Origin of the sequence: Streptomyces glomeratus, from assembly GCF_021462825.1 — a bacterium.
GTDB classification, from domain to species: Bacteria; Actinomycetota; Actinomycetes; order Streptomycetales; family Streptomycetaceae; genus Streptomyces; species Streptomyces glomeratus.
The window spans coordinates 1-55404 of record NZ_JAKEEB010000029.1; the positions used below are offsets into that span (position 1 = coordinate 1).

At 72.5% G+C, this 55404-nt stretch carries 57 protein-coding genes (1 of these 57 only partly in view); 25 read left to right on the forward strand and 32 right to left on the reverse strand.

Annotation, left to right across the window (positions count from 1 at the left end; all coding sequences use genetic code 11):
- Nucleotides 1-160 precede the first annotated feature (160 nt).
- The 3 genes from LZ604_RS26415 to LZ604_RS26425 all read left to right on the forward strand — a co-directional run bounded on the left by LZ604_RS26415 (nucleotide 161) and on the right by LZ604_RS26425 (nucleotide 2624).
- Entirely contained in the window at nucleotides 161-1006 is an 846-nt protein-coding gene (locus tag LZ604_RS26415) for a spermidine synthase (protein ID WP_234518117.1), read from the forward strand.
- Between the two features lie 124 nt (nucleotides 1007-1130).
- Nucleotides 1131-1583, forward strand: a complete 453-nt coding sequence (locus tag LZ604_RS26420; RefSeq protein WP_234517997.1) for a DUF4442 domain-containing protein — start codon at nucleotides 1131-1133, stop codon at nucleotides 1581-1583.
- A gap of 390 nt (nucleotides 1584-1973) precedes the next feature.
- Nucleotides 1974-2624 (forward strand): DedA family protein, encoded by a 651-nt coding sequence (locus LZ604_RS26425; RefSeq protein ID WP_234518000.1) that lies wholly within the window; start codon nucleotides 1974-1976, stop codon nucleotides 2622-2624.
- 70 nt (nucleotides 2625-2694) lie between these two features.
- Here LZ604_RS26425 and LZ604_RS26430 read toward each other — a convergent pair whose 3' ends face one another.
- Both LZ604_RS26430 and LZ604_RS26435 read right to left on the reverse strand, forming a co-directional pair.
- Entirely contained in the window at nucleotides 2695-3018 is a 324-nt protein-coding gene (locus LZ604_RS26430) for a hypothetical protein (RefSeq protein ID WP_234518001.1), read from the reverse strand.
- 156 nt (nucleotides 3019-3174) lie between these two features.
- Nucleotides 3175-3708 (reverse strand): gamma carbonic anhydrase family protein, encoded by a 534-nt coding sequence (locus LZ604_RS26435; RefSeq protein ID WP_234518003.1) that lies wholly within the window; start codon nucleotides 3706-3708, stop codon nucleotides 3175-3177.
- 73 nt (nucleotides 3709-3781) lie between these two features.
- On the opposite strand from LZ604_RS26435, the gene LZ604_RS26440 reads away from it, so the two are divergent.
- Nucleotides 3782-4579, forward strand: coding sequence for an acyltransferase (locus tag LZ604_RS26440; protein ID WP_267971858.1), 798 nt, complete (start codon nucleotides 3782-3784; stop codon nucleotides 4577-4579).
- Nucleotides 4580-4581: 2 nt separating this feature from the next.
- Here LZ604_RS26440 and LZ604_RS26445 read toward each other — a convergent pair whose 3' ends face one another.
- Entirely contained in the window at nucleotides 4582-5439 is an 858-nt protein-coding gene (locus LZ604_RS26445) for an EamA family transporter (protein WP_234518006.1), read from the reverse strand.
- Nucleotides 5440-5532: 93 nt separating this feature from the next.
- Between LZ604_RS26445 and LZ604_RS26450 the strand changes: the two genes are divergently transcribed.
- Complete coding sequence (locus tag LZ604_RS26450) at nucleotides 5533-6105, forward strand: helix-turn-helix domain-containing protein (RefSeq protein ID WP_234518008.1); 573 nt, start codon at nucleotides 5533-5535, stop codon at nucleotides 6103-6105.
- Between the two features lie 43 nt (nucleotides 6106-6148).
- Nucleotides 6149-6703, forward strand: coding sequence for a YbaK/EbsC family protein (locus LZ604_RS26455; protein WP_234518009.1), 555 nt, complete (start codon nucleotides 6149-6151; stop codon nucleotides 6701-6703).
- Between the two features lie 28 nt (nucleotides 6704-6731).
- Here LZ604_RS26455 and LZ604_RS26460 read toward each other — a convergent pair whose 3' ends face one another.
- Nucleotides 6732-7823 carry a cation diffusion facilitator family transporter gene (locus LZ604_RS26460; protein WP_234518011.1) on the reverse strand — a complete coding sequence of 364 codons (1092 nt, stop codon included), beginning with the start codon at nucleotides 7821-7823 and terminating at the stop codon, nucleotides 6732-6734.
- Between the two features lie 62 nt (nucleotides 7824-7885).
- On the opposite strand from LZ604_RS26460, the gene LZ604_RS26465 reads away from it, so the two are divergent.
- Complete coding sequence (locus tag LZ604_RS26465) at nucleotides 7886-8275, forward strand: ArsR/SmtB family transcription factor (RefSeq protein WP_234518013.1); 390 nt, start codon at nucleotides 7886-7888, stop codon at nucleotides 8273-8275.
- Nucleotides 8276-8531: 256 nt separating this feature from the next.
- Here the strand turns inward: LZ604_RS26465 and LZ604_RS26470 are convergent, their stop codons facing one another.
- The 3 genes from LZ604_RS26470 to LZ604_RS26480 form a co-directional block, all read right to left on the reverse strand.
- Nucleotides 8532-8765 carry a hypothetical protein gene (locus tag LZ604_RS26470; protein WP_234518015.1) on the reverse strand — a complete coding sequence of 78 codons (234 nt, stop codon included), beginning with the start codon at nucleotides 8763-8765 and terminating at the stop codon, nucleotides 8532-8534.
- 19 nt (nucleotides 8766-8784) lie between these two features.
- The gene (locus LZ604_RS26475; RefSeq protein ID WP_234518017.1) at nucleotides 8785-9939 is read right to left on the reverse strand and encodes an inorganic phosphate transporter; all 1155 of its coding nucleotides are present in this window, start codon (nucleotides 9937-9939) and stop codon (nucleotides 8785-8787) included.
- A gap of 318 nt (nucleotides 9940-10257) precedes the next feature.
- A complete protein-coding gene (locus tag LZ604_RS26480) occupies nucleotides 10258-10815 on the reverse strand; it encodes an NAD(P)H-dependent oxidoreductase (RefSeq protein ID WP_234518019.1) in 558 nt (185 codons plus the stop codon).
- A 149-nt stretch (nucleotides 10816-10964) separates the two neighbouring features.
- Here LZ604_RS26480 and LZ604_RS26485 point away from each other — a divergent pair, with 149 nt between their 5' ends.
- From LZ604_RS26485 to LZ604_RS26505, 5 genes are all read left to right on the forward strand, one after another.
- On the forward strand, nucleotides 10965-11633 hold the full coding sequence (locus tag LZ604_RS26485) for a TetR/AcrR family transcriptional regulator (protein WP_234518021.1): 669 nt from the start codon (nucleotides 10965-10967) through the stop codon (nucleotides 11631-11633).
- A 151-nt stretch (nucleotides 11634-11784) separates the two neighbouring features.
- Nucleotides 11785-12795, forward strand: coding sequence for a cation diffusion facilitator family transporter (locus LZ604_RS26490; RefSeq protein ID WP_234518023.1), 1011 nt, complete (start codon nucleotides 11785-11787; stop codon nucleotides 12793-12795).
- Nucleotides 12796-12953: 158 nt separating this feature from the next.
- Entirely contained in the window at nucleotides 12954-13409 is a 456-nt protein-coding gene (locus LZ604_RS26495) for a MarR family winged helix-turn-helix transcriptional regulator (protein ID WP_234518025.1), read from the forward strand.
- Nucleotides 13406-14260: an ABC transporter ATP-binding protein gene (locus LZ604_RS26500; protein WP_234518026.1), complete on the forward strand. Its 855-nt coding sequence runs from the start codon at nucleotides 13406-13408 to the stop codon at nucleotides 14258-14260. Before LZ604_RS26495 ends, LZ604_RS26500 begins: the two co-directional genes overlap by 4 nt.
- Nucleotides 14220-15080: an ABC transporter permease gene (locus LZ604_RS26505; protein WP_234518028.1), complete on the forward strand. Its 861-nt coding sequence runs from the start codon at nucleotides 14220-14222 to the stop codon at nucleotides 15078-15080. Before LZ604_RS26500 ends, LZ604_RS26505 begins: the two co-directional genes overlap by 41 nt.
- A gap of 55 nt (nucleotides 15081-15135) precedes the next feature.
- On the opposite strand, the gene LZ604_RS26510 is transcribed toward LZ604_RS26505, so the two are convergent.
- Together LZ604_RS26510 and LZ604_RS26515 are read right to left on the reverse strand one after the other, a co-directional pair.
- Nucleotides 15136-15297 (reverse strand): hypothetical protein, encoded by a 162-nt coding sequence (locus tag LZ604_RS26510; protein ID WP_234518030.1) that lies wholly within the window; start codon nucleotides 15295-15297, stop codon nucleotides 15136-15138.
- Nucleotides 15298-15746: 449 nt separating this feature from the next.
- The gene (locus tag LZ604_RS26515; RefSeq protein WP_234518033.1) at nucleotides 15747-16154 is read right to left on the reverse strand and encodes a CoA-binding protein; all 408 of its coding nucleotides are present in this window, start codon (nucleotides 16152-16154) and stop codon (nucleotides 15747-15749) included.
- A 246-nt stretch (nucleotides 16155-16400) separates the two neighbouring features.
- Here LZ604_RS26515 and LZ604_RS26520 point away from each other — a divergent pair, with 246 nt between their 5' ends.
- Complete coding sequence (locus LZ604_RS26520) at nucleotides 16401-17084, forward strand: hypothetical protein (protein ID WP_234518034.1); 684 nt, start codon at nucleotides 16401-16403, stop codon at nucleotides 17082-17084.
- Complete coding sequence (locus LZ604_RS26525) at nucleotides 17081-17623, forward strand: SixA phosphatase family protein (protein ID WP_234518035.1); 543 nt, start codon at nucleotides 17081-17083, stop codon at nucleotides 17621-17623. The genes LZ604_RS26520 and LZ604_RS26525 overlap by 4 nt, the downstream gene beginning before the upstream one ends.
- A 64-nt stretch (nucleotides 17624-17687) precedes the next feature.
- Here the strand turns inward: LZ604_RS26525 and LZ604_RS26530 are convergent, their stop codons facing one another.
- Nucleotides 17688-19679 (reverse strand): APC family permease, encoded by a 1992-nt coding sequence (locus tag LZ604_RS26530; protein ID WP_234518036.1) that lies wholly within the window; start codon nucleotides 19677-19679, stop codon nucleotides 17688-17690.
- A 276-nt stretch (nucleotides 19680-19955) separates the two neighbouring features.
- Here LZ604_RS26530 and LZ604_RS26535 point away from each other — a divergent pair, with 276 nt between their 5' ends.
- The 3 genes from LZ604_RS26535 (at nucleotide 19956) to LZ604_RS26545 (ending at nucleotide 25005) form a co-directional block, all read left to right on the forward strand.
- Nucleotides 19956-20594, forward strand: coding sequence for a YigZ family protein (locus LZ604_RS26535; protein ID WP_234518044.1), 639 nt, complete (start codon nucleotides 19956-19958; stop codon nucleotides 20592-20594).
- Between the two features lie 219 nt (nucleotides 20595-20813).
- Nucleotides 20814-21977, forward strand: a complete 1164-nt coding sequence (locus LZ604_RS26540; protein WP_234518046.1) for an exonuclease SbcCD subunit D — start codon at nucleotides 20814-20816, stop codon at nucleotides 21975-21977.
- Between the two features lie 31 nt (nucleotides 21978-22008).
- Nucleotides 22009-25005 (forward strand): AAA family ATPase, encoded by a 2997-nt coding sequence (locus tag LZ604_RS26545; protein WP_234518047.1) that lies wholly within the window; start codon nucleotides 22009-22011, stop codon nucleotides 25003-25005.
- 71 nt (nucleotides 25006-25076) lie between these two features.
- Here the strand turns inward: LZ604_RS26545 and LZ604_RS26550 are convergent, their stop codons facing one another.
- Entirely contained in the window at nucleotides 25077-25523 is a 447-nt protein-coding gene (locus tag LZ604_RS26550; protein ID WP_234518048.1) for an Lrp/AsnC family transcriptional regulator, read from the reverse strand.
- Nucleotides 25524-25646: 123 nt separating this feature from the next.
- On the opposite strand from LZ604_RS26550, the gene LZ604_RS26555 reads away from it, so the two are divergent.
- Both LZ604_RS26555 and LZ604_RS26560 read left to right on the forward strand, forming a co-directional pair.
- On the forward strand, nucleotides 25647-26129 hold the full coding sequence (locus LZ604_RS26555) for a rhodanese-like domain-containing protein (RefSeq protein ID WP_234518049.1): 483 nt from the start codon (nucleotides 25647-25649) through the stop codon (nucleotides 26127-26129).
- 59 nt (nucleotides 26130-26188) lie between these two features.
- Entirely contained in the window at nucleotides 26189-27034 is an 846-nt protein-coding gene (locus LZ604_RS26560; protein WP_234518050.1) for an SDR family oxidoreductase, read from the forward strand.
- Between the two features lie 44 nt (nucleotides 27035-27078).
- On the opposite strand, the gene LZ604_RS26565 is transcribed toward LZ604_RS26560, so the two are convergent.
- Together LZ604_RS26565 and LZ604_RS26570 are read right to left on the reverse strand one after the other, a co-directional pair.
- Nucleotides 27079-28773, reverse strand: a complete 1695-nt coding sequence (locus LZ604_RS26565) for a DUF885 domain-containing protein (RefSeq protein WP_234518051.1) — start codon at nucleotides 28771-28773, stop codon at nucleotides 27079-27081.
- Between the two features lie 55 nt (nucleotides 28774-28828).
- Complete coding sequence (locus LZ604_RS26570) at nucleotides 28829-29332, reverse strand: Lrp/AsnC family transcriptional regulator (RefSeq protein WP_234518052.1); 504 nt, start codon at nucleotides 29330-29332, stop codon at nucleotides 28829-28831.
- A gap of 60 nt (nucleotides 29333-29392) precedes the next feature.
- Between LZ604_RS26570 and LZ604_RS26575 the strand changes: the two genes are divergently transcribed.
- Nucleotides 29393-30610 (forward strand): trans-sulfuration enzyme family protein, encoded by a 1218-nt coding sequence (locus tag LZ604_RS26575; protein ID WP_234518053.1) that lies wholly within the window; start codon nucleotides 29393-29395, stop codon nucleotides 30608-30610.
- 148 nt (nucleotides 30611-30758) lie between these two features.
- Here the strand turns inward: LZ604_RS26575 and LZ604_RS26580 are convergent, their stop codons facing one another.
- The 3 genes from LZ604_RS26580 to LZ604_RS26590 all read right to left on the reverse strand — a co-directional run bounded on the left by LZ604_RS26580 (nucleotide 30759) and on the right by LZ604_RS26590 (nucleotide 34913).
- A complete protein-coding gene (locus LZ604_RS26580) occupies nucleotides 30759-32180 on the reverse strand; it encodes a GNAT family N-acetyltransferase (protein WP_234518054.1) in 1422 nt (473 codons plus the stop codon).
- Between the two features lie 176 nt (nucleotides 32181-32356).
- Nucleotides 32357-33943 (reverse strand): alkaline phosphatase D family protein, encoded by a 1587-nt coding sequence (locus LZ604_RS26585; RefSeq protein ID WP_234518056.1) that lies wholly within the window; start codon nucleotides 33941-33943, stop codon nucleotides 32357-32359.
- Nucleotides 33944-34082: 139 nt separating this feature from the next.
- Entirely contained in the window at nucleotides 34083-34913 is an 831-nt protein-coding gene (locus tag LZ604_RS26590) for an alpha/beta fold hydrolase (protein ID WP_234518057.1), read from the reverse strand.
- Between the two features lie 293 nt (nucleotides 34914-35206).
- On the opposite strand from LZ604_RS26590, the gene LZ604_RS26595 reads away from it, so the two are divergent.
- Nucleotides 35207-35968: a GntR family transcriptional regulator gene (locus LZ604_RS26595; RefSeq protein ID WP_234518059.1), complete on the forward strand. Its 762-nt coding sequence runs from the start codon at nucleotides 35207-35209 to the stop codon at nucleotides 35966-35968.
- 102 nt (nucleotides 35969-36070) lie between these two features.
- Here LZ604_RS26595 and LZ604_RS26600 read toward each other — a convergent pair whose 3' ends face one another.
- The gene (locus LZ604_RS26600) at nucleotides 36071-37228 is read right to left on the reverse strand and encodes an ROK family transcriptional regulator (RefSeq protein ID WP_234518060.1); all 1158 of its coding nucleotides are present in this window, start codon (nucleotides 37226-37228) and stop codon (nucleotides 36071-36073) included.
- A 178-nt stretch (nucleotides 37229-37406) separates the two neighbouring features.
- On the opposite strand from LZ604_RS26600, the gene LZ604_RS26605 reads away from it, so the two are divergent.
- Nucleotides 37407-37850 carry a hypothetical protein gene (locus LZ604_RS26605; protein ID WP_234518061.1) on the forward strand — a complete coding sequence of 148 codons (444 nt, stop codon included), beginning with the start codon at nucleotides 37407-37409 and terminating at the stop codon, nucleotides 37848-37850.
- Here LZ604_RS26605 and mug read toward each other — a convergent pair.
- The 9 genes from mug to LZ604_RS26650 all read right to left on the reverse strand — a co-directional run bounded on the left by mug (nucleotide 37828) and on the right by LZ604_RS26650 (nucleotide 48154).
- Entirely contained in the window at nucleotides 37828-38409 is a 582-nt protein-coding gene (gene mug, locus LZ604_RS26610; RefSeq protein ID WP_234518118.1) for a G/U mismatch-specific DNA glycosylase, read from the reverse strand. The genes LZ604_RS26605 and mug overlap by 23 nt on opposite strands.
- Complete coding sequence (gene purB, locus LZ604_RS26615) at nucleotides 38406-39848, reverse strand: adenylosuccinate lyase (protein WP_234518062.1); 1443 nt, start codon at nucleotides 39846-39848, stop codon at nucleotides 38406-38408. The genes mug and purB overlap by 4 nt, the downstream gene beginning before the upstream one ends.
- A 136-nt stretch (nucleotides 39849-39984) precedes the next feature.
- The gene (locus tag LZ604_RS26620) at nucleotides 39985-40344 is read right to left on the reverse strand and encodes a DUF4326 domain-containing protein (RefSeq protein WP_234518063.1); all 360 of its coding nucleotides are present in this window, start codon (nucleotides 40342-40344) and stop codon (nucleotides 39985-39987) included.
- A gap of 58 nt (nucleotides 40345-40402) precedes the next feature.
- Entirely contained in the window at nucleotides 40403-41185 is a 783-nt protein-coding gene (locus tag LZ604_RS26625; RefSeq protein ID WP_234518064.1) for an SGNH/GDSL hydrolase family protein, read from the reverse strand.
- Nucleotides 41186-41653: 468 nt separating this feature from the next.
- Entirely contained in the window at nucleotides 41654-42667 is a 1014-nt protein-coding gene (locus LZ604_RS26630) for a hemolysin family protein (protein ID WP_234518065.1), read from the reverse strand.
- Nucleotides 42664-43989, reverse strand: a complete 1326-nt coding sequence (locus LZ604_RS26635) for a hemolysin family protein (RefSeq protein WP_234518066.1) — start codon at nucleotides 43987-43989, stop codon at nucleotides 42664-42666. The genes LZ604_RS26630 and LZ604_RS26635 overlap by 4 nt, the downstream gene beginning before the upstream one ends.
- Nucleotides 43990-44154: 165 nt before the next feature.
- Nucleotides 44155-44580 carry a GNAT family N-acetyltransferase gene (locus LZ604_RS26640; RefSeq protein WP_234518067.1) on the reverse strand — a complete coding sequence of 142 codons (426 nt, stop codon included), beginning with the start codon at nucleotides 44578-44580 and terminating at the stop codon, nucleotides 44155-44157.
- A gap of 135 nt (nucleotides 44581-44715) precedes the next feature.
- Complete coding sequence (locus LZ604_RS26645) at nucleotides 44716-47298, reverse strand: ABC transporter permease (RefSeq protein ID WP_234518069.1); 2583 nt, start codon at nucleotides 47296-47298, stop codon at nucleotides 44716-44718.
- A gap of 7 nt (nucleotides 47299-47305) precedes the next feature.
- Nucleotides 47306-48154, reverse strand: a complete 849-nt coding sequence (locus LZ604_RS26650; RefSeq protein ID WP_234518119.1) for an ABC transporter ATP-binding protein — start codon at nucleotides 48152-48154, stop codon at nucleotides 47306-47308.
- Between the two features lie 215 nt (nucleotides 48155-48369).
- Here LZ604_RS26650 and LZ604_RS26655 point away from each other — a divergent pair, with 215 nt between their 5' ends.
- A complete protein-coding gene (locus LZ604_RS26655; protein ID WP_234518071.1) occupies nucleotides 48370-48642 on the forward strand; it encodes a toxin-antitoxin system HicB family antitoxin in 273 nt (90 codons plus the stop codon).
- Nucleotides 48639-49013, forward strand: coding sequence for a fic family toxin-antitoxin system, toxin component (locus tag LZ604_RS26660; protein ID WP_234518073.1), 375 nt, complete (start codon nucleotides 48639-48641; stop codon nucleotides 49011-49013). The genes LZ604_RS26655 and LZ604_RS26660 overlap by 4 nt, the downstream gene beginning before the upstream one ends.
- Here the strand turns inward: LZ604_RS26660 and LZ604_RS26665 are convergent, their stop codons facing one another.
- From LZ604_RS26665 to bioB, 4 genes are all read right to left on the reverse strand, one after another.
- The gene (locus LZ604_RS26665; protein ID WP_234518074.1) at nucleotides 49014-49700 is read right to left on the reverse strand and encodes a class I SAM-dependent methyltransferase; all 687 of its coding nucleotides are present in this window, start codon (nucleotides 49698-49700) and stop codon (nucleotides 49014-49016) included.
- Between the two features lie 72 nt (nucleotides 49701-49772).
- Nucleotides 49773-50489, reverse strand: coding sequence for a dethiobiotin synthase (gene bioD, locus LZ604_RS26670; RefSeq protein ID WP_234518075.1), 717 nt, complete (start codon nucleotides 50487-50489; stop codon nucleotides 49773-49775).
- Between the two features lies 1 nt (nucleotide 50490).
- On the reverse strand, nucleotides 50491-51771 hold the full coding sequence (locus LZ604_RS26675) for an adenosylmethionine--8-amino-7-oxononanoate transaminase (RefSeq protein WP_234518076.1): 1281 nt from the start codon (nucleotides 51769-51771) through the stop codon (nucleotides 50491-50493).
- Nucleotides 51764-52975 (reverse strand): biotin synthase BioB, encoded by a 1212-nt coding sequence (gene bioB, locus LZ604_RS26680; RefSeq protein WP_234518077.1) that lies wholly within the window; start codon nucleotides 52973-52975, stop codon nucleotides 51764-51766. The genes LZ604_RS26675 and bioB overlap by 8 nt, the downstream gene beginning before the upstream one ends.
- Nucleotides 52976-53122: 147 nt before the next feature.
- Here bioB and LZ604_RS26685 point away from each other — a divergent pair, with 147 nt between their 5' ends.
- Nucleotides 53123-54250 (forward strand): 8-amino-7-oxononanoate synthase, encoded by a 1128-nt coding sequence (locus LZ604_RS26685; protein ID WP_234518078.1) that lies wholly within the window; start codon nucleotides 53123-53125, stop codon nucleotides 54248-54250.
- A gap of 135 nt (nucleotides 54251-54385) precedes the next feature.
- On the opposite strand, the gene LZ604_RS26690 is transcribed toward LZ604_RS26685, so the two are convergent.
- Nucleotides 54386-54610 (reverse strand): DUF397 domain-containing protein, encoded by a 225-nt coding sequence (locus tag LZ604_RS26690; protein WP_234518079.1) that lies wholly within the window; start codon nucleotides 54608-54610, stop codon nucleotides 54386-54388.
- Nucleotides 54611-54619: 9 nt separating this feature from the next.
- On the reverse strand, nucleotides 54620-55404 hold the 3' portion of the coding sequence (locus tag LZ604_RS26695) for a helix-turn-helix domain-containing protein (protein ID WP_234518080.1). 76 nt of this gene lie beyond the right edge of the window; 785 of the gene's 861 nt are visible here — the last part of the coding sequence; its start codon lies beyond the right edge, outside the window; the stop codon is at nucleotides 54620-54622.

Genomic DNA, 55404 nt, shown 5'->3' on the forward strand with positions numbered 1-55404 from the left:
TTTTTTACCCCCCCCCCCCCCCCCCACCCCCTCTCCTGGCGGGGGGGGGGGCCTGGTTTTTCCACACCCCCCCCCCCCCCCCCCGCCCCCCCCCCCCCCCCCCCCCCGGGGGCCCCGCGGCCCTGTCCGGGGGCGTCCAGCGGCCCGGCACAATGGAGTCGTGACCGAGCCGATACCCGTGACACGAGCCGTGGATCACGGGACCGCCAAGCTGATGCCCGATGTGGACCGTGACCGCGCCTGGCTGCTGACGGTCGACGGGGCACCGCAGTCGTACGTGGATCTGGACGCGCCGACGCATCTGGAGTTCGAGTACGCGCGACGGCTCGGCCATGCCCTGGACACGGTGGCGGATCCGGGACGCCCGCTGGACGTGCTGCATCTCGGCGGAGGCGCGCTCACCCTGCCGCGCTACGTGGCCGCGACCCGGCCGGGCTCACGGCAGGACGTGGTGGAAGCCGACCGGGGCCTGCTCGACCTCGTCGTGGAACATCTCCCCCTGCCCGAGGGCGCCGACGTCAGACTGCATCCGGCCGACGCGCGCGCCTGGCTGGAAGCCGCACCGGCGGACTCCGCGGACATCGTGATCGCGGACGTCTTCGGCGGCTCCCGCGTGCCCGCCCACCTGACGACCGTGGCCTACGCACGCGCCGCCGAGCGGGTGCTGCGCACGGACGGCGTCTATCTGGCGAACCTCGCGGACGCCGCGCCCTTCGCCTTCCTCCGCTCTCAACTGGCCACACTGGCCGTGGCGTTCGAGGAGCTCGCACTGATCGCCGAGCCGAGTGTGCTGCGCGGCCGCCGCTTCGGCAACGCCGTACTCCTCGCTGCCCACGAGCCCCTGGACACGGCCGCCCTCGCCCGCCGCACGGCCGGGGACGCGTTTCCGGCCCGCGTGGAACAGGGTCCCGCGCTGCAGGGCTTCATCGGCGCCGCTCAGCCGGTCCATGACGAGCACGCCGTCCCGTCACCCGTACCGCCCGAGGGGACCTTCACCATCGGCTGAGCGGGCCGGCCGAAACCGCCGGGTCCGCGGCGGCCGTACAGCGCTGCGCCTCCCTTGCCGCCTTGTGCCGCGTGATTGCCGCGCGACCCTGGCCCAGATCACTACTCGTGGGTAACATGCCGCCATGAGCGCAGACCAGATGTCGATCGGCGAGATGCTCGCCGCCACGGTGCCGATGGCCAGGACCCTGAACCTGGAGTTCCTGGAGACCACGCCGGACAAGGCCGTGGTGGCCCTGCCCGACCAGAGCGATTACCACAACCACGTCGGCGGGCCGCACGCGGGCGCGATGTTCACGCTGGGCGAGTCGGCCAGCGGCGCCATCGTGCTGGCTGCCTTCGGGGACCAGCTGTCGCGGGCCGTACCGCTCGCCGTCAGCGCCGAGATCGCGTACAAGAAGCTGGCGATGGGCCCGGTCACCGCGACCGCCACCCTCGGCCGTCCCGCCGCCGACGTCGTCGCCGAGCTGGACGCGGGGCAGCGCCCCGAATTCCCCGTCTCGATCGCCATCCGGCGCGGGGACGGCGCGGTCACCGGTGAGATGACCGTCACCTGGACCCTGCGTCCGAACAGCTGACGCGGCTCCTTGCCGGTCCCCGGCGTTCGCCGTCCCTGGCCACCGTTTTTCCGGCCGGCGGGCGTGACCGCCTTCCGGCGGTGGACGGACGCCGTCTCCGGGGACCGGTCGGGACACCCGGACCGGACCCGGTGAAGCCTGCCGGCGCCACCGCCGTTCCCGGTCCCGTCCGGGATCCGGTTCTCGTTCGGCGGGCTCGAGGGGCCCGGCGCCCGACCGAGCCGAAGCGAGCCTGCCGCGGCTCGTCCCGCACGCACGCGGCGGTCCGCGTGTGCGCCCGGACGTTCCATGGGACGCCGCCGTGACGGGGCCAGCAGGTACCCTTCCCGGGGGGCCTGTCCGAGCGGGCGTGCCCCGTGCAGACGGGACGCGAATCGGGAGGATGCGGCGTTGCACGTCCAGGAATGGCTCGACACGGTACCCGCGGTCGCCGTCTACGCCGTGGTGGCCCTCGTCATCGGTGTGGAGAGCCTGGGCATCCCGCTGCCGGGCGAGATCGTCCTGGTGTCGGCGGCGCTGCTGTCCTCCCGGCACAGCGGCATCAACCCGGTGGTACTCGGGGCCTGCGCCAGCATCGGTGCCGTCGTCGGCGACTCCATCGGCTACGCGATCGGCCGCAAGGGCGGACGGCCGCTGCTGGCCTGGCTCGGGAAGAAGTTCCCCAGGCACTTCAGCGAGGGTCATGTCGCGACGGCCGAGCGGTCCTTCGAGAAGTGGGGCATGTGGGCGGTCTTCTTCGGCCGCTTCGTCGCACTGCTGCGAATCTTCGCCGGACCGCTCGCCGGTGTGCTGCGGATGCCGTACTGGAAGTTCCTGACCGCCAATTTCCTGGGCGGCGTGGTCTGGGCGGGCGGCACCACCGCGGTCATCTACTACGTCGGTGTCGTCGCCGAGTCGTGGCTGAAGAAGTTCTCTTGGCTGGGGCTGGTGGCGGCCGTGCTCGTCGGCCTCGCGTCGATGCTGGTGGTCAGGCGCAAGGCCGCGAAGGCGGCCGCACAGCGCGAGGCGGCCGAGCCGGAGACCGTGCCGGCCGCCGACTAGGGCCTGCGCGACGGGCCGGGTGTTCGGGCGGGGCGGTGATCGTTCCGCCCCGCCCGAACACCCGTGGAACTCAGCGGGTCTGGTAGTCGACCAGGGTTACGATCATCCGCTGGGGCGCACCGCAGGCGGCCTTCGACACCTTGTTGACGCCGACCCACGGGCCGTACGCCAGATGCTTGCTGCCGGTGATGCCGTCCTGGCACGTGATCTTGACCCGCACCTGGCCGGTGCCGGTCCGGCAGATGGCCGTCCCCGTGTTGCTGTCGGGGTGGCCCACCTGACACCCGCTCGGCTTGGCGCTGGCGGCGGTCGCGCCCGCGATCGGCGCGGCGACGGCGATGCCGGCCAGCACCAGCGGCGTCATGGCCATCGATGCCAGCTTCTTCCCGTTCATGACATGCTCCCCCTTCGTTCTGCCTGCCAGGCAGGCTGCAGGGCCACCGGAACCGGGCCCAGGCAATGGTCACCGGGAGGCTATCCAAGAGCAATTCGGCGTGTCCATGACTTTTAGACCGACCTTGGCGCACCCAGGCGCCGGCGGCGCCCCGGCTCAGTCCTGCCGGTGCGCCTCGCGGTGGGCCTTCGCCAGCTCCGCGTACATCGTGCCGTTCAGCGTGATGCCCTCGCGCTCCTCGGCGGTCAGCCCCCGCTTCACCTTGGCGGGCACTCCGGCCACGAGGGAGCCAGGGGGCACCCGCATGCCCTGCGGCACCAGGGCCTGGGCCGCCACCAGGGAGCCCGCGCCGATCACCGCTCCGTTGAGGACCGTGGCGCCCATGCCGATCAGGCAGTCGTCCTCGACGGTCGCGCCATGGACCACGGCGTTGTGGCCGATGGAGACCCGCTCGCCGACGGTGACCGGGAAGCCCGGGTCGGCGTGGAGGGTGCAGTTGTCCTGGACGTTGCTGCGCGCGCCCACAGTGATCCGTTCGACGTCGCCGCGCAGCACCGCGCCGTACCAGACGCTCGCGCCCGCATGCAGCGTGACGCCGCCGATCACCACGGACGTGGGGGACACGAACGCCTCCCCGTCCACCTCGGGGTCCCTGCCGCCGATGCCCGCGATCAGCGCCTTGTGCGTCATTGCCGTCTCCTCGTGGTCGGTCCACGGGCACCGTACGCCATCCGTGGGGCGAAGATCACAGCGGTACGGGCACATGGGAGCACCCGGCGCTGAGTACCGTGAGCGGGTGCTCAGGAGCAGGAACACGTTCTCGTCATGGCGCCGCGGCCTGGCGCAGCGCGCCGTCCACGCGGGCTGGGCCTGGGCACAGCGCGCGGGCTCCGTGACCGCGGAGCATCCCGGGCGCTTCCGCTTCGGTGCGATGGGAACGGGTACCAGGCTGGCCTTCCCGCTGGGCACGGTCTTCGGTGAGCCGTGGATCCACCTCGGCGCCCACTGCATCATCGGCGAACAGGTCACCCTGACGGCGGGGCTGATGCCCGACCTCGACCTCGGCCCCGATCCGATTCTGCGGATCGGTGACGGTGTGGTCCTCGGTCGTGGCAGCCATGTGATCGCCGACACCTCGGTCACGATCGGCAGCGACTGCTACTTCGGGCCGTACGTCTATGTGACCTCCACCAACCATTCGTACGACGATCCGCACGAGCCCATCGGCAGGCAGTGGCCACGGATGGAACCGGTGCAGATCGGCCCCGGGTGCTGGATCGGGACCGGCGCCGTGATCCTGCCGGGCGCGCGGATCGGGCGGAATGTGGTGGTGGCGGCAGGCGCGGTGGTACGGGGAGCCGTGCCGGACCACGCCGTGGTGGCCGGGGCACCGGCCCGGGTCGTACGACGCTGGACGCCCGAGGAGGGCTGGCAGCCGCCGCTCAGGACACCGGCCCCGGTGCCGATACCGGACGGGGTCACACCGGATCAGCTGCTGGCGCTCTCCGAGCTGGACGAGGAGGACGTCGCCAGGCTCGCGGAGCTGGACGCGGAGTCCTGACGTCAGCCGGTGGCCAGCAGCACCGCGCCGAGCAGGGAGAGGCCCGCTCCGGCCGCCTGCACCGCGCGCAGCCGCTCGCTGAGCAATCCGCGCGCGGCGAGCGCCGTGACCACCGGGTAGAGCGAGGCGAGGACGGCGGCCACCGTGACCGGTCCGTGCTGCGCGGCGATGGCGTAGGTGCCGTTGGCGGCGACGTCGGCGAGACCGACGAAGGCGAGCGCGGGCAGAGAACGCCAGGGAAAGCCGTCCCGTGGCAGGGCCGGGGCCCCGCGCCGCACGGCGGCGTACAGGGCGGCGCCGCCCGCGGCCACGTTGGTCACGCGCTGCACGAAGAGCGCCAGGAACAGCCCCGTCACCGTGGTCGACGCCTCCGCGACCAGCGCGAACACCGTGCCGAAACCGAGCGCCGCCACGAGGGTCAGCAGAATCGCCCGCCGTTGCACCGGCGCGCCCCGGAGCTGGGGGCCGCCCGCGAGCACCACCCCGGCGACGGCGACCGCGATCCCGGCGGCCTGAAGCAGCCCGGGGCGCTCGCCTAGCACGAGCGCCACGCCGACGGGGACCGCCACGCTGAGGGTGGCGAGCGGGGAGACGACGCCCATGGGGCCCAGGGCCAGCGCCTTGTAGAAGGAGAGCAGGGCGACAGGGCCGATCAGGCCCGCGGCGAACGCGAACCACAGCCGGGGCCCCGCCTGGCTCCAGGCGCCGGTGACCACCACGACGACGCCCAGCACGGACGCCGCGGCGATCTGCGAGACGACCACTACGGTCAGTGCGGACAGTCGCCGGGTCAGCAGCCCGCCGCCGAAGTCGGCCAGCCCCCACAGCACGCTGGTGGCCAAGGCGAAAAGTGCTGTCACGGGCCGCCTCGCAGTACAGTTCGGTGAACGATCGGGTACATCACACCATAGTTCACTCGACTGAACTCTGTCATACATAATATTGGACTCAATGTGTCGGACCTCGACCTGCTGACCCAGTCCCTGGCGCGCAACGTGAAGCGCTGGCGTGCGGAGCGCGGCTTCACCCTGGACGCTCTCGCCGCCCGCGCAGGAGTCAGCCGCGGCATGCTCATCCAGATCGAGCAGGCGCGCACGAACCCCAGCATCGGCACGATCGTCAAGATCGGCGACGCGCTCGGCGTCAGCGTCACCACGCTGCTCGACTACGAGCAGGGCCCCAGGGTCCGCATCGTCCCGGCCGAACAGGCCGTACGCCTCTGGCACACCGACGCCGGCAGCTACAACCGCCTGCTCGCGGGCACCGAGGCCCCAGGCCCGCTGGAGATGTGGGACTGGCGGCTGATGCCGGGGGACCGCAGTCCCTCCGACCCGCACCCCGCCGGCACGGTCGAACTCGTCCATGTCACCGCCGGCCGGCTGACGCTCACCGTGGACGGCGTCGAGTACGACGTCCCGACCGGCGCGAGCGCCTCCTTCGAGGCCAACACCCCGCACGCCTATGCCAACGAAGGGGACGTGCCGATGGAGATGGTGATGACGGTCTCGGTGCCGCCCGTCCGCTGAGACACCGGTCCGGCGGCCGGGCCACGGCTGTTAACGTGCCGTCATGCGCGCACCCATCGGAGACTTCGACAGGGCCTCTCCCGCATCCGACTGCCTCGGTGAACTGATCCGCCCGGTGGCCGACGCCGTACGCCACTGGCGCGGCAGCGTGCCCGCCGACCAGATCGTCTACGTCGACACGCAGCCCCAGTGGGCCGACACCGCGGCCTTCCTGGAGCACTACGGCAAGGAACTGCTCGACCAGTCCGCCAACTGCGTCGTGGTCGCGGGCAAACGGGGCGGCGGGACGACGCTGGCCGCCTGCGTGGTCCTGTCCGCCACCCGGGTCGACGTCAACGGCGTGGTCCGCCGCCAACTCGGTGCCCGCAAGGCCTCGTTCGCGCCGATGGAGGTGGCGACGGGGGAGACCGGGATGGAGTACGGCGGCATCACACCGATCGGACTGCCCGCCGACTGGCCGGTGCTGGTCGACTCGGCGGTCGTCGACCTGCCGTACGTCCTGGTCGGCAGCGGCAGCCGCCGGGGGAAGCTCCTGGTGCCGGGAAAGGCGTTCGCGGAACTGGCCAACGCCGTGGTTCTGGAGGGACTGGGCGTCTGAGGTGCCGGCCCCGGCCGGCACCTCGCGGTCAGGGTCCGGTGCGGGCGTGGTGGGCCAAGGCCCGATGCGGATCCGCCCGGCCGGGTGCCGGGGCCGGATCGGCGTGGACCAGTGCCGCGGTCAGCCGCGGAACCGCGTGCAGCAGGGCGTGTTCGGCCTCGACCGCGATGTCGTGCGCCCGGCGCACGCTCACCTCGCCGTCCACCACGACCGCGACCTCCGCGCGCAGCCGATGGCCGATCCAGCGCAGCCGCAGCTCGCCGACCTCGTACACGCCCGGCACCCCGCGCAACGCCCGCTCGGCTCGGTCCACCAGCGCCGGGTCGACGGCGTCCAGCAACCGCCGGAACACCTCCCGGGCCGCGTCCCGCAGCACCAGCGCGATCGCGGCCGTGATCGCCAGGCCGACGATCGGGTCGGCCCGGTGCCATCCGAGCGCCGCGCCGCCCGCCCCGGCCAGGACCGCGAGTGAGGTGAACCCGTCCGTGCGCGCGTGCAGCCCGTCGGCGACCAGTGCGGCCGAGCCGATCGCGCGGCCCACCCGGATGCGGTGGCGGGCCACCCACTCGTTGCCCGCGAAACCGATGACGGCCGCGAGGGCGACGGCGGGGACGTGCTGTACGGGGCGGGGATCCATCAGCCGTTCGACGGTGCTCCAGGCGGCGAAGGAGGCCGACGCGGCGATCGTCAGCAGGATGGCGATCCCGGCGAGATCCTCGGCGCGGCCGTACCCGTAGGTGAAACGGCGCGTGGCCGCGCGCCGGCCCAGTACGAAGGCGATGCCGAGCGGCACGGCGGTCAGGGCGTCGGCGGCGTTGTGCACGGTGTCGCCGAGCAGTGCGACCGACCCGGAGATCACGACCACGACGGCCTGGGCCAGGGCGGTGCCCCCGAGCACGGCCAGCGAGACCCACAGCGCACGCATGCCCCGGGCGGAGGACTCCAGGGCGGAGTCGAGCTTGTCGGCGGTCTCGTGGGAGTGAGGGCTGAGAAGGTGACGGACGCGGGAGAGCGGCCCGTGGGGGTGTGGGTGCGGGTGCGGGTGCGGGTGGCTGTGGCTGTGGCTGTGGCCGTGCCCCTGTGCCCCGCCGCCCCCGTGTCGCTCGTTCTGCTGTCCCATAGGAAGATCCCTTCCCCGCACGACAGTGGACGCGATCGCATCCACGGAGCCATTATGTGCGTATGAGCGCACGCATGCACCTATCACCTGCGCAGGGTGCGCAGCAGCACGAGGGCCGCGCAGCCGACGGGCATCCCCGCTCTCCCGGTGAGGAGCAGTTCGCGCTCGCCGCCGAGTTGCTCGCCCTGCTCGGGGACCGCACCCGCCTCGCCCTGCTGCACGCCCTGACCGAGGGCGAGGCCGACGTCTCCACCCTCACCCAGGCGTGCGGCGCGGCCCGGCCCGCGGTGAGCCAGCATCTGGCGCGGCTCAGGCTCGCGGGCCTGGTGGACACCCGTAAGGAGGGCCGCCGGGTGATCTACGCGCTGCGTGACGGTCATCTGCGCCGGGTGGTGGACGAGGCGCTGAGCCTCGCCGACCACCGGCTGACCAACCGGCCGGCCCACGGCTGAGCCTCGCTGGGCGACCGCACGATGCGCGTCACGCCGTACTCGTGCCGTTCGTCGAAGCGGTCGAAGGAGGAGCCCGGCGGCGAGGCGCCGGGCAAGGAGCCCGGCGGCGAGGCGCTGGGCAAGAAGGCGCGGGGCCGGCCCGCGACGCACCGCTGGGCCGTCCGGCCGGAGCAGCACGGGGTCGTCGTGGTCGGTGTAGTCGACCCGCAGGCCGTCCGTCACCAGAGGTGCCATCGGTTCTTCCTCCCCGTGTGTCTCAGTGGAACTGCGGCACGATCAGATAGATCCCGTACACGACCACGGCCGCGCAGGCCAGGAAGCAGAGCCCGGCCTGGGCGACGGCAAGGGGATGGCTCCGGCCGTCCCTCTCGCGGGCGGCCTCGGCCTGGGCCAGGCCGAGCACACCGAGCGCGAAGACGACGACCACGGCGACGGTGACTCCGATGCTGACCACGGTGACCTGGCCGAGGGCGGTCCAGTCAAGGTGCATGGCTCGAACACTCCCTGGCTCAGGCGGCGCTGCCGACGCGGGTGGGCGCGGTGCCGCGGATGGTGACCTCGTGGGTCTCGTTGACGTTGTTCGCGTGGATCGGGTTGCGGCGCGAGGTGATCACGATGAACGCGGACACGGCGGCGGCGACCAGGGCGATCACCACGGTGCCGGCGTTCCCGCCGTGCTTCACGACGCCCGCGGAGACCCCGCCGACCAGCGCGGCAGCCGGGAGCGTGACCAGCCAGGCGATCACCATGCGGCCCGCGGTGCCCCAGCGCACCTCGGCGAGCCGCCGGCCGAGGCCGGCGCCGAGGATGCCGCCCGAGCAGACCTGCGTGGTGGAGAGCGCGAAGCCGAGATGGGCGGAAGTGAGGATGACGGTGGTGGACGCGGCCTCGGCGGCGAACCCCTGCGGTGACTGAATGTCCGTCAGGCCCTTGCCCATGGTGCGGATGATGCGCCAGCCGCCCAGACAGGTGCCGAGGCCGATGGCAAGACCGGCCGATGCGATCACCCACGCGGGCGGGCCGGCGTCGTGGCCCAGCGCGCCGGCCGAGATCAGGGTCAGCGTGATCACGCCCATCGTCTTCTGCGCGTCGTTGGTGCCGTGGGCGAGGGAGACGAGCGAGGCGGACGCGATCTGGCCGAGCCGGAACCCCCTGGTCACCGACTCCTTGCGGGCTCGCGCGGTGATCCGGTAGGCGAGGTAGGTGGCCAGCAGCGCCGCGAGACCGGCCACGACCGGCGAGGCGAACGCCGGGATCAGAACCTTCTCGACAACCTTGTCGAAGTGCACGCCATGACTGCCCGCACCGACCCAGACGGCGCCGATCAGACCGCCGAACAGCGCGTGCGAGGAACTCGACGGCAGTCCGAGGAGCCACGTCAGCAGATTCCACAGGATCGCGCCCACCAGCCCGGCGAAGATCATCCCTGGGGTCACCAGGGTGTCGTCCACGATGCCGCCCGAGATGGTCCTGGCGACCTCGGTGGACAGGAAGGCGCCGGCGATGTTGAGCGCACCGCTTATGAGGACTGCGGTCTTCGGCCTGAGAGCGCCTGTGGCGATGGAGGTGGCCATCGCGTTGGCGGTGTCATGGAATCCGTTCGTGAAGTCGAAGGCCAGCGCCGTGACGATGACGACGGCCACGAGGAACGTGATGTGGTCCATCCCCCGATGAAAGCAACCCAAGGCGTATATCCGGGGAAGCGCGGGCAACGGCGAGGCGTGCGTCGCGTGGGTGAACGTGCCTCGAAAGTACGTACGTTGAGCGCATCCGCGACACCGGCGCGAGCCGTGTCGTGCGCGCTGTCGCGCGCCCGCCGTGTCCCGGCCCGTCGCTCCAGTCGCGCCCGTGGCGTTCGGCGCGCCCGTCGTGCCCGGATGCGACAACGACCGTGGGCCAGGACATCTCGGTCCTGGCCCACGGTCTCGTCATGTACCGGGCCGGCGTGGAAGCCGGGGCGGCGTGGGAGCCGGGGTGGAAGGTCAGACGCCGGCGGGCGCGGCCTGGGAGAGCTGCTCGATGACCTTGGTCAGACCCTCGACGACCTCGGAGTCGTCCGCCGGGTGCGTCTCGGCGAACCGGGTCACCGAGCCGGGGATGGAGAGCTTGGCGTCCTCGACGACCGCAGCGCCGGCGATGCCCAGGGCCTTGCGGGTCTCGTCCTGCGCCCACACGCCGCCGTACTGGCCGAAGGCGGTGCCGACGACGGCGACCGGCTTGCCGGACAGGGCACCGGCGCCATACGGACGGGACAGCCAGTCGATCGCGTTCTTCAGGACGGCCGGAATGGTGCCGTTGTACTCGGGGGAGAAGAGCAGCAGGGCGTCGGCCTGGGCGGCGGCGGTGCGCAGCGCGCTCGCGGCCTCGGGGACGCTGCCCTCGACGTCGATGTCCTCGTTGTAGAAGGGCACCTGGCCCAGACCCTCGTGCAGCACGACCTCGACGCCCGCGGGGGCGTGCTTCACGGCCGCCTCGGCGAGCTGGCGGTTGTGGGAACCGGCGCGAAGGCTGCCGACCAGGGCGAGGATGCGTACGGACATGGCGAAACTCCCAGGATGATGCGATCGGTGACAAACGGACCGTCCGAGTCCGTTGAATGTTGTACCACTCTAACCGGACCCCGGTCCACTTGCCATCACCGTAAGCGGACCAGGGTCCGATTGTCTTCCCCGAGCGCTAATCTGGTGCCATGACCGAGCCGTTCTCGCCTTTCTTCGTGCCCCAGGACGATCTGGGGGGCCTCACGGACCTTGCCCTGCTGCCGACGGGTGAGACGCCTCAGCTGCGCGCGGACGCCGCACGCAACCGCACTCGGCTGCTGGAGGTCGCCGCCCGTCTGGCCGCCGAGCGCGGCATCGCCAACGTGACCATGGAGGACATCGCCTGCGGGGCGGGCGTCGGCAAGGGCACCGTCTTCCGGCGCTTCGGCGACCGCACGGGCCTGCTCGTGGAACTGCTCAGCCATCACGAGCAGCAGCTCCAGGCCGCCTTCCTCTCGGGGCCGCCGCCGCTCGGTCCGGGGGCGCCGCCGACGGAGCGGCTGCACGCCTTCGGCTCGGCCGTCATCCGCCACGAGCATGCCCACCGGGACTTCTACCTGGCGGCCCACATGGAGCCGGGCCGCCGCCGCACGAGTCCCGCCTACCGCTTCCGGCTGGCCCACGTCTGCATGCTGCTGCGCGAAGCGCGGCTGGACGGCGACAACGAACTGGTGGGCCATCTGCTGCTCGGCTATCTGGAAACCGTGCTCGTGGACCACCTGCTCACCGACCGCGCCATGTCCCTCGAGCGCGTGGAGGCCGGATGGCGCGATCTGGTCGATCGCTACACGGGCCGATGGAGCCGATGTACGGGCTGACACCGGACGTGGGCGTCGCCGCGCCTGTTTATGCAGGTCAGCGGCGTATTATCGGACATGACAACGGTCACCGGTGCAGCCTTTGCCTCAAGGCGCCGCGATGCGTTTCACTGCGGTGAGGCACCCGATGCGAGGGGGGAAGGCGGATCAGATGAGCGACCACGGTCATAGCCACGGCCCGGGAGGTCACTCGGGGCACTCCCACGGCGTCTCGGCGGACGCCGACCGCCGCTGGCTGGGCGCCGCACTCGCCCTGATCACCGTGTTCATGGCGGCCGAGGTGGTCGTCGGTATCCTCGCCGGCTCCCTGGCCCTGCTCTCCGACGCGGCCCACATGCTCACCGACGCCGCCTCCATCGTGCTCGCGCTGATCGCCATGCGACTCGCCGCCCGCCCGGCCCGCGGCGGTTTCACCTATGGCCTCAAGCGCGCGGAGATTCTCTCCGCCCAGGTCAACGGCCTGACGCTGCTGCTGCTCGGGACCTGGCTGGCCTATGAGGCCGTACGACGGCTCATCGATCCGCCGCGGGTCGCGGGCGGTCCGATGCTGGCCACCGCGCTGGCCGGAATCGTCGTGAACGTGGCCGCCGCCTGGTGCATCTCCAAGGCCAACCGCACCTCCCTCAATGTGGAGGGCGCCTACCAGCACGTCCTGAACGACCTGTTCGCCTTCATCGGCACCGCCGTCGCAGCCCTGGTGGTCCTCGTGACCGGCTTCGAGCGCGCCGACCCCATCGCCACCCTTGTGGTCGTCGCGCTGATGGTGAAGGCCGCGTACGGACTGCTGCGCGACTCGGGCCGGATCTTCCTGGAGGCCGCGCCGGCCGATGTCGATCCGGACGCGCTCGGCGACCGGCTCGTCGCCCGGCCGGACGTCGTCGAGGTGCACGATCTGCACGTCTGGCAGATCACCTCCGGCCAGGCCGCGCTGTCCGCGCACATCCTGGTGGAGCCCGGCGGCGACTGCCACGCGGTCCGCCGCGACCTCGAAGACGTGTTGCGCCACGACTACGGCATCACCCACACCACCCTCCAGGTCGACCACACGCCCGAACGGGTCCTCCAGGTGGCGCTGCCCGGCGACCGCACCACAGGCGAAGACCCCGCGCACTGCGACGCCCCGCACGGCCCGGTGCACCGGGAGGAGCCGCACCACCACTGACGGAACGCCCGGACGGAACGCCTGGACGGAACGCCCGGACGGAACAACCGTTCGCGACCTCCAGGCGGAACGACCGTCCGGAACGCCCCGCTTCCCGTGTCTTGACCCGCTCTTTCCGCCCATATCCATATCTCTGACACAGAGCTAATCTCGAAAGTGTGGCTTCCGAGAACTTCGCCGAGGACTTGTCCACCGCTCTGGTGGTGGTGCAGCGGCTGATCCGGCGGCGGCTGCGCAGGGGAGCCGGGTCACCGCGCCTGCGCGGAGCGGAGGTCGAACTGCTGCGCCTGGTGGCTTCCCGGCCGGGCATCGGCGTGTCGGACGCGGCAAAGGAGCTGTACCTGGCAGGGAACTCGGTGTCCACGCTGGTCAACCAGCTGGCGCGGGACGGCTATCTGATCCGTGAGACCGACCCCGCCGACCGGCGGGCCGCGCGACTGCTGCCCACCGAGGCGGCCGAGGCACGGCTGCGTGACTGGGGCAAGCGGCGCACCGCACTCGTACGGCGTCACGTGGCCCTTCTGGACGACGAGGACCGCAAGGCGCTTCAGGCGGCCCTTCCGGCCCTGCGCAAGCTGGCGGAGAACCTGCACGAGGAGGCCGAGGAGATATGACGGGCAGCGCGACGGACGGCGAGGCGCCCGCGGTGGACGCCGTCAGCTGTTCCGGACTCCGGTACTCCTTCGGGGAGACGAGGGCGGTCGACGGGCTCGACCTCACCGTCCGTGACGGCGAGTGTTTCGGACTGCTCGGTCCGAACGGAGCAGGCAAGACCACCGCGATTCGCTGCATGACCACGCTTCTGCCGGTCCCGGCGAGCCTGGTCCACGTCTTCGGCCATGACGCGGCCCGCGAGCCCATGGCCGTGCGCCGGCTGCTGGGCTACGTGCCGCAACAGCTCTCGGCCGACGCCGGGCTCACGGGCCGGGAGAACGTCGCCCTGTTCGCCCGGGTTTTCGACGTCCCCCGTCGCGAGCGGGCCCGGCGCGTCGGGCAGGCCCTCGCGGCCGTCGGCCTGACCGCCGCGGCCGACCGCCTGGCGCAGACGTACTCCGGCGGTATGGTCCGCCGGCTGGAACTCGCCCAGGCGCTGGTCAGCGCGCCCCGGTTGCTGATCCTCGACGAGCCGACCATCGGACTCGACCCGATCGCCCGGACCAACGTGTGGGAGCACATCAACGCCGTCCGCGCCGCCACCGGCATGACCGTCCTGGTCACCACCCATTACATGGACGAGGCCGACCAGTACTGCGACCGGGTCGCCCTGATGCACCGCGGCCGCGTCCGTGCCCTCGGCACTCCCGCCGAGCTGAGGAGGGGCCTGAAGGACCGGCTCGGCACCGACGGCCCGCTGCCGACGCTGGAGGACGTCTTCCGTGACGTCGCCGGCAGCGGCCTCGACGACCAGTCAGGAGACTTCCGCAATGTCCGAAGCACCCGCCGCACCGCATCCCGCGTCGGCTGACGCCACCCCGCAGCCGGACCTCGGACTGCTGCTGGCCCCGCCCCGGGCCCGCACCGGCTGGAGGGTACTGCCGGCGCGGGTGGCCGCGATGTGCGCGGTCGAGTTGCAGAAACTGCGCCACGACCGCACCGAGCTGTACACCCGCGCGGTCCAGCCCGCACTGTGGCTGCTGATCTTCGGTGAGACGTTCACCCGCATCAAGGCCATCCCCACCGGGGGCATCCCGTATCTCGACTATCTGGCGCCCGGGATCATCGCCCAGTCCGCGATGTTCATCGCCATCTTCTACGGCATCATGATCATCTGGGAGCGGGACGCCGGTATCCTCACCAAGCTCCTGGTCACACCCACACCGCGGGCGGCGCTCATCACCGGCAAGGCGTTCGCCTCCGGCGTGAAGGCGCTGATCCAGGCACTGGTGGTCGTCGTGATCGCCGCGCTGCTCGGCGTCGCGATGACCTGGAACCCCCTGCGTCTGCTGGGCGTGGCGGTGGCCGTCGTCCTGGGTTCGGCCTTCTTCTCCTGCCTCTCCATGACCATCGCGGGCATCGTCCTGACCCGCGACCGGCTGATGGGCATCGGCCAGGCGATCACGATGCCGCTTTTCTTCGGCTCCAACGCCCTCTACCCGGTGGCCGTCATGCCCGGTTGGCTCCAGGGCGTCAGCAACGTCAACCCCCTGAGCTACCAGGTCGACGCCCTGCGCGGCCTCCTGCTCGGCACGCCCTCCCATCTGCCGCTCGACTTCGGCGTGCTGGCGGCGGCCGCGGCCGTGGGTGTCACATCGGCCTCGTCGCTGCTGGGGCGGCTGGCCCGCTGAACCACGGCCGGACGCCCGGCGCCCACCGGAGACAGGGCTGACGGCGGCGGCCACCTCATCTCCTCTTCCAGAACGCCATCAGATCCGCCAGGGCCCTGATGATCTCGGGACGTTCCGACGCGTCCGCCTGACGCAGACTGATGACGAGCGCGAGGAGGATCATGACGACGAAGAGGGCGACGGCGTAAAGGAAGAGCTGCGGAGCAGCTCCGGCCACTTGCTCGAGTACGGCCCACATACTGCCTCCCGGACGGTCCCGCCCGCCGCCTCCGGAAGACTTCGCCAGGGCGCGAGGCCTCCACGAAGCAGGCGGACGCCTGCCATCACGCAGCGCCCGCCGGCTGCGAACCTCGGCCGTGGTTCCAGAAGGGAAGGCGTCAAAACCGGGGGGAGCCTTCCGCTGCCTGGTCGGCATGGTGTGGCGCCCGTACGTCGAGCGGCGACGCCACTACCGTGTTGTGCTGCTCCGCGAGTTCGGCGGGGACGGCGTCATCGAGTCCGGCGAGTTCGGCGCCTGGTACGGCTCCGTCTCGTCGACGCTGGGCGGTGGCGGGGCAGATTCCTCGTCGCCGCCTGACCGGTTACTTCTGAGTATCAACCGTATCCGTGAGGCCGACTCGAACACGTATGACTCGCGCGTCCGTTCACCCGTTGGGTCTCGGTGGACTACCGCAAGGAAGGAATCTCGATGGCCGGGCAGCGGTCCATCACCATCTCCAGACCGGCCGCGCGGGCGCGTTCGTACGCCCCTTCGTCGATCACGCCCAGCTGGAACCAGACGGCCTTGGCGCCGATCGCGGCGGCCTCGTCGGCCACCGGACCCGCCAGGTCGCTGTTGACGAAGACATCGACGACGTCGACCGGGAACGGGATCGCGTCCAGCGACGGGTAGCCCTGCTCGCCGTGGACCGTCTCCGCCTTGGGATGGACCGGCACGATCCGCTTGCCGAAGCGCTGGAGAACCGTGGCGACCCCGTAGGCGGCTCGGCCCTGGTTCCCGGACAGGCCCACGATCGCCCAGGTGTCGCCCAGCTCGGTGAGGATCTTGCGGATCGTTGCTGAGTCGCCGTACACGGCCGGTCTCCTTCGACGTCCCGCGACGCGGCAGGCCCGCGCCGTCTGCTGTGGGGCAACAGCGGGTGGAACAAAGGGATTCCCCGCACCCGGCAGCCAGGCCCCGGAAAACCGGAACCGGCCCCGGAAGACCGGAACCGGCTGCGGAAAACCGGAACCGGCTGAGGAGGACCGGAACCGGCCCCGGAAAACCGGAACGGGCCCCACCTCCCTGCGCCGCGGCCCTCGTCCGCCTACGCTCGCCCCGTGCTCCGTATCATCGACGCCCGCAACGGCGAGCCCACCGACGTCCGCCCGGGCCTGGTCCGCGTCCACGCCCATGTCACCGGAGCCGACACCTCGGCCCTGCGGGTGCTGCTGGTGGCCGACGTGCTGGCCCGGGCCCTGGAACTCGGCGGCACCCCCGTGGTCACGGTCGCCGCCCCGTCCGCCGCTCTACGGGAACACGCCGACGCCCTCGGCATCCGCCCGGCGGAGCCGGACACACCGGGCCTCGGCCGGGCCCTGCACGTCGTCGGGGTGGAGGACACCGCACCCGACGGGGTGCGCATCGAGGTCGCCCCGGCCACCGGACCCGCCGGCACCGCCGCGCCGCCGTCGGCCCTGCGCCTCGCCCTGCTCGCCCGCCCCCGCCGCCGGCCCGCCGTCCTCGACCCTGCCGCCCTGACCGCGGCACACGACATGCTCGTACGCTGGCGCCGGGCCGTCGCCGGCTGGGCGACGCACCCCTCGCGGCCCATCCCGGAACAGGTGCGGCACGAGCTGCGCACCGCCTGGGAGGACGACCTCGACGTACCGGCCGTCCTTCAGGTGCTGGAGCGCGTGGAGGGCGACGACGAGCTGCCGGAAGGTGCGCGCTTCGAGACGTACGCCTACGCCGACCGTCTGCTCGGCCTGGACCTCGCCCGCGAGATCGGGGCCCGGGCATGAAGGCCTCTTCGGGGACGGGCCCGCTGCGCAGACTCGTCGTCCTGCGGCACGCCAAGTCCGCCTGGCCCGAGGGTGTCACCGACCACGAACGGCCGCTCGCCCCGCGCGGCCGCAGGGACGCACCGGCCGCCGGGCGCGCCCTCGCCGAGGCCGACTGCCTGCCCGATCTCACACTGTGCTCCACCGCCGTGCGCGCCCGCCAGACCTGGGAGCTGGCCTCGGCCCAGTGGGGCACCCCGCCGCCCGTACGGTTCGACCCGCGGCTCTACGCCGCCGACGTGCCCGATCTGCTCGAGGCCGTGCACGATGCGCCCGCCGAGGTGGGGACGCTGCTGTTGATCGGGCACAACCCGGGGCTCACGGACCTGGTGCTCGCCCTCGCCCGGCAGGGGCTCGACGACACCCTGGAGCGGGTCACCACCAAGTTCCCCACCGCGGCGATCGCCGTCCTCGCCGCCCACGGCGCCACCTGGGACGCCCTCGCCCCCGGCACGGCACTCCTGACGAAGGTGACCGTGCCGAGGGGCAAGAAGACGTAGCGGCCGCGCCGTCCGCCGTGGACCGGGCCGGGCGGCGCCGTGCGACGGGGATGCGGGAGCGGCGCTATCCGACGTGCACCCGGGGGCGGCGCTCCGGATCCGGCTCGGCACGGCGCAGCACCTCCCGGGTGACCGGGGCGACCTCGCCGTCCCCGAACACGAGGAAACGCAGCAGGTGGCTGAACGGGGCACCCTCGGTCCAGTTGAAGTAGGCGTGCGGCACCAGGCCGGTGCGGTCGCGCAGCTCCATCAGGACGGCCGCGATGGTGTTCGGAACGGTCGCACCCGCCACCCTCAGCCTGCGCACCCCGTGCTTCTCGTCGCCGTGAACCGTCAGATCGGCGGTGAAGTCCGAGGAGTCGGTGACGAAGACCTCCAGGAACAAAACCGGCCGCCCGTCCGGGATATGGGTCTGCTCGCGCTGGCTGTACTCCTTGGCGCGGTACTCCCGCCTGCTGTGCTCCTGGGGCTCGTTGGCGATCAGCCGCAGCGGCCCGCGCTCCGCCGCCTCCTCGACGAACCGGGTCGCCGCCTCGTCGAAGGTGACGGTGGCGGCACGCAGTTCGAAGGCACGGTGCACCCGGGAGGCGAACGACGTGACCAGGATCGCGAGGATGAAGATCAGCGCGATCTTGAGGCCGTCGGGGCGCTCGATCACATTCGTGACCAGGGTGTAGGCCAGGACGGCGGTGATCGTTCCGAAGCCGAGCGCGGCGGCCCGGTGGCCCCGCCGGTGCACGGCGACCGTAGAGGCGAACGCCGCGGAGAGCATCAGCACGAGCACACCCGTCGCGTACGCGCCGCTCTGGGCGTCGACGTCGGCGTCGAACCAGACGGTGATGAGGACGGCGGCCACCATGAAGACCAGGACCAGCGGGCGGACGGCACGGGTCCACTCCGGGGCCATGCCGTAGCGCGGCAGATAGCGCGGCACGAGGTTGAGCAGACCGGCCATCGCGGAGGCCCCCGCGAACCACAGGATCGCGATGGTCGAGACGTCGTACACCGTGCCGAAGGCCCCGCCCAGGTGCTCGTGCGCCAGATAGGCGAGCGCGCGGCCGTTGGCGGGGCCGCCGCTCTTGAACGCGTCCTGCGGAATCAGGATCGTCGTCGCCAGGCTGGACAGCAGCAGCAGGCCACTCATGATCACGGCCGCCGTGGTGAGCAGTTTGCGGGTGTCCCGCACCCGCCCGGCCGGCCGGGCGTAGGTGTCCGACGGATCGCCCTTGACCTGCGGCATCACCGCCACACCGGTCTCGAAGCCGGACATGCCGAGCGCCAGCTTGGGGAAGACCAGAAGCGCCACGCCGATCATGGCGAGGGGCGAGGAGTGCTCCGCGGTCATCGCGTCCGTCCAGTCACCGATCTTCACCGGATGGCTCAGCACCTCCCAGACGGCGACCGCCAGCACGATCACGTTGAGGGTGAGATACGTGGCGACCAGAGCCACCGCGATGCCGATGGCCTCCTTGAAGCCCTTCAGGAAGACGGCGCCGAGCGCGGCGAGCAGAAAGAGGGTGATCCAGGTGTTGCCGCCGTCCGACCAGTGCGGGGCGTACGGGTTCTCCACGACGTGTGCGGCGGCGTCCGCGGCCGACAGAGTCATCGTGATCATGAAGTCGGTGGCCGCGAAGCCGAGCAGCACCAGAACGAGGATCTTCCCCGCCCACCACGGCAACAGCCGCTCCAGCATGGCGATCGAGCCCTCGCCGTGCGGGCTCTCGTGGGCCACCCGCCGGTAGACGGGCAGCGCGCCCAGGAGGGTCAGCGCGATCAGCACGAGCGTCGCGAGCGGCGACAGCAACCCGGCCGCCAGGGCGGCGATACCGGGTTGGTAGCCGAGGGTGGAGAAGTAGTCCACACCCGTCAGGCACATGACGCGCCACCAGGAGTGACCCTCGTGCTCGGCGTCCGGGGTGGCGTGCGGGCCGGGATGCCGGGCCGTGCGCTCGCTCAGGCCCTCCAGGAGCCAGGCCCGCCAGTGGGCCGTGGCGGCGGAGGGCCGCGTTTGGTCGGGTTCGGCGGCGTCCGGGCTCTCCACCTGGGTGCCGGTCATGCTGCGCTCTCCTGCGGTCGCTCGGGCGGCCTCGCCGGGCAGCTGCTCTGGCCCGGGCGCCGGATGCACCGGAACACGGGGACAACAACGACGAGCGAGTATCCCCTATGGGGCCGTATGCCCCGGCGCCGGGGGCGAACGCGTCGGGATGAGAAGACACCCGGTGAGACGTGCGGCACACCCGGGCGGAAGGATCGCGCAGCCGGCGGGCGCCGTCCCCCTGCCGTCCCGGTGGCCCGGTACGGCGTGCGCGGGGACGCCGCATAGGCTGGCGTGATGCAGGACGAGTACCGCACAGTCGCCCGCGCGGGCGTGCACGAGACAGAGGTCAACCGCTCCCGCTTCCTGTGCGCCCTCGCCCCGGCTGCCACCGAGCAGGAGGCGCAGGACTTCATCGCCCGCATCCGCAAGGAGCACGCCGACGCCACCCACAACTGCTACGCGTACGTCATCGGCGCCGACGCCGCGATCCAGAAGGCGAGCGACGACGGCGAGCCGGGCGGCACCGCGGGCGTCCCCATGCTCCAGATGCTGCTGCGCCGCGACATGCGGTACGTCGTCGCCGTCGTCACCCGCTACTTCGGCGGAGTGAAGCTGGGTGCGGGCGGGCTCATCAGGGCGTACGGGGGAGCCGTCGGCGAGGCCCTGGACGCGCTCGGCACCCTCACCCGCCGTCGATTCCGGCTCGCCACGGTGACCGTGGACCACCAGCGCGCGGGCAAGGTGCAGAACGACCTGAGGGCGACCGGCCGCGAGGTACGCGATGTGCGCTACGGCGAGGCCGTCGCCATCGAGATCGGACTCCCCGACGCCGATGTCGCGGCCTTCCGGGCATGGCTCGCGGACGTCACGGCGGGCACGGCCGGATTCGAACTGGGCGGTGAGGCGTACGGGGACACGGACCCGGGACGGTGAGCCGGGGGCGACGGCGACGCACGACGGCGGGGAGTGCGGGGTGACGGCGACAGATCCGTCCGGGCATCGTTCGTGTCGCATTTCGAGCAGGGCCAGTCGGCGGACGTCCGGGCGGCCCCGGCCGCTCGGCGGCGGGATGCGAGCGCTGGAGGGGGCAGGGGCGGCCGAAACGGGGCTATCCGCCCGTGATGTCAGACCCGGCGGATAGTCTCGGGGATCATGAGGCTGCTGCACACTTCCGACTGGCATCTGGGCCGGGCGTTCCACCGCGTGAACATGCTCGACGCCCAGGCCGCGTTCATCGACCATCTCCTCACGACCGTGCGCGAGCGCGGCGTGGAGGCCGTGGTCGTGTCGGGAGACGTGTACGACCGGGCGGTTCCCCCGCTGAACGCGGTCGAGCTGTTCGACGACGCCCTGCACCGCCTCGCCGGCCTGGGCGTGCCCACGGTGATGATCTCCGGGAACCACGACTCGGCGCGCCGCCTCGGCGTCGGGGCGGGTCTCATCGGCCGCGCGGGCATCCATCTGCGCACCGATCCCGCCGCCTGCGGCATCCCGGTCGTGCTGCCGGACGCCCACGGGGACGTCGCGTTCTACGGCCTGCCGTATCTCGAACCGGCCCTGGTCAAGGACGAGTTCGGCGTCCACCAGTCGGGCCACGAGGCGGTGCTCGCGGCCGCCATGGACCGGGTCCGCGCCGACCTCGCCACACGCCCGCCGGGCACCCGGTCCGTCGTCCTCGCCCACGCCTTCGTCACCGGGGGCCAACCCAGCGACAGCGAGCGGGACATCACGGTCGGCGGGGTCGCCGCGGTGCCCGCGGGCGTCTTCTCCGGGGTGGACTACGCGGCTCTCGGGCATCTGCACGGCAGCCAGACCATCACCGAGCGCGTGCGCTACTCCGGTTCCCCGCTGCCGTACTCCTTCTCCGAGGCCGATCACCGCAAGAGCATGTGGCTCATCGACCTCGGGGCCGACGGCTCCGTGGCGGCGGACCGCGTCGACTGCCCGGTGCCGCGCGCCCTCGCCCGGATCCGGGGACGACTCGAGGACCTGCTCGCGGACCCGGAGTTGGAGTGCCACGAGCAGGCGTGGGTGGAGGCCACGCTCACCGACCCGGTGCGCCCCGCCGAACCGATGGCCCGGCTGGCCGGGCGCTTCCCGCACACGCTCAGCCTCGTCTTCGACCCCGAGCGCGCCCCCGAGGACCCCGCCGCGTCGTATGCGCGGCGGCTGGCGGGCCGCTCCGACCGGCAGATCGCGGAGGACTTCGTGGCCCATGTCCGCAAAGCCGGACCCGACGAGCGTGAACGGGCCGTGCTCCAGGACGCCTTCGACGCGGTGCGCGCCGACGAGGCCGTGCGGGAGGTCGCCCGGTGACCTCGCACGTCCGGGACACCGAGGGGGCCCTGTGAGGCTGCACCGGCTCCAGATCACCGCCTTCGGCCCCTTCGGCGGCACCCAGAGCGTCGACTTCGACGCGCTGTCCGCCGCGGGCCTGTTCCTGCTCCACGGACCCACCGGCGCGGGCAAGACCTCGGTCCTGGACGCCGTGTGCTACGCGTTGTACGGGGCCGTTCCCGGCGCCCGGCAGAGCGGCCAGGGCCTCACGCTGCGCAGCGACCACGCGGCGCCGGGGACCCGCACCGAGATCCGGCTCGACCTCACCGTCGCCGGACGCCGGCTGGAGATCACCAGACAGCCGCCGTGGGAGCGCCCGAAGAAGCGCGGCACCGGTACGACGACCGAGAAGGCACAGACCTGGCTGCGCGAGTACGACGCCACCGCCGGCGCCTGGAAGGACCTCAGCCGCTCCCACCAGGAGATCGGCGAGGAGATCACCCAGCTGCTCGGCATGAGCCGCGAGCAGTTCTGCCAGGTGGTGCTGTTGCCCCAGGGCGACTTCGCCCGCTTCCTGCGTGCCGACGCCGAGGCCCGCGGCAGGCTGCTGGGCCGCCTCTTCGACACCCGCCGCTTCGCCGAGGTCGAAAGGCGCCTCGCCGAACGGCGACGCGCCACCGAGGCCGAAGTGCGCGACGGTGACGCCGCGTTGCTCGCCGACGCGCACCGGATGCAGCAGGCCGCGGGCGACCTGCCGCTGCCCCTGCCGGACCTCGCGCCGGGCGATCCGGGCCTCGCCGACGCCGTCCTCGGCTGGGCCGCCGTCGCCCGCAGCACGGCCCGCGAGCGGCTCACGATCGCGGATGCCGCGCGGACGGCCGCCGAGTCGGCGCGGGCCGCCGCCGAGCGCACCCTCGAGGACGTACGCGAACGGGCCCGGCTCCAGCGCAGATTCGCCGAGGCCCGGGAGCGCGCGGCACAGCTGGAAGAGCGGGCGGACGACCACCGGGAGGCGCAGACGCGCATGGAGCGCTCCCGGAAGGCCGAGGCGGTGGCGCCCGCCCTCGACCTGCGGGCGTCCGCCGAGACCGAGTACCGGCGGGCCGCCGCCGAAGAGGCACGCACGCGTGCCCTGCTCCCGGACACCTTCGCGGACGCCGGCGCGGCCGGGCTCGCCGCCGCCGCGCGCCGGGCCGCCGAGGAACTCGGCGGCCTGGAGTCGGCCCGCCGCGCCGAGCGGCGGCTGGACGGCATCACCGCGGAACGGGCGGACCTGGACCGCGAGGAGCGCGCCGACGAGGCGGTCCTCCAGGACGCGGGGGACTGGCTCGCCGAGTGGGAGGAGACCCGCGCGGGCCTCCAGGCCCGTATCGACGCGGCCCAGGAGGACGCCACCCGGGCCGAGCAGTTGGCGGTGCAGCGCGAGCCCGCGCGCAGACGGCTCCAGGCGGCCCGCGAGCGGGACCGGCTGGCCCGGGACGCCGACGCCGCCCAGGCCCGCGCCCTCGCCTCGCGGGAACGCGCGCTCAAGGCCCACGAGCACTGGCTCGGCCTGAAGGAACAACGCCTCCAGGGCATCGCCGCCGAACTCGCCGCCGCACTCGTCGACGGCGAACCCTGCGCCGTCTGCGGAGCCACCGATCACCCCGCGCCGGCGCGAAAGGTCGCCGGACACGTCGACCGGGACACGGAGGAACGCGCCCTCGCCGCCCATCGGCAGGCCGAGCAGGAGCACACGGAGGACGAGCGTCGGCTCGGCGTCGTACGCGAGGCGCTGGCCGCCGCCACCGCCGAGGCCGGTGACGTGCCGACCGGCCTGCTCGCCGCGCAAGCGGAGGAGCTGGAGCGGCTCTACGGCGCCGCCCGGGACGGCGCCTCCAGGCTGCACGCGGCGCAGGAGAATCTGAGACGGGCCGAACACGAACGGGAGCAACGCGCCGCGGCACGCCAGGAGGCAGCCCTGCGCGGGGCGGCCCGGACCTCCCGAAGGGACACACTGGACCGGGAACGGGCCATGCTGGAAGAGGAGTTGGCCCGCGCCCGGGGCGACGCCGTCAGCGTGGCCGCCCGCTCGGCGCAGCTGGAGCGCCGGGCCGCCCTGCTCACCGAGGCCGCGGACGCCGCCCGCGCCGCCGAGGACGCCGCGCAGCGGCTGAAGGAAGCCGACGCGCGGCTGGCCGACGCGGCCTACCGCGCCGGGTTCGACACCCCGCAGGCCGCGGCCGCCGCGCTCCTGGACGATGTGGCCCACCGCGAGCTGCAGCGACGGCTGGACGCCTGGCAGCAGGAACAGGCCGCCGTGCGCGCGATGCTCGCCGAGGCCGACACGGCGGCCGCCGCGCAGCAGCCGCCCGCCGATCCGGCGGCCGCCGAACGGGCCGCCGAGGCCGCGGCCCGGCGGCTCCAGGAGGCGGTCTCCTCACTGGACGCGGCGGACCGCCGCCGTGCCGAACTCGACCGGCTGTCCGCGCGCGCCACCGCGTCGGTACGGCGTCTCGCGCCGCTGCGCGAGGAGTACGACCGGGTGGCCCGGCTGGCGTCCCTGACGGCCGGTACCTCCGCCGACAACGAACGCAGAATGCGCCTGGAGTCGTATGTGCTGGCAGCCCGCCTCGAACAGGTGGCGGCCGCCGCGACCGTGCGGCTTCAGCGCATGTCCTCCGGCCGCTACACCCTCGTCCACTCCGACGACCGTTCCGGACGCGGCCGCAGCGGCCTCGGTCTGCACGTCGTGGACGCGTGGACGGGGCGCGAGCGGGACACGGCGACGCTCTCCGGCGGGGAGACGTTCTTCGCCTCGCTCGCGCTCGCCCTGGGCCTCGCGGACGTCGTCACCGACGAGGCCGGCGGGGTCCGTCTCGACACCCTCTTCATCGACGAGGGGTTCGGCAGCCTCGACGACCAGACCCTCGACGAGGTCCTGGACGTACTGGACTCCCTGCGGGAGCGGGACCGCAGCGTCGGCATCGTCAGCCATGTCGCGGACCTGCGGCGGCGCATCCACGCCCAGCTGGAGATAGTCAAGGGCAGAACCGGATCGGCGGTACGACAGCGGGGAGCCGGCTGAGGCGGCCCGGGGCGGCCTGCTCGGCGGCCGGGCGGGGGCTTGCGCGGCGGGGGAGGGTTTCCCGTGGCGGTTCAGTGACCGAGCGGGCGGCGGGGGAGGGGCGACGAGTAGACGACGCTCGTCGTCACCGAGCCCAGTGCGCCGATCCTGCCCGACACCTCCTCGAGGTGGCGCATCGAGCGCGCCGCGACCTTGATGACGAAACAGTCGTCGCCGGTGACGTGGTGCGCCTCCAGGATCTCCGGCGTCGCGGCCACGAGGTCGTGGAACGGCCGGTAGTTGCCGTTCGGGTAGCGCAACCGGACGAAGGCCAGGATCGGCAGGCCCAGGCGCTCGGGGTCGACGACCGCCGCATAGCCCTTGATGACGCCCGCCTCCTCGAGCCGGCGCACTCGTTCCGTGACCGCGCTCGCGGACATGGAGACGGCACGGGCCAGCTCGGCATAGCTGGCGCGGCCCTCGCGCTGGAGGACGTCCAGAAGGCGCCAGTCGGTGGCGTCCGGGGAATACGCGGCCATCACCGAGAGATAGCAGGGCGATCCCCGGCCGAACAAGAGGTGTGCCGTGGATCGCACCTTCAGACATCCGGTCAACGGCCGTACCTTCGAGGGCGTCGAGATCAGCGAGAAAGAGGCCTGCCCATGTCCACCGGCCGGAACGTCGTCAACCCCGTCCTGCGCGTCGCCCCGGCCCACCCGGCCACCGCCGCCGCCCATTTCCGGGCGAGCCTCGCCTTCCACACCGACGTCTCCGATGTCGCCGCCGCGCTCGCGGCGGGCGGCGACCCCGGTTTCGTCCTCCTCGACTCGCGCTCGGCGCAGGCATGGGACCAGGGGCATGTCCCCGGCGCCGTCCATCTGCCCACCGCGCTCGTCCCCGAGCAGGCCGAGCACCTCCTGCACAGATCCGTGCCGGTGGTCACGTACTGCTGGGGCCCGGGCTGCAACGGCGCCACCCGGGCGGCCCTCGCCCTCGCCGAACGGGGCTTCCGGGTCAAGGAGATGCTCGGCGGCTTCGAGTACTGGGTGCGCGAGGGCTTCCCCTACGAGACCCGGCAGACCACCGAACGACGCGCCGCCGACCCGCTGACGGCACCCGCCGACGCCGCGGACTGCGGCTGCTGACCCGGTGCGGTGCTTCCCGGCGCGTTTCCCGGGCCGTTCTCCGGTGCATGATGGCGCCCATGCCACGACCCCCGGACCCCGCCCCCGAAGATCTGCGCCGTGACCCCCTGCCGCTGCGCGGCCGGACCGCCCTGGTCACCGGGGCGAGCCGGCGTGCGGGCATCGGATACGCGGTGGCCCGGCGGCTGGCCGCGTACGGCGCGGGCGTGTATCTGCACCACCATGTGCCGCACGACGCGCAGATGCCCTGGGGCGCCGACCGCCCGGAGGACGTCGTCGCCGGGGTGCGCGCGGCGCGCGGGGATCCCGGTGCGCCCGTGGCGGACGGACCCGCGGACCTCTCGGATCCGGCGGCGCCCGCCGCACTGGTCGCGAGGGCCGCGGAGGCGCTCGGCGGACGGATCGACATCCTTGTCGCCAACCACGCGCTGAGCGGCAGCGACGGCACGCTCGACACCGTGGACGCCGCCCTGCTCGACGCCCACTGGGTGGTGGACACGCGGTCGGTACTGCTGCTGGTGCAGGCGTACGCCCGGCTGCGGGCGGGGTTGCCGCCAGGCGGTCCCGGCGGGCGGGTCGTGATGATGACCTCCGGGCAGGACCTCGCGGGCGGCATGCCTGGCGAGATCGCGTACGCACTCCAGAAGGGAGCCCTCGCCTCCGTGACGCGCTCGCTGGCCACGACGCTCGCGGAGCACGCCGTCACCGTCAACACGGTCAACCCCGGCCCGGTGGACACCGGCTACCTGACCGGCGCCGGGTACGACGAGGTGGCCGCCAGGTTCCCGGCAGGACGCTGGGGCATGCCCGACGACCCCGCCCGCCTCATCGCCTGGCTCGCCACGGACGAGGCGGGCTGGATCACCGGCCAGGTCATCGACTCCGAGGGAGGCTTCCGGCGCTGACGGCCGGGCCCACGCCGACGGCGGGCCCGGCCGCGCGGGCGCGGTCAGAGCCGGGACAGCTCGTCCACCAGATCGTCCAGGCCCAGAGAGCCCTGCGAGAGCGCCGCCATGTGCCAGGCCTTCGCGTCGAACGCCTCGCCGTGGCGGCGCCTGGCGTTCTCGCGGCCCAGCAGCCAGGCGCGCTCGCCGAGCTTGTAGCCGATCGCCTGGCCGGGCATCGAGAGATAGCGGACCAGTTCGCTCTCCACGTAGTCCGCCGGGCGGCTGCTGTGCGCGCCGAAGAACTCCTGGGCCAGCTCCGGCGTCCAGCGCTCGCCCGGGTGGAACGGCGAGTGGGCCGGGATCTCCAGCTCCAGGTGCATACCGATGTCGATGATCACGCGGACCGCCCGCATCATCTGCGCGTCCAGGTAGCCGAGCCGCTGCTCAGGGTCGGTGAGGAAGCCCAGTTCGTCCATGAGGCGCTCGGCGTACAGGGCCCAGCCTTCGACGTTGGCGCTGACACCGCCCACCGTCGCCTGGTAGCGCGAGAGGTTCTCCGCCACGTGCGCCCACTGGGCGAGCTGGAGGTGGTGGCCGGGGACGCCCTCGTGGTACCAGGTCGAGACCAGGTCGTACACCGGGAACCGGGTCTGCCCCATCGTCGGCAGCCAGGTCCGGCCCGGGCGGGAGAAGTCGGCGGACGGCGAGGTGTAGTACGGTGCCGCGGCACTCCCGGGCGGCGCGATGCGCGACTCCACCTTCCGTACCCGCTCGGCGAGTTCGAAGTGCGTGCCGTCGAGCGCCTCGATCGCCTCGTCCATCAGGCCCTGGAGCCAGGCGCGGGTCTCCTCCACCCCCTCGATATGGGCACCGTGCTCGTCGAGGTGCGCGAGCGCGGTCCACGGCGTCTCGGCGCCGGGCAGGACCTTCTCGGCCTCCTTCTTCATCTCGCCGAGGATGCGGTGGTACTCGGACCAGCCGTATGCGTACGCCTCGTCGAGGTCCAGGTCCGTGCCGTTGAAGTGACGTGCCCAGCGGCCGTAGCGCTCGCGGCCGACCGTGTTCGGCGCGCCCTCGATCGTCGGCGCGTACACGTCACGCACCCAGTCCCGCAGTCCGACGACGGCCGCGGTCGCCGCACGAGCGGCCTCGTCCAGCTCCGCACGCAGCGACTCGGGCCCCTGGGAGGCGAAGTCCTCGAACCAGCCGCGGCCCTCGCCGTCCAGGTCCGACCACTCGGTGAGCTGCTCGATGAAGGTCGCGGTCGGGCGGGGGCCCGCGTACAGCTTGCGCTCCAGGCCGAGGGTGAGGGACTCGCGGTAGCCGCGCAGGGCGGCCGGCACGGCCCGCAGCCGCTCGGCCACCGCGGCCCAGTCCTCGTCGGTCGCGGTGGGGGTGATCGTGAAGACGTCACGCACGGAGTGCACCGGGGTGTGCATGTTGCCCACCGCCCTGAGGCCCTCGTCCGCCTCGTGCACGGCGAGCTCGGCGGTCAGCCGCTCACGCAGCAGGCGCGCACACCGTCGCTCGATGTCACTGTCAGCGCCCGGCCGGCGCTCCGCCTCGTCCAGCCGTGCGAGGGTCGCCCGCGCCAGCTCGGCGAGTGCCTCCTGGCCCGCGGGCGAGGTGTCAGGCAGCTTGCTCGCGCTCTCCTTCACTCCGAGGTACGTGCCGGTGACCGGGTCGAGGGCGACGAGGTCGTCGACATAGGCGTCGGCGACCTCCCGGGGCAGGGGTCTCCTGGTGGTGTCTGACATGCGGACCATCCTCATACGGTGACGTGGTCCGCGTCACGGGGATTCCGCGCTCGGCTTAGGCCTGCTCAGCGGGTTTGGACACGCCATGTCCGGGTGGCAGCAGCGGGCCGCAGTCCCACTGCTGGAAGATCAACCGGGTCTCCACCCGGGCCACTTCGCGCCGGGCCGTGAACTCGTCCAGCACCAGCCGTTGCAGGTCCGTCATGTCCGCCACCGCGACGTGCACGAGATAGTCGTCGGGGCCGGTGAGATGGAAGACCGTACGGGACTCCGGCAACGCCCGGATCCGCTCCACGAACGGCCCCACCAGTTCCCGGCGGTGCGGCCTGACCTGCACCAACAGCAGCGCTTCGAGGCCGCGCCCCAGCTTCGCCGGGTCCAGGCGCAGCTGATGGCCGAGAATCACCCCCGAACGGCGGAGCCGGGTCACCCGGTCCAGGCAGGTCGAGGGCGCCACCCCGACCTGTGCCGCCAGGTCGCGGTACGTCGTCCGGGCGTCGTTCTGCAACAGACGCAGAAGGTGGAGATCCACCGGGTCCAGTACGACAGATTCGGCCATGCGCCGAACGTAACACGGGTTCCGCCGCCAAGGCCCCGTCCGCTGTTCACGCTGCGGCCCATGAATCTCCCCACTCAGGACACGCAGGACGGATTCCCCGTCGACGGCCTGCCGGCCCGCCGGGGGCTGGCCACCGAGGCCGTGCACGCCGGACGTGAGGACCTGGTCGCCCTCGGGCTGCACGCCCCGCCCCTCGACCTCTCCACCACCTACCCCTCCCACGACAGCCGTGGCGAGGCCGCCCGGCTCGACGCCTTCGCGGCCGACGGCGCGGAACTGGCCGGCCCGCCCGTCTACGCGCGGCTGGGCAACCCGACCGTCGCCCGCTTCGAGACGGCGCTCGCCCGGCTGGAGGGCACCGAGAGCGCGGTCGCGTTCGCCAGCGGGATGGCGGCGCTCAGCGCCGTCCTGCTCGCGCGGAACGCGCTCGGGCTGCGGCACGTCGTGGCCGTACGACCGCTGTACGGATGCAGCGACCATCTGCTGAACGCCGGACTGCTGGGCTCGGAGGTGACCTGGACCGACCCGGCGGGCATCGCGGACGCGCTGCGCCCCGACACCGGTCTCGTCATGGTCGAGTCCCCGGCCAACCCGACGCTCGCCGAGGTCGACCTGCGCGCGGTCGCCCACGCCTGCGGCTCGGTTCCGCTGCTCGTGGACAACACCTTCGCGACGCCCGTACTGCAGCGCCCCGCCGGGCACGGAGCCCGGCTGGTGCTGCACAGCGCCACCAAGTACCTGGGCGGGCACGGCGATGTGATGGGCGGGGTGGTGGCGTGCGACGAGGAGATGGCGCGCCGGCTGCGCCAGGTGCGCTTCGCGACGGGCGCGGTGCTGCATCCGCTCGCCGGTTATCTGCTGCTGCGCGGTCTGTCGACGCTGCCGGTACGGGTCCGGGCCGCGTCCGTCACCGCCGCCGAGCTCGCCCGCCGGCTCGCCGTCGACCCGCGGGTCGCCCGGGTGCACTACCCGCGCATCGGCGGTGCGATGGTCGCCTTCGAGGTGCACGGCGACCCTCACTCGGTGATCGCCGGGGTCCGGCTGATCACCCCCGCGGTGAGCCTGGGCAGCGTGGACACGCTCATCCAGCATCCGGCGTCCATCAGCCACCGCATCGTCGACGAGACCGACCGCCACGGCGCCGGGGTGAGCGACCGGCTGCTGCGGCTGTCGGTCGGCCTGGAGGACGTCGAGGACCTGTGGACCGACCTCGACGGGGCACTCGGGGGCGAGCGGACCGAGGGCGCACGGCGGAAGGAAATGGCCGAAGGGCGGTAGCGGGGCGGGATGCGCCTGGGTTCCCGTGTGCCGCACCGCTCATGGGACCGGGAGTTCGCCCCGTGCGCCGAACGGCCCGGCGCACCGCGCCGGGCCGTTCCGTATCTCCTTGCGACATGCGCGGCCGCGGTGTGCGACGCGCGCGTGATCAGTCCCGGTCGGCCTGGGCCGCCTGCTGCTCGTAGGCGTGATCGTAGGGCAGGCGTGAGGCCACCGGAGCGGCGTCCAGGCGGGCGGTGATGACGAGCGTGCCCTCCTCGATCTGGTAGTCGAGAGGCAGCCCGAGGCCGCGCATCGCGGCGACCATGCCGGTGTTGGACGCCTGTGTGACCGCGTAGACGCTCTCGCAGCCCGCCTCGACCGCCATCGCCACCAGGCGACCGAGGAGTTCGCTGCCGATGCCGCGCCGCTGCCACTCGTCCTCGACGAGCAGCGCTACCTCCGTCTCGTCGCCGTCCCACAGCAGATGGCCGAGGCCGACGGTGCGTCCCGACGCCGTTCGCACCGCGAGGGTCCGGCCGAAGCGCGGGCTGAGCAGATGGTTGAGGTAGCGGTCCGCGTCGCCGACCGGTCCGTGGTAGCGCATGTTCAAGGTGCGCCGCGAGCACCGGGCGTGCATCTCCTTCACCGCCTCGAGGTCCGAGGTGTCGGCCCGCCGCACGGTGATCGCGTTGCCCTTCGGCAGGGTCAGTACGTCCTGGCTGCTCGGGATGCGCGGACCGAGCCGCGTGTCCAGCTCGACCAGCGCGCGTGCGCGTGCGAACTCCGTCGGCGTGAACGGCAGGTACGGGCGCTCCACCGTGATCACTCCGCCCTCCGGCGCCCGCAGCCGCATCACGGTGTCCTCCAGGGCTCCCTCCACGGGAGCGTCCTGATGAACGTGGCCGGAGCGGGGGGAGACGGCGGGCAGGGAGCGGATGGTGCACCTGCCGAGCAACTGCCTCAGCGCGAGCGGCAGTTCCGCCGCGTCGAGCGCGGTGCGCGTGGCGAGGCTCAGCATCCGGGTCGGGGCGTCCACCAGGTCGTGCGCGTCGGCCCGTTCGATCCAGGTCTCGGTTCCGCCGGCCGACGAGACGGCTCGCGTGATCGCGTTCGCGTCCAGCTCGGCCGGGGCCCGCACCAGGAACTCGTCGACCGTGCCCTGGGCCAGCGGATGCGTCTGCAGGCTCAGGATGTCGATCCGCAGCCGGGCCAGCGCCGTGCACAGCGCGGCCAGCGTCCCCGGCTCGTCCTGCACCGTGGTCCGCAACCGCCACAGCGCGGTCGTCCCGGCCGCCGCGTCGCGCTCGGACGGCCCGGCCTGCCGCCCCTCGGCGGGCGGCCGGGCGCCGGTATCACTCGTGGGCGGTGCGTGACCGTGGCGTCGTGTCCACCAGGTGTGGAAGCCGGCCGTCGCGACGAGTGCCGCGGCCGACAGTCCCAGCAGCGCGGGACCGTCGGGGCCGTGCCCGACCAGATTGGCGGTCACGTCCGCCACCGCGACGGCGGTGAACAGGGCGGCGAGCTCTATCAGGTCCCGTCGCCAGTGGTGAACCGGACGGCCGTGCTTGGCACGCCTCACATCAGACATGTCTGGAGTCATGCAACCACTGTGGAGGAAGGGTGTTGCGTGATCACAAACGCTCTGTGTCTGATGAGTAAAGTGTGCTTCTGTCCTTTTTATTGTTCTTTTGACGAAGCTCTTCTGTGTGGGTGGGTGGCGCGCCGCGCACCGGGGGATGACTCCGGTGCGCGGCGTGGGGAAACCTACTGCCCGACCAGGCCCGGCTGCAGCACCTGGGTGAACAGCACGGTCCCGTCCTGCTCCCGCAGCCGGACCGTCAGCTCCCCGCTGTGGCCGTCGATGTCGACCTCGCCGAAGAACTGGTAGCCGCCCGCGGGGGAGACGTTCGGGGCGGTCGGCGCCTTCACGAACACCCGGTCCGGGCCGAAGGTGCCGTCCAGCGCGCTCGCCGGGAACGCACCCGCGTTGAGCGGCCCCGAGACGAACTCCCAGAACGGCTCGAAGTCGGTGAACGCGGCGCGGGAGGGGTGGTAGTGCTGCGCCGAGGTGTGGTGCACGTCGGCCGTCAGCCACAGCGTGCCCGTGATCCTGCGGTGCTTGATGAACCGGAGCAGTTCCGCGATCTGCAGCTCCCGGCCCAGCGGTGCGCCCGGGTCGCCCTGTGCCACAGCCTCGAAGTTCGGCCTGCTCTCCATGGGGTCCGGCACGACCAGGCCGAGCGGCATGTCCGCGGCGATCACCTTCCAGACGGCCCGGGACCGCTGCAGCTCCCGCTTGAGCCAGTCCAGTTGCTCGGCGCCGAGGATGCCCTGCGGATCGACGGTCTGGTCGTCGGGCGAGTTGGCGTTGCGGTAGGTGCGCATGTCCAGGACGAAGACGTCCAGCAGCGGGCCGTGCCGCATCACCCGGTACACCCGGCCGTCCCGGTCACCCGGCCGCAGCGTGGAGAGGGGGAAGTACTCGCTGAACGCCCGCCTGGCCCGGGCGGCCAGCACGTCGATGCTCTTCTCGGTGTAGCGGGTGTCGGAGGAGGCGATCACCTCGCCCGGGTACCAGTTGTTGCGGACCTCGTGGTCGTCCCACTGGATGACCGACGGCACCTGGGCGTTGAACCGCCTGAGGTTCTCGTCCAGCAGGTTGTAACGGAAGTTGCCGCGGTACTCGGCCAGGGTCTCGGCCACCTTGGACTTCTCCTCGGTGGTGATGTTGCGCCAGGTGCGGCCGTCCGGCAGGGCCTGGGTCGCCGGGATCGGCCCGTCGGCGTAGACGTTGTCGCCACTGCACAGGAAGAAGTCCGGGTCGAGCTTCGCCATCGCGTCGTAGATCCGGTAGCCACCGAGGTCCGGGTTGATGCCCCAGCCCTGGCCGGCCAGGTCGCCCGACCACAGGAAGCGCACTCCGCGGCGCCGTCCGAGCGGTGTCGTGCGGAAGGTGCCCGTCACCGGGTCGCCGGTGCGCCGCGGGTCGTCCGGGTCCGCCAGCAGCACCCGGTAGTGGATCTGCTCGCCCGCCGGCAGCCCGTGCAGCCGAGTGGTGCCCGTGAAGTCCGTGCCGGCGCCCAGCAGCGGGCCGTGCCATCTGCGGGGGTTGCGGAACGACTCCGTCGCGGCGGTCTCGACGATCATCCGGGCGGGGCGGTCGGACCGCACCCAGACGAGACCGGAGTCGGCGCTCACGTCTCCGGCCTGGACGCCCCATGCCGCCTTGGGACGCCCCGACAGGGCGAACGCCGGTGCCGCGCCGAGCACGGGGGGCAGGGTCAGAGCGGCCGACGCGGCGAGGGAGCCGCGCAGGACGCTGCGGCGGCCCGGCAAAGGACGGTGTGACATGAAGGTGCCTCCTGGGACGGTTCCGGCCGATGGGCACTGCCACAACTACTGGGACGCCGCAGCGCATACGCAAACCACAAGTGAACAACTGCCCGCGGCACTACGGGAGCCACGGGCAGCGGGATCGCTCCGCGGGTGCTCAGCGGCTGCCGTCCAGGATCACCCGGGCGACCAGTGCCGGATCGTCGTTCATCGGGACGTGGCCGCAGCCGGGCAGCCGTACCAGGCGGGCCCCGGGGATGAGCTGCTTGGCGCGGACCCCCTGACGGCGCACCAGGATCCTGTCCCTGGTGCCCCACGCCACGGTGACCGGCAGCCCGGGCACGTCCTGTGTGAACCGTACGGTCGTGCCCTGACGGAGGGTCGCGGCGAAACCCTCGGCCCTGGCCAGCGCGAGCGTCTCGGCCACGACGGCCTCGGGGGAGCGGCGGCCGGGCCGGGCGTAGATGGTGCTGGTCAGCACCGCCCGCCCGGCCGCCGTGCGCGACAGCCGTTCCACCAACGGCGGCGGCATGGCGCGCGCCGCCTGACGCATGGCGAGAAGCAGCGTGAACGCATACCGCCGCTCGGCCTGCGTCCAGAAACCGGCCGGCGCAAGGGCGGTGACGGACCGTACGAGCTTCTCGCGGCCCAGTTCGAGAGCCAGCAGACCGCCCAGCGAGTTGCCCGCCACATGCGGACGGTCGACGCCCAGCGCCTCGCACAGCGCACCGAGAGCCGGTACCACGCTCGCCAGGTCATAGCCGACCCCGTCCGGCAGGGCAGGGGAGGCGCCGAAGCCGGGGAGGTCGACCGCGATCACATCGCGTTCGGTGGCCAGGATGTCCACGACCGGGTCCCAGGCCTGCCGGTGGTGGCCGATGCCATGCAGCAGAAGGAGCGGTTCGCCGCTGCCCACGCGCGCGTACGAGACGGCCACGGTCCGCGGGCCGTGCGGAGAGGGAACGCTGAAGGAGACCGTGGCGGCCATGCTGCTGCTCCTCGTCTGGGACGGGCTGACGACTTTTCGTAGACACTTTGTCAGCAAGTGCTACCGGCCGGTAGCCCCCCGGTCGGAAAGCGTTCGCCCATGTGTCATCGGTACCGCGCCCGGCGAATGTCGTGTGAACGCCCTGCGGCACCGCGCCCGCGCGGTGCGTAAGGGGACGAGGATTGGTCTTGACCAAGGGTGGGGGCCGCCCTATGGTCGCAGAGAAGTGCAACAACCTTTAATAAACAAGGGCGCTAAAACGCCGCCGCACCACGGCGATTGCGGAGGACAGGGTGGGGACCACGCAGGCGGATCCGGTGCAGGAGCCCAAGTACTGGCATCTCAAGACCGTGCTCACCGAAGCACTCGACTCGGAGTTCTCGGTGGGCGAGATCCTGCCCAACGAACGCGACCTCGCGGCCCGCTTCGGTGTCGCCCGCGCCACGCTCCGCCAGGCGCTGGAGCAGCTTGAACTCGAGGGCCGCCTGCAGCGCCGCCGCGGGGTCGGGACGACCGTCGCCCCGCCGCGCGTGGGGGTCGCCGTCGGTTCCGAGCGGCATCTGTGGCCGGGCGCTGCCGGGGACGCCTGGCAGCCCGCCGACTGCACGTCGGCGGTCCCGCCCGCCGCCGTGGCCGATCTCCTGCAGACCGCCCGGGACGAGCGGGTGCACACGGTGCGCCGCTCCCGGGTGACGCACGGCCAGCCCGTCGCCGCCGAACTGCTCTACATCCCGGCCTCCTCGGTGCCCGATCTCTCCGCGATCGACGCGCCCTCCGGTACGGCACGCGCACGTGCCGTCCTGCGGGAACTCCAGCGAGCGGACCTGGAGGACCAGGACCAGGCCGTCGAGCTGGGCTCGGCCAGTGCCGAGGACGCCAAGGAGCTCGACCGGCTGCCCGGCGCGCCCGTCCTCGTCGTCACCACCCGCTACCACGCCGGGGGCCGTACGGCGGCCGTCTCCGTCGCCACATACCGCGCCGACACCTGCCGCCTGACCTTCGGCGCCTCGGGCCGCGTGGAGATCCACCACGATCCGGAGCGCCGCGCCTCCTGACCGCCCGCGGGACACCGGGGCCGACCGTGCCCCGGGTCCATCTGCCGCCCGTGCGCGCCCCTGCACGTACACGCCCGGACCCGGACGCCGCACCCGTTCGGTTCAGCGCCGCGCCGTGACCGTGCCCTCCACCGCGAACAGCTGCTCCTCCACATGGTCCAGCGCCAGTCGCAGCGCCCCCGTCGCCACCGCGGCCTCGCCGAGCCGTGACAGGGTCACCTTCGGCGGGCGCAGGCAGTAGCGGGCCAGCTCGTGGCGCAGCGGATCCAGTACGCCGTCCAGGCCCGCCGCCCAGCCGCCGATGACGACCAGTTCGGGATCCAGGGCCAGTACGAGGGCGGCCACGTCGTGCACCAGGCGCTGGATGAAGCGGTCCACGGCCGCGCGGGCCCGCTGGTCGCCCTCGCGGGCCAGGGCGAAGACGTCGGCGACCTGCTGCTCGTCCAGCGGCTGCAGCGGTTCGTCCGTGGTCGACAGCAGCTTCTCGGGAGCCGCCTCGCGGCCCAGCAGATGCAGGGCGCCGATCTCCCCGGCCGCGCCGCCGTAGCCACGGTGCAGCCGCCCGCCGATCAGCGAGCCGGCGCCGGGACTCAGCCCCGCCAGGACGAAGACGACGTCGTCGGACTCCGTGGCGGCGCCCTTCCAGTGCTCGGCGACGGCCGCGGCATTGGCGTCGTTCTCGACGAGGACCGGGCACTTGAAGGAGCGGCTGAGCCGTTCGCCGAGGTTCAGGCCGGTCCACTCGGGCAGGGCCGTGCCCAGACGCACGGTGCCGTCCCCCTCCACGATCCCGGGGCTGCCCACGCCCACCGCGCGCAGCGAAGCACGAGCCACGCCCGCGCGGCGCAGCAACTCGGCGACCGTGCCCCGCAGCCGATCCAGACGCTCGTCCGCCGAGGCCGCCTCGGAGATCTCCTTGGACAGCGAGCCCAGCTCCCGGCCGTCGAGGTCGGCGAGAAGGGCGGTGACCCGGTGGGCGCCCACGTCCAGGCCGAGCAGATGGCCCGCCTCCGCCCGGAACCGGAACCTGCGCGCGGGCCGCCCCTGTCGGCGCGCCGCACCCTCCTCGGCGGCCTGCTCCACCACGAGCCCGGCCTCGATCAGCCCTTCGACCACGCCCTCGACGGTCGGCCGGGACAGCCCGGTCACCCGGGTGATCTCGGTGAGGGTCGCGCAGTCCGTGGCACGCAGCGCGTGCAGCACCACCGCGGAGTTGATCCTTCGGAGCAGAGAGGGATCCCCGCCGGTCAGCCGCCCCAACGTCCGTCCTCCCAGCTCGTGCGCGTGTTGGCCGGATCGTACTCGGCACCGCGCTCACCCGCGAGGGCCTGCCGGCATCCGAGCGGATCGGCCCGCTGTGACGACCCCGACCTGCACGCCGCGATCACCACCTCTGACGCCATGCCAATTGTCAGTGGTGCCCGCTTTACTGGATCGCATGGACATCGCGAGGTACCTCTCCGTCATAGACCTGCTGTGCGCCCGGGAATTCCCCGCGGCGCACGGCAGGACGGAGCACGGTGAGAGCGGGCCCGGATATCACGTGGCCGCCTTACAGACGAGCGATGAGTTCTGGGAGGACGACCGGACAGGGCGGGAGGAGGCGCGGACGCAGTACGAGGTCGACCGGGACGGCCTCGGGGAGCGGTTGACCGAGCGCTGGGGCCCGTCCCAGGACTTCAGTCTCTACAGCGTTCTCGACCGGGCCGTGGACGGCGAGGACATCGAGGAGCCCTGGGCCGGGCTCAGCGGGCATGTGCCGGACGTCCGGCTGTGGAAGTCGGCCGAGACGGGCCGGTGGGTCGCCCTCGGCGTGTCCCAGTGGGACGTGGAGCTGCCGTTCCGGCTCCTCGCGGTCGTCACGGAGACGGATCCCCCGTGACCGTCCCCGTCCGCTGCCCCTCCGCGGCCTTCCGCAGCCGCGCGAACTCCTCGGCCATCGTCGCCGCCGTCCAATGGGCGTTCAGGCCGCTCGGGTTGGGCAGCACCCATACCCGGGTCGAGCCGATCGACCGCTCCTGCGGGCCCACGGCGGCCCCGCGGTCCTCGAAGGCCGTCCGGTACGCGGTCACCCCGACCACCGCCAGCCACGTCGGCCGCAGCCGCTCCACCTTGGCCGTGAGAATCCGCCCGCCCTCCCGGTACTCCAGGGCGCTCAATTCGTCGGCGCGGGCGGTCGCCCGCGCCACCACATTGGTGATGCCGAGCCCGTATGCGAGCAACTCCCGCTGCTCCGAAGGTTTCATCAGCCTCGGCGTGAAGCCGGACAGATGCAGCACCGGCCAGAAGCGGTTGCCGGGGCGGGCGAAGTGGTGGCCCGTCGCCGCCGTCATGAGACCCGGGTTGATGCCGCAGAAAAGGACCTTGAGACCGTCCGCGACCACGTCCGGCACCAGACGGTCGCGGGCGGCCTGAAGCTCCGCCGGGGTGAACCGGCTCAGAGGATCGCCCCCGGCGTGTAGCCGGCGGCCTCGGGGTGCTGCTTCACGATCTCCTCGATACGGCCGACGACGGCGGCGACCTGATCGGCCGCGGCGCCCGTGAAGGACAGCTTGTCCGCCATCAGCCCGTCGAGCTGCGCGCGGTCCAGCGGGATGCGCTCGTCGGCGGCCAGCCGGTCCAGCAGTTCGTTGCGCTCGGCGCCCTGCTCGCGCATCGCGAGCGCGCAGGCCACGGCGTTCTCCTTGATGGCCTCGTGGGCCACCTCCCGGCCGACGCCCGCGCGCACCGACGCCATCAGCACCTTGGTCGTGGCGAGGAACGGCAGATAGCGGTCCAGCTCCCGCGCGACGACGGCGGGGAAGGCGCCGAACTCGTCGAGCACCGTCAGGAACGTCTCCAGCAGGCCGTCCAGCGCGAAGAACGCGTCCGGCAGCGCGACCCGGCGTACCACCGAGCAGGACACGTCGCCCTCGTTCCACTGGTCGCCCGCCAGTTCACCGGTCATCGAGGCGTAGCCGCGCAGGATCACCATCAGGCCGTTGACGCGCTCGCAGGAGCGGGTGTTCATCTTGTGAGGCATCGCGGACGAGCCGACCTGGCCGGGCTTGAAGCCCTCGGTCACCAGCTCGTGGCCGGCCATCAGCCGGATGGTCTTGGCCAGCGACGACGGCGCCGCGGCCAGCTGCACCAGCGCGGTGACGACCTCGTAGTCGAGGGAGCGCGGGTAGACCTGGCCGACCGAGGTGAAGGCCTGCGAGAAGCCCAGGTGACCGGCGATCCGCTGCTCCAGCTCCGCTAGCTTCGCCGCGTCCCCGCCGAGCAGGTCGAGCATGTCCTGCGCCGTGCCGACGGGGCCCTTGATGCCGCGCAGCGGGTAGCGGCCGAGCAGTTCCTCGATCCGGCCGTAGGCGACGAGCAGCTCGTCGGCGGCGGTGGCGAAGCGCTTGCCGAGGGTGGTGGCCTGCGCGGCCACGTTGTGGGAGCGGCCCGCCATCACCAGCTCGCCGTACTCGGCCGCGAGCTTGCCCAGACGCGCCAGCACGGCCACCGTGCGGCCGCGCATCAGCTCCAGGGACAGCCGGATCTGCAGCTGCTCGACGTTCTCCGTCAGATCGCGGGAGGTCATCCCCTTGTGCACGTGCTCATGCCCGGCGAGGGCGTTGAACTCCTCGATCCGCGCCTTCACATCGTGCCGGGTGACCTTCTCGCGCTCGGCGATCGAGGCGAGGTCGACCTGGTCGAGCACGCGCTCGTAGTCGGCGATCGCCGCGTCCGGCACCTCGACCCCCAGGTCCTTCTGGGCCCGCAGTACGGCGAGCCAGAGCCGGCGCTCCAGCCTCACCTTCTCCTCGGGGGACCAGAGCACGGCGAGCTCGGCGGAGGCGTACCGTCCGGCGAGGACGTTCGGGATACGGGGCTTTGCGGGCGCAGCAGTCACGTGTACGGATTCTACTGGCGAATCGTGCAGGCCAGCGCCACCGGGCGGATCGGCGGAACCTACGAGACCGGCGTCACGCGAGCCCGGACCCCTGCCCGTGGCGGCCGCGCCACCGCCCCGCACCGTGCGTTTGCCGTCACGACCGGCGGCCCGGGCGCTCCGTCTGTTCCGCGACCTCGGCCAGGATGTCCCCGTGGCACAGCTCGGGCGCGCACCAGCAGGCGAGCGTCCTGCCGCGCAGCTTCGGCACCTGGGCCAGCAGGTCGGGGTGCGCCATCAGATACTCCCGGTACTTGGCCATCACCTCGGACCGGGTCCCGTCGTGCTTCTTCTTCGGAGTGTCGATCTGGAACGGGTTGTACAGCGGGTGCTGGGGCAGGTCCCAGCCGCCCCTGGTCAGTCGGCGGCCGATGTAGACGACATCACGCGGCGCGTGTTCCAGCCTGGGACCGAAGTCCTGAAGGCGGCCCTTGAGGTTGATCACCCTGGTGCTCACGCGACTCCCTCCGCGACATTCGGCACGTGTGGCGCTCCCAGGTGGTGTCCGACACCCCCTAGACGGCCGGCTCTTCGTACGGCAGCAGTTCCGGACGCTTGGCCGGACGGCCGTCGCCCGACGAGCGGCCCGTCAGCCGCCGCGCTATCCACGGCAGCAGATGCTGCCGGGTGAAGCGGACGTCCGCGGTTCGACGGGCGAGCCAGCCGGGCCGGGCGCTCGGCGGCAGCGGGCTACGCCACTCCGTATCCTCCGCCTCGTACCCGAGCGTCTGCCACACGGCTTCCGCCACCCGGCGGTGTCCCTCGGCCGTCAGATGCAGCCGGTCCACGTCCCACAGGCGCGGATCGGCGAGCGAGGGTGCGCCGTAGAGGTCGACCACGAGTGCGCCGTGCCGCTCGGCGAGTTCGTCGACGCAGGCGAACAGCTCCTCCATGCGGGGCCGGAACCGTTCGAGGACCGGCCCCTGACGACCGGGGCTGCGCATCAGGACGAGCTGGTCGCACGCGGGGGCCAGGCGTTCCACGGCCTGGGTGAGCAGATCCCGTACGCGGCCCATGTCGCACTTCGGCCGCAGCGTGTCGTTCAGGCCGCCGACCAGTGTGATCACGTCGGGCCGCATCGCGGCGGCGAGGTCGACCTGCTCCTCGACGATCTGCTGGATGAGCTTGCCGCGCACGGCCAGGTTGGCATACCGGAATCCGGGTGTCCGGGCGGCCATCCGGCCCGCGAGAACATCGGCCCAGCCGCGGTACGAGCCGTCGGGAAGCAGATCCGACATGCCCTCGGTGAAGGAGTCGCCGACGGCGACCAGGCTGGTGTGGGTGGGGTTCGTCTGCATGGCGCGGACGATGGTATCCCGCGTCCATACCCGCCGGTCGGTCGGCCCGCCCCTCCACCGACCGGCCACCGGCTCGCCCGGCCGACGGCCGGCACGGGGCTGGAGGGAGTTCGGGGCGACTGCCTGCACGGGGCTGGAGGGAGTTCGGGGCGACTGCCTGCACGGGGCTGGAGGGAGTTCGGGGCGACTGCCCGCACGGGGGCTGGAGGGAGTTCGGGGCGACTGCCCGCACGGGGGCCGCAGGGAGTTCGGGGCGACTGCCCGCACGGGGGCCGCAGGGAGTTCGGGGCGACCGCCCGCACGGGGGCTGCAGGGAGTCCGAGGCGACCGCCCGCAAGGGCCCGCGGGGGATCCGGTGCAATGGCTCGCAGGGGCCGCGCGTGAACGTGTCCGGCCACGCGACCGTGGGCCCGAGAGCCCCTGGGCCCGACAGAGGCGGCCGATGCCGGGGCGAGCGGGCGGGGTGTGTCAGGTCCGGTGACCGAACAGTTCCCGCAGAACGTCCTCCATGGTGACCAGGCCCGCCAGGCGACCGTCCGTGCCCAGGACCGCCGCCAGGTGCGTACGGCTGCCGCGCATCGCGGTGAGCACGTCGTCCAGCGGGGTGCTTCCCCGCACCCGCGCGATGGGCCGCATGTCACTCACCCGGAACGGCGCGTTCCGCGGCGACGCGTCCAGCGCGTCCTTCACATGCAGATAGCCGACGATCCGCCGCCCCTCGTCCACCACCGGGAACCGCGAGAACCCGGACTCGGCCGACAGCCGCTCCAGCTCCTCCGGAGTCACGCCGACCCGCGCGTACACCACGCGTTCCAGCGGCACCACCACGTCGCCCACGGGTCGGCGGCCCAGTTCCAGGGCGTCGTGCAGCCGCTCCTGGGCGCGGTCGTCGATGAGCCCGGCCTCGCCGGAGTCCGTGACGAGCCGCGCCAGTTCGTCGTCCGAGAAGGTGGCGGTGACCTCGCTCTTCGTCTCCACGCGCAGCAGTGTGAGCAGCGCGTTCGCGAACGCGTTCACCGTGAAGATCACCGGGCGCAGCGCCCGGGACAGACCGACCAGCGGCGGCCCGAGCAGCAGCGCCAGCCGCACCGGCTCGGCGAGCGCCACGTTCTTCGGCACCATCTCGCCCAGCAGCATGTGCAGATACGTCGCCAGGGCCAGTGCGATCACGAACGACACCGCCCGGCCCGCGCCCGCCGGGACGCCGACCGCGTGGAACGCCGGCTCCAGCAGATGCTCGATCGCGGGCTCGGCGACGACACCGAGGACCAGGGTGCACAGGGTGATGCCGAGCTGCGCGGCCGCGAGCAGCGCCGAGACATGCTCCAGACCCCACAGCACACTGCGGGCCCGCCGGTCGCCCGCGTCGGCGTGCGGCTCGATCTGGCTGCGGCGGACGGAGATCAGCGCGAACTCCGCACCCACGAAGAAGGCGTTCGCGACGAGCGACAGCAGGCCGATCAGCAGCTGGACGAGGGTCATCGCTCGTCCTCCCGCTCGGCGGGCGCCGCGTGCAGAAGCACCCGGGCGGCCCGGTGCCCCGTCGCGTCCACCACATCGAGGCGCCATCCGGCGACCTCCACGCTGTCGCCCTTCACCGGTATGCGCCCGAGTTCCGTGGCGATGAGTCCGGCGAGCGTCTCGTACGGGCCTTCGGGCACCCGCAGCCCGACACCTGCGAGCTGGTCGATGCGGGCCGAGCCGTCGGCCGAGTACAGCGCACGGCCGTCGGCGTCCCGGCCGGCCGGGGCCAGGTCGGGTGCCTCGTGCGGGTCGTGCTCGTCCCGCACCTCGCCGACGACCTCCTCGACGATGTCCTCCAAAGTCGCGACCCCGGCGGTGCCGCCGTACTCGTCGATGACGACGGCCATGGTGTTCCCGCCGGAGAGCCGGTCCAGCAGCCGGTCGACGGTCAGGGTCTCGGGCACGAAGAGCGGCTCGCGCATCACCTGCGTGACCGAACGGTAGGGACGCGTCTCGGCCGGTACGGCCACGACGTCCCTGACGTGCGCGATACCGACGACCTGGTCCAGGCCGCCGCGGTAGACGGGGAACCGGGACAGACCCGTCGCCCGCGTCGCGTTCGCCACGTCCTGGCACGTCGCCTGGGCGTCCAGGGCGATCACCTGGACGCGCGGGGTCATCACGTTCTCCGCGGTCAGGTCGGCCAGGTTGAGGGTGCGCACGAACAACTCGGCGGTGTCCGCCTCCAGGGCGCCCTCCTTGGCGGAGTGCCGGGCGAGCGCCACGAGTTCCTGGGGGCCGCGTGCGGAGGCCAGCTCCTCGGCCGGTTCGAGGCCGAGGCGGCGGACCGCGTGGTTGGCCGTGTTGTTCAGATGCGTGATGAACGGGCCGAACGCGGCGCTGAACCAGCGCAGCGGCGTGCCCACTCGCTTGGCCACCGCGAGCGGCGAGGAGATCGCCCAGTTCTTGGGCACCAGCTCGCCGACCACCATCAGGAACACGGTCGACAGGCCCGTGCCGATGACCAGGCCCACGGACGTGGACGTCGAGCGCGACAGGCCCAGCGACCCGAGCGGGCCCGCGATCAGCTTGGCGATCGACGGCTCGGCGAGCATGCCGACCACCAGGTTGGTGACCGTGATGCCGAGCTGGGCGCCCGAGAGCTGGAACGTCAGGCTCCGTACGGCCTTCAAGGCGCCGGACGCACCGCGCTCACCGCGCCGGACGGCGTGGTCCAGCTCGCTGCGCTCGACCGTGGTGAGGGAGAACTCCGCCGCGACGAATCCACCGCAGGCGAGCGAGAGCAGGATCGCCACCAGCAGGAGGAGCACTTCGGTCATCGGGTCACCTCCGTCCCAGGATCGGCCAGGGACGCGGCTACCGCGCGAGGTCGGGTACGGGCGGGCTCGCCCATCGGCGGACGCTCACACCTCTCCATGGTGGGACGGGTTGACCCCTTGAGGGGACCGTGTGTCCTCTCAAGGGTAAAGGATCGGCAAAGTCGCTCAGGTCGTGAGAGGTTTCACCCAGCGGCGCCATTGCTCCTCGGGCGCGTACCCGGCGGCCCGCCACGCATGCTGGGCCGTCTCGTTGCGCAGCAGCACCATCGCGTCCCCGCGGCGCCCCCCGAGCCGTACGAACCGCTCCTCCGCCGCGGCCAGGAGGGCCGAGCCGATACCGTGCCGTCGCCGGTCCGGGTGCACCGCGAGCCGGTACAGATGGCAGCGCCAGCCGTCGAAGCCGGCGATCACCGTCCCGGCGAGTTCGCCGGACTCCTCGGCCAGCAGCAGCGCGTCCGGGTCGCGGGCGAGGAGCCGCTCCACACCGTCCCGGTCGTCGCTGATGCTCGTGCCTTCGGCGGCCACCTTCCAAAAAGCCAGCACGGCGTCGAGGTCCTCGGGTCCGGCGGCCCGTATCCGTAGATCACTCATGCCGGGATCACACCATGCCGGAGTCGGCGCCTTCGAACATTCCGGCATCCGGACGGCGGTGCGCGGCGCGACGGGCGGCGCGAGGGCCCGCTCCGGGGCGCGGCCGTCGAAAGGCGGCTTCGGAGCGCGGCGTGATCACTCGTGCGCGATCGCCGCCAGCACGTTCATGCGCGACGCGCGCAACGCGGGCAGCAGCGCGGCCACCACCCCCACGACCGCCGAGCCCACCACGACGGCCACGATGGTGCCCCAGGGAATCGCCAGCGCCTTCATGCCCTCCAGCGCGAGCACCCGCTGGATGCACAGGCCCCACACCAGTCCCAGTGCCAGCCCGAGGACGGCCCCGAACACGGCGATCACCACGGACTCCAGCCGGATCATCCGGCGCAACTGCCGCCGGGCGAGCCCGATCGCACGCAGCAGGCCGATCTCCCGGGTGCGCTCGACGACCGAGAGGGCCAGGGTGTTGACCACCCCGAGTACGGCGATGACGATCGCCAGGCCGAGCAGTGCGTAGACGAGATAGAGCAGCACCCCGATCTGCTCGTGCACCAGCTTCTTGTAGTCGGCCTGGTCGCGGACCTGTACCTGGGGATACGCGTCGAGCGTCTTCTCCAGACGGGACCGGAGCCGCTCCTTGGACGTGCCCGGCGCGGCGTTCACGTACAGCGCGGAGTCCTGCCCGCCCGGTACGTACTTCCGGAACGTGTCCATCCCGAGGAACAGCCCGCCCTCCGTGCCGACGCCGTCCGACGCTCCCTGGTCCGTGAGCGCGCCGACCCGGAGGGCGGCGCTGCGTCCGGCCGGGAACCGTAGGGGGAGCGTGCTGCCGACGTGGATGCCGTGGTCCCTGGCGAACGTCGCGTCCATGGCGATGGCGCCGGCCGCGAGCGCGGCGGGCGTGTCCCCCCGCACGTAGTTGATGTGCGCCACCTCGTCGAGCCGCGGGTCGTAGCCCCCGGCGGTGGTCTCGACGCGCCCGCCGTCCGGCAGCCGCACCGCGACGGGTGTGAACCGCTGGCGTACGACGAGCCCCGCGCCCTCCGTCGCCCCGACCCGGTCGGTGATCTCCTTCGGGAAGGGCTGGAAGTTGGTGTTCTGCACCACGAAGTCGGCGCCCAGCGTCTTGTCGATCTGCCGGTCGAACGACTTGGACATGGACGTGCTCGCCACCGACATCCCGGTGACCAGGGCGATCCCCACCATCAGGGCGGAGGCGGTGGCACCCGTGCGGCGGGGGTTGCGCAGAGCGTTGCGCTGGCTCATCCGCCCGATGGAGCCGAAGAGGGCGGGGAAGGCGGCGCCCAGCACCCGGATCACGGGACGCACCAGCAGCGGCCCCGCGATCACGGTGGCGACGAGCGTGAGGATCACGCCGAGCCCGAGCAGGGAGGCGGCCGGCCCGGTCTCCGTCGCTCGTACACAGCCCGCCAGCGCCGCCAGGCCGAGCACGCCGACGATCGAGCCCGCCACCGCGCGGATCGTCAGGGGCCGCCCCACCCCGGCGACCTCGGCGTCCGTGAGAGCGGCCATGGGGGAGACGGCGGCCGCGCGGCGGGCCGGGAGATACGCGGCGACGAAGGTGACGCCGACGCCGACGACGTACGCGGCGACCGGTGTCACCCAGCCGATCACCATCTCGGTGGACTTCAGGTTCATGCCGAACGCGCTCATCAGCCGGATCAGCCCGGCCGCGAGCCCGATACCCGCGGCGAGTCCGAGCGTCGAGGCGACGAGGCCCAGCAGCAGGGCCTCGGTGAGCACGGACCGGCGCACCTGCCGGCGGTCGGCGCCCAGAGCGCGCAGCAGTCCCAGTTCGCGGGTGCGCTGGGCGATGAGCATCGAGAACGTGTTGACGATGAGGAACACGCCGACGAGCACGGCGATGCCGGCGAAGCCCAGCATCACGTACTTGATCACTTCGAGAAACGCGCCGAGCTGTTCCGTGGCCGACTTGGCCTGCTCGCCCGCCGTCTTCAGGTCGTACGGGGAGGAGCCGTGGGGCGAGGAGTGCAGCGCCGTCGCGATCCGCTGCTTGAGCCGCTTGTCGGTCACGCCCGGTGCCGCGTCGACCGAGATGGCGGTGGCCACGTCGGGCCGGCCGAGCAGCCGGGTCTGGGCGGTCGGGGTGTCCAGGAAGATCAGGGCGGCGCCCGGATTGGTGGTCGTGAAGGTGGCGATCCCGACCACCCGCACCGTGAACGAGCCGGGCTGCGCGATCACCCGCAGCGTGTCGCCGATGCGCACGTGCTTGTGCCGGGCCGTGTCCGCGTCGAGCAGCACCTCAGCGGGGCCTTGCGGAGCGTGCCCCGACGTGAGCTTCACCGGGCTGCGGTCGGAGACGTACCAGTTCCTGGCGATGGTGGGCGCGCCGGTCGTCGGACCCACGGGTTCGTTCCGGTGGTCGACGACCGTGACGTACTGCACGGCGACGTCCACATGGGCGGTCGCCACCCCGTCGACCCGGGCGACGCGCTCGGCCAGCGAGGTGGGGAGGGTCGGGGTCACCCCGGTCGGGACCGGCGAGGCCAGGTCCTGCTCGGGGCTGACGGTCACATCGGCCGCCGTGGAGGCGAACAGACGGTCGAAGGTGCGGGTGACCGTGTCCGAGAAGATCAGGCTGCCCGCGACGAACGCCACGGACAGCAGGACGGCCAGGGCCGACAGCGCGAGTCGCCCCTTGTGCGCCAGGAAGCTGCGCAGCGTCGCCTTCAGCACGGTCGCCTCAGTCCTCCCCGGTCCTCGCCGCGGGCGCGTCGTCCACGCCGGACCGGACGGTGCCGGGCGTGGGGTCCTGGGGGCTTGCCCCGGCGAAAAGGCGCATGCGTTCCAGCACCGCCTCCGCCGTGGGCCGCTCCATCGTGTCCACGATCCGTCCGTCGGCCAGGAACAGCACCAGGTCGGAGTGGGCCGCCGCGCCCGGATCGTGTGTGACCATGACGACCGTCTGACCCAGCTCGTCGACCGCCCGGCGCAGAAAGCCCAGGACCTCGAGCCCCGCCCGGGAGTCGAGGTTGCCCGTCGGCTCGTCCGCGAAGATCAGTTCCGGGCGGGAGGCGAGCGCACGGGCGCACGCCACACGCTGCTGCTGCCCACCGGACAGCTGCGACGGCCGGTGCGTCAGCCGGTCGCGCAGTCCGAGGGTGTCGATCACCTGGTCCAGCCACTTCCGGTCGGGCTGCCGGCCCGCGATGTCCATGGGCAGTGTGATGTTCTCGGCCGCGTTCAGCGTCGGGATGAGATTGAACGACTGGAACATGAAGCCGATCCGGTCCCGGCGCAGCCGGGTCAGCTCGCGGTCCTTCAGACCCGTGATCTCGGTGTCGCCGAGCCACACCTGTCCGGCCGATACGGTGTCGAGCCCCGCCAGGCAGTGCATGAGAGTCGATTTCCCTGATCCCGAAGGGCCCATGACGGCGGTGAAACGGCCCCGGGTGATGTCCACGTCGACCGAGTCGAGGGCGAGCACCGTCGTCTCGCCCGAGCCGTACGCCTTCGTCAGCCCCCGGGCGCGGGCGGCGATGCCGTCCGCCTCCCCCGGGCCCGGGGAGTGCTCCGCAGCAGCAGTGGACAAGCCCGCCTCCTCGGTCGTGGACATCCCGGCTCCTTCGCCCGGCCTGTCCCGCACGAGCGTAATGTGGCGCCCGGCACACCCGGTATCCCCCCGGGGTCCACGCGCGCCTCCCTCACAGGTCGTGCGCCGGCAGGCGGTGCGAGGGCTCTCCCCGTACCGCGGTGCGTCGTGCGCCCCCTTGCCGGTGCTAGCACCACGGCGCTAGCGTCGAGTGCATGGCGAAGACCCAGCTGAACGTGAGGGTGGACGAGGACACCGCCCGAGCCGCCCGTGAACGTGCCCTGGAGCGCGGTATGAGCGTCAATCGCTACATCGAAGAGCTGGTCAGGCAGGACACGGGGGAGGCCGGCCACACGTTCGTCGAGGCCGCCGCCGACTTCATGAAGCAGTACGAGTCCGTCTTCGCCGAGGAGTTCGGCACCGCTCGCGAGGGCCGGACCCAGAGCCCGCGGGAGCGCCGGGGCGAAGGCAAGTCGCTGAGCCGTTGAGCCACCTCAGAATCGACCTCGCCTGGCTGCTGATGGTCGCCGAACAGAAGACTCCCGGAGACCCCCAGGTCACCGACTGGGGAGCGCTCGTCGCCGCGGTCAGCCGGCACGAGGCGGAGATATTCGGCGTCCCCGTCTACGACACCCCGTACGCCCGTGCCGCCGCCCTGCTGCAAGTCCTGCTGCACATCCCGGCGCTGGAGCGCTCCAACGCGCTGTTCGCCTCCGCGGTCGCCTACGCCTACCTCGTCGCCAGCGGCGTCAAGGTCGTCACCTCGCCCGAGCAGGTGCGCGAGCTGGCCCGGCTGGTCAAGAGCGGTGCGGCCTCGGTGGACGACATCGCCCGGGAGCTGCGTCAGTGGAGCCTGTGACTACTCCTCGCGCGCATGCCGCCAGGCGGTGCCCAGCACGCAGTAGGACGTCGGCAGGCGCGGCCCCTTCTCGGGCATCAGCATCCGCCGGTAGGGGCCCAGTTCGAAGCCCGCCGCGCGCAGCGCCGCGACCGGGTCCCGGGCGAGATGACAGCCGCCGTTGAGCGCCGGCCACACCGTGCGGTCCAGCGCGCGCTGCGCGGACCGCATCGCGGGCCCCCCGCCCACTCCGTGCTCGAAGAACCTCAGGGTGCCGCCGGGCCGCAGCACCCGCCGCGCCTCCCCGAGCGCCCGCGGCACATCCCGGACGCTGCACAGCACCAGCGAGAGCACCGCCGCGTCGAAGGCCTCGCTCTTGACCGGCAGCGCCTCCGCCGCGCCCGGGGCCACGTCCACGGGTACGTCGGCGCGCAGGGCCGCCTCGACCGCGCGCTGCCGCAACAGCCGCTCCGGTTCGATGGCGACGACCTCCGAGACCGTACGCGGATAGTGGGCGAAGTTCAGGCCGTTGCCCGCGCCGATCTCGATCACCCGGCCGGACAGTCCGGCCAGCAGGCGCTCCCGTACCGCGCCCATACCGAGGCGGGTCTCGGCAGCGATGCTGATCCGGGTGTAGTAGCGGGCGAACAGCGGATGATGCACGGCGTCGCGCGACACTCTGCGGGGGCGGGCGGACCGCAGCGTCATGAGCACCTCCGGGGGAGGACGGGCCTTACCGGGATTGTCCCCCGCGCCCGCCGTCCCCATCCCCGTCTTGCGTCAGGGCGTGTACGACGAGGCGAACGCCTCCGGGTCCCACGATCCGCCGAGCGGAGCCGCCAGCCAGCCGGGGGCCGCTGCACGGAAGTCGGCGGGCGCGTACGCCCCGGCTCCCGCCGGCAGCGCCCCGAGCAGGGGCGCCTGCGCAACCACCGGAAGGTCCGCGAGGTTGCACCGCGACGCGAGATCCGCCGTCCCGGGCCAGCTGCCGATGACCACACCGGTCAACTCCAGCCCCCGGCGCCGCACCTCCCGCGCCGTCAGCTCGGTGGTGTTGAGCGTGCCGAGGCCGGCCGTCGCGACCACCAGCACCGGTGCCGCCAGCAGCCGGGCCGCGTCCGCCAGCGTGCCGCCCTCGTCGTCGAACCGTACGAGCAGCCCGCCCGCCCCCTCGACGAGCACGAGGTCGTGCTCGGCCGCCAGTTTGGCGGCCGCCTCCGCCACCTCCCGCGGGCCCACGGGAGGCAGGCCGGCCCGCCGCGCCGCCGTCGCGGGCGCCAACGGGTCGGGATAACGCGCGAGCTCGCGGACCGTCCAGGCACCCGAGAGCCGGGCCACCTCGTCGGCGTCCCCGCGCTCGTCGGGTCCCACACCCGTCTGCGCGGGCTTGAGCACGGCGACGGACCGGCCCGCCGCGACCGCCACCGCCGCGACGGCCGCGGTCGTGACCGTCTTCCCGACCTCCGTGCCGGTCCCCGTGACCATCAGTACCGGCATGTCAGCCCTCCTGTGCCGCCGCGCACACCGCGCGCGCGATCCGTGCCACGTCCGCGTCCCCCGTCACATACGGCGGCATCGTATAGACGAGGTCGCGGAACGGCCGCAGCCACACGCCCTCGCGCACCGCGGCCCGGGTCGCCGCGGCCATGTCCACCTCGTGGTCGAGCTGGACGACGCCGATGGCGCCGAGCACCCGCACCTCGCGCACGCCGGGCAGGTCCCGCGCGGGAGCGAGGCCCTCCTTGAGACCCGTCTCGATCCGCTTGACCTCCGTCTGCCAGTCCTGCCCGAGCAGCAGGCCGAGCGAGGCGCAGGCCACGGCCGCCGCCAGCGGGTTGCCCATGAAGGTGGGTCCGTGCGCGAGCACCGGCACCTCGCCCCGGGAGATCCCCTCGGCCACGCGCGGGGTGCACAGCGTCGCCGCCATCGTCAGGTAGCCGCCGGTCAGCGCCTTGCCCACACACATCACATCGGGGGTCACCGCCGCGTGGTCGGCGGCGAACAGCGTGCCCGTACGCCCGAATCCGGTGGCGATCTCGTCGAACACCAGCAGGACGTCGTGGGCGTCGCACGCCTCGCGCAGCACCCGCAGATACGCGGGGGAGTGGAACCGCATCCCGCCCGCGCCCTGCACCACGGGCTCGACGATCACCGCGGCCAGCTCGTCCGCGTGCCGTGCGATCGTCTCGCGCAACAGATCAGCGTACGGCTCCTCGTAGGCGGCCGGCGGCGCCTCGGCGAACACCTGCCGGGGCAGGACGCCGCGCCACAGCTCGTGCATGCCGCCCTCGGGATCGCACACGGACATCGGGTGCCAGGTGTCGCCGTGATAGCCGCCGCGCCAGGTCAGCAGCCGCTGCTTGGCGGGGCGGCCGAGCGAACGCCAGTACTGCAGGCACATCTTGACGGCGACCTCGACCGAGACCGAGCCCGAGTCGGCGAGGAACACATGCTCGAGACCATTCGGCGACATGTCGACAAGGAGCTTTGACAACCGGACGGCGGGCTCGTGGGTGAGCCCGCCGAACATCACATGGCTCATGCGCGCCAGCTGCCCGCGCGCGGCCTCGTTGAGCACCGGGTGGTTGTAGCCGTGGATCGCCGACCACCAGGACGACATGCCGTCGACCAGTTCACCGGAGCCGTCGGCCAGACGCAGCCGCACCCCGCTCGCCGATTCCACGACGAGCGGCTCCTGCCGGCCCGGCATGGGACCGTAGGGATGCCAGACGTGCTGCCGGTCGAGCGCCAGCAGCTCGTCCACGGAGAACTCAGGCATTGGGCGCGAGGTCCGTTCCGGCGCCCCGGCGGCGCACCGCGACCAGATCCGTACGGGGCTCTTCGGCGCGCGGCAGGTCAGCCGAACCGCACACACCGCCGCTCTCGTGGGACCCGCACCCGCTCCCGTCGTGGGACCCGCATGCGCCGCCCTCGTGGGGCCCGCAGCCGGCGGCCTCCTGGGACCCGCAGCCACCCGCCGCCCGGTGCTCGGGCAGCGTCACCCGGTCCGTGCCCTCCACCTCGAACCCGGCGTCCGCGATCATCTCCAGGTCGGACTTGCCCGCCTGGCCCTCGCTGGTCAGGTAGTCCCCGAGGAAGATGGAGTTGGCCAGGTGCAGGGCCAGCGGCTGCATCGAACGGAGGTGCACCTCGCGGCCGCCCGCGATGCGGACCTCGACGTCCGGGCACACGAACCGGACCATGGCGAGGATCCGCAGACACCGCTGCGGGGTCAGGTTCCACTCCTTGGCCAGCGGCGTGCCCTCGAACGGGATCAGGAAGTTGACGGGGACCGAGTCGGGGTCCAGCTCCCGCAGCGAGAAGACGACGTCCACCAGGTCCTCGTCGCTCTCGCCCATGCCCGCGATCAGCCCGGAGCAGGCCGAGAGCCCGGCGGCGTGCGCCTTGTGCACCGTGTCCACCCGGTCGGCGTAGGTGTGGGTGGTGGTGATGTCCCCGTAGGTCGCCTCGGAGGTGTTGAGGTTGTGGTTGTAGGCGTCGGCGCCCGCCGCGCGCAGCCGTTCGGCCTGGCCGTCGGAGAGCAGACCGAGGCAGGCGCACACCTCGACGCCCTCGTTCTGCTCCTTGATGGTCCTGATGGTGTCCGAGACCCGGTCCACGTCCCGGTCGGTGGGCCCCCGACCGCTCGCCACCAGGCAGACCCGCTTGGCGCCGCCCGCGACGCCGGCCGCCGCGGCCTGCGACGCCTGGTCCGGCTTGAGCCAGGTGTACTTGAGGATGTCGGCCTTCGAGCCGAGCCGCTGGGAGCAGTAGGAACAGTCCTCCGGGCACAGACCGGACTTCAGGTTGACGAGATAGTTGAGTTTCACCCGTCGGCCGAACCAGTGGCGGCGCACCTTGCCGGCCGCGGCCACCACATCGAGCACGTCGTCGTCGGAAGTGGCGAGGACGGCCAGAGCTTCCTCGCGGGTCGGCATCTCGCGCCGCAGCCCCTTGTCCACCAGCGTGTTCAGCAGGTCCATGAGAGCCGATCCTGTCCTACGGGACCGCCCCGGGCCAAGGAGAGATCGCACAACAGACGACGTTCACCGTGTGGGTATTGCCACACCCTGGGCCGCTGGTCGTCCCGCTAGTGTCTGTGCACTGCCTACAAATGCCCCGGAGGAGTCATGGCGTTCGGCTGGATCGACGAACAGGCGCGGACGCGCCGCCGAGCCGGACTCGTCCGCACTCTGCGCCCCCGCCCCGCCGACTCGCCGCTCCTCGACCTCGCGGGCAACGACTATCTGGGCCTGTCCCGCCATCCGGAGGTCACCGAGGGCGCGGCAGGGGCGGCCCGGCTGTGGGGCGGCGGCTCGACCGGTTCCCGCCTCGTCTCCGGAACGACCGAACTCCACGTCGAGCTGGAGCGCGAGCTGGCCGGCTTCTGTGGCTTCGAGGCGGCGCTCGTCTTCTCCTCCGGGTACGCGGCCAACCTCGCGGCGGTCACCGCGCTCGCCCCGCACGGCTCACTGATCGTCTCCGATGCGGGCAACCACGCCTCGCTCATCGACGGCTGCCGGCTCGCCCGCGGCACCACCCAGGTCGTGGCGCACGCCGACCCCGACGCGGTCCGCAAGGCGCTCGACACCCACAGCGGGCCCGGTGTCGTGGTCTCCGACACGGTGTTCTCGGTGGACGGCGACGCGGCCCCGCTGGCCGACCTGGCCGAGGCCGCGAGGCAGTTCGGGGCCGGGCTGATCGTCGACGACGCGCACGGGTTCGGCGTGCTCGGGTCCGGCGGCCGGGGCGCGCCGCACGCGTCCGGTCTCGCGGGCGCCCCGGACCTGGTGGCGACGGTGACGCTGTCGAAGTCGCTCGGCAGCCAGGGCGGGGCCGTCCTCGGACCGGCGCGTGTGATCGACCATCTGGTCAACGCGGCACGGACGTTCATCTTCGACACCGGGCTCGCCCCGGCGGCGGCGGGCGCGGCGCTCGCGGCGCTGCGTCTGCTGCGCCGCGAGCCTGAACGTGCCCTACGGGTCCGCGCGGTGGCGACGGCCCTGCACGCCCGCCTCACGGCCGAGGGCCATGAGGCGGTGCGCCCGGACGCCGCCGTGGTCTCCGTGCGGGCACCGTCTCCCGAACTGGCCGTGCAGTGGGCGGCGGACTGCCGGGCGGCGGGAGTCGCCGTCGGCTGCTTCCGTCCGCCGTCGGTGCCCGACGGCATCTCACGGCTGCGGCTGACCGCCCGTGCGGACCTCACCGACGAGCAGATCGAGCACGCCGTGCGGGTGATCGGCGCGACGCGGCCGTAAGTCGGCGAAACGGCCGTGCCTCGCTCGTCGGACGCACATGACGCGTCCGCAACCGTGAGGAGAAGTGCTCCGTCAGATGTGATGCGGAAATCGACTCGAAATTGGCTCAAAGAAGTCCGAGTCGAGAGGAAATGATCAGCTCAGTCCGGCGAGAAACTCCTTCCAGGCGTCGGGGGTGAAGAGCAGGGCCGGACCGGTCACGTTCTTGGAGTCGCGCACGGCCACCAGTCCCTGCCAGGGGCCGCTGCCCGGACGGGCGGTCTCGACGCAGTTGTTCATTCCCGTACTCCGGCTGCTGCGCAGCCATCGCACGCCGTGCAGGGACGTACCGGCGGGGATGTGCCGAGGCGGTGCTGACATGGTGCCTCCTTACGTATCGCCGGCCAACGCGGCGATGTAATCCAACGAGTCCTCGGGCGAAAGGGCGTGGATCCGAAGGGAGTCGAAGGCCTCGCAGTAGGCCTGGAGGTCCTCTTTCCGTTCGAGGTAGAGGCTACTCGTCAAGTGGTCGAGAACGACCACATCCAGATCAGATCTGCTCGGGAATGAGAAGATAACGAAAGGCCCGGTGATGCCGATGTGCGCCCCGGCCGCAAACGGCAGCACCTGGAGTCGCACATGGGGCAGCCTGGCGGCTTCCAGAAGCCGGTTCAGCTGCCGCGCCATGGTCCCCGGGCCGCCGATCTCCCGGCGCAGTACGGCCTCGTCCAGGACGGCACTCAGCCGCAGCGGCGGATCCGCGCGCAACACCTCCTGACGGGCCAGCCGGACCTCCACCAGGGCGTCCAGCTTGTCGTCCTCCAGGGTGCCCACGGCGGCCCGGGTCACCGCCCGGGCGTACTCGGGTGTCTGCAGCAGCCCCGGCACCACCGAGGTCTCCAGTGTGCGCATCCCGCTCGCCTGCGACTCCAGGCTGATGAAGTCGCGGTAGGCCGGCGGCAGCACACCCCGGTAGGCGTGCCACCAGTTCTGCCGGCCGCCGCCGTCCTCCGAGCCCGCCAGTACCAGCAGCAGTTCCCGCAGTTCCTGGTCGTCGACACCGTACGCGTCCAGCAGCAGCCCTACGTCCCCCGGCTTGACCCCGCTGGAGCCCGTCTCGATCCGGCTCACCTTCGACTGGTGCCAACCGACGAGCGCTGCCGCCTCACCGCTCG

Coding starts and splice junctions, on each gene's coding strand:
- LZ604_RS26420 (WP_234517997.1), top strand. CDS start 1,131: ATGAGCGCAGACCAGATGTCGATCGGCGAGATGCTCGCCGCCACGGTG.
- LZ604_RS26430 (WP_234518001.1), bottom strand. CDS start 3,018: ATGAACGGGAAGAAGCTGGCATCGATGGCCATGACGCCGCTGGTGCTG.
- LZ604_RS26435 (WP_234518003.1), bottom strand. CDS start 3,708: ATGACGCACAAGGCGCTGATCGCGGGCATCGGCGGCAGGGACCCCGAG.
- LZ604_RS26440 (WP_267971858.1), top strand. CDS start 3,782: ATGGGAGCACCCGGCGCTGAGTACCGTGAGCGGGTGCTCAGGAGCAGG.
- LZ604_RS26455 (WP_234518009.1), top strand. CDS start 6,149: ATGCGCGCACCCATCGGAGACTTCGACAGGGCCTCTCCCGCATCCGAC.
- LZ604_RS26460 (WP_234518011.1), bottom strand. CDS start 7,823: ATGGGACAGCAGAACGAGCGACACGGGGGCGGCGGGGCACAGGGGCAC.
- LZ604_RS26465 (WP_234518013.1), top strand. CDS start 7,886: ATGAGCGCACGCATGCACCTATCACCTGCGCAGGGTGCGCAGCAGCAC.
- LZ604_RS26470 (WP_234518015.1), bottom strand. CDS start 8,765: ATGCACCTTGACTGGACCGCCCTCGGCCAGGTCACCGTGGTCAGCATC.
- LZ604_RS26475 (WP_234518017.1), bottom strand. CDS start 9,939: ATGGACCACATCACGTTCCTCGTGGCCGTCGTCATCGTCACGGCGCTG.
- LZ604_RS26480 (WP_234518019.1), bottom strand. CDS start 10,815: ATGTCCGTACGCATCCTCGCCCTGGTCGGCAGCCTTCGCGCCGGTTCC.
- LZ604_RS26485 (WP_234518021.1), top strand. CDS start 10,965: ATGACCGAGCCGTTCTCGCCTTTCTTCGTGCCCCAGGACGATCTGGGG.
- LZ604_RS26490 (WP_234518023.1), top strand. CDS start 11,785: ATGAGCGACCACGGTCATAGCCACGGCCCGGGAGGTCACTCGGGGCAC.
- LZ604_RS26500 (WP_234518026.1), top strand. CDS start 13,406: ATGACGGGCAGCGCGACGGACGGCGAGGCGCCCGCGGTGGACGCCGTC.
- LZ604_RS26505 (WP_234518028.1), top strand. CDS start 14,220: ATGTCCGAAGCACCCGCCGCACCGCATCCCGCGTCGGCTGACGCCACC.
- LZ604_RS26525 (WP_234518035.1), top strand. CDS start 17,081: ATGAAGGCCTCTTCGGGGACGGGCCCGCTGCGCAGACTCGTCGTCCTG.
- LZ604_RS26530 (WP_234518036.1), bottom strand. CDS start 19,679: ATGACCGGCACCCAGGTGGAGAGCCCGGACGCCGCCGAACCCGACCAA.
- LZ604_RS26535 (WP_234518044.1), top strand. CDS start 19,956: ATGCAGGACGAGTACCGCACAGTCGCCCGCGCGGGCGTGCACGAGACA.
- LZ604_RS26540 (WP_234518046.1), top strand. CDS start 20,814: ATGAGGCTGCTGCACACTTCCGACTGGCATCTGGGCCGGGCGTTCCAC.
- LZ604_RS26550 (WP_234518048.1), bottom strand. CDS start 25,523: ATGGCCGCGTATTCCCCGGACGCCACCGACTGGCGCCTTCTGGACGTC.
- LZ604_RS26555 (WP_234518049.1), top strand. CDS start 25,647: ATGTCCACCGGCCGGAACGTCGTCAACCCCGTCCTGCGCGTCGCCCCG.
- LZ604_RS26560 (WP_234518050.1), top strand. CDS start 26,189: ATGCCACGACCCCCGGACCCCGCCCCCGAAGATCTGCGCCGTGACCCC.
- LZ604_RS26565 (WP_234518051.1), bottom strand. CDS start 28,773: ATGTCAGACACCACCAGGAGACCCCTGCCCCGGGAGGTCGCCGACGCC.
- LZ604_RS26570 (WP_234518052.1), bottom strand. CDS start 29,332: ATGGCCGAATCTGTCGTACTGGACCCGGTGGATCTCCACCTTCTGCGT.
- LZ604_RS26575 (WP_234518053.1), top strand. CDS start 29,393: ATGAATCTCCCCACTCAGGACACGCAGGACGGATTCCCCGTCGACGGC.
- LZ604_RS26580 (WP_234518054.1), bottom strand. CDS start 32,180: ATGTCTGATGTGAGGCGTGCCAAGCACGGCCGTCCGGTTCACCACTGG.
- LZ604_RS26585 (WP_234518056.1), bottom strand. CDS start 33,943: ATGTCACACCGTCCTTTGCCGGGCCGCCGCAGCGTCCTGCGCGGCTCC.
- LZ604_RS26590 (WP_234518057.1), bottom strand. CDS start 34,913: ATGGCCGCCACGGTCTCCTTCAGCGTTCCCTCTCCGCACGGCCCGCGG.
- LZ604_RS26605 (WP_234518061.1), top strand. CDS start 37,407: ATGGACATCGCGAGGTACCTCTCCGTCATAGACCTGCTGTGCGCCCGG.
- LZ604_RS26625 (WP_234518064.1), bottom strand. CDS start 41,185: ATGCAGACGAACCCCACCCACACCAGCCTGGTCGCCGTCGGCGACTCC.
- LZ604_RS26630 (WP_234518065.1), bottom strand. CDS start 42,667: ATGACCCTCGTCCAGCTGCTGATCGGCCTGCTGTCGCTCGTCGCGAAC.
- LZ604_RS26635 (WP_234518066.1), bottom strand. CDS start 43,989: ATGACCGAAGTGCTCCTCCTGCTGGTGGCGATCCTGCTCTCGCTCGCC.
- LZ604_RS26640 (WP_234518067.1), bottom strand. CDS start 44,580: ATGAGTGATCTACGGATACGGGCCGCCGGACCCGAGGACCTCGACGCC.
- LZ604_RS26655 (WP_234518071.1), top strand. CDS start 48,370: ATGGCGAAGACCCAGCTGAACGTGAGGGTGGACGAGGACACCGCCCGA.
- LZ604_RS26665 (WP_234518074.1), bottom strand. CDS start 49,700: ATGACGCTGCGGTCCGCCCGCCCCCGCAGAGTGTCGCGCGACGCCGTG.
- bioD (WP_234518075.1), bottom strand. CDS start 50,489: ATGCCGGTACTGATGGTCACGGGGACCGGCACGGAGGTCGGGAAGACG.
- LZ604_RS26675 (WP_234518076.1), bottom strand. CDS start 51,771: ATGCCTGAGTTCTCCGTGGACGAGCTGCTGGCGCTCGACCGGCAGCAC.
- bioB (WP_234518077.1), bottom strand. CDS start 52,975: ATGGACCTGCTGAACACGCTGGTGGACAAGGGGCTGCGGCGCGAGATG.
- LZ604_RS26685 (WP_234518078.1), top strand. CDS start 53,123: ATGGCGTTCGGCTGGATCGACGAACAGGCGCGGACGCGCCGCCGAGCC.
- LZ604_RS26690 (WP_234518079.1), bottom strand. CDS start 54,610: ATGTCAGCACCGCCTCGGCACATCCCCGCCGGTACGTCCCTGCACGGC.